This window comes from Streptomyces sp. NPDC127595, from assembly GCF_042671685.1.
Lineage (GTDB): Bacteria > Actinomycetota > Actinomycetes > Streptomycetales > Streptomycetaceae > Streptomyces.
On the sequence record NZ_JBHXWK010000006.1, the window covers coordinates 451,708 to 507,523 of the forward strand.

Here is a 55,816-nt window from a genome sequence, read left to right on the forward strand (position 1 = left end):
CGGCGAGACCGACGACGGCGATACCCGCCTTCTTGTACGCCTCAAGGGCGCGCGTCAGGTTGGTGGCGCGGGCCACGGGTGTACGGGCCGCGGTGCCGGCGGACGTCTTCCAGGCACCGGCGGTCATGCCGGCCGCGCGCCGCTCGGGCACGACCACGCCGTGGCCGCCGAAGGCGGTGGCGGAGCGGACGATGGCGCCCAGGTTCCGCGGGTCGGTCACGCCGTCGAGGGCGACGATCAGCGGGTCCTGGTGGGCGTCGTAGGCGGCGGCGACGAGGTCCTCGGGGTGCGCGTACTCGTACGGCGGGACCTGGAGGACGAGACCCTGGTGGTTGAGCCCGTTGGTCATCCGGTCCAGCTCGGGGCGCGGCGCCTCCATGAGGTGGACGCCGCCGCGGTCCGCGACGAGTTGGAGCGCCTCGCGCACCCGCTCGTCGTTGTCGATGAACTGCTGCACGTACAGCGTCACCGCGGGCACGCCCTCGCGCAGCGCCTCCACGACGGGGTTGCGCCCGACGACCATCTCGGACGTGCCCTTGCCGCCGCGTCCCCTGGTGGGGGCGGGACGGCGCACGCTCTGCCGCGCCTGGGCGTTGGCGACGCGGTTCTTCTTGTGACCCTTGCGCGCCTCGGCGGGCGGCGTCGGGCCCTTGCCTTCCAGGCCCCGGCGTCGCTGGCCGCCACTGCCGACCTGCGCGCCCTTCTTGCCGGACATGCGGCGGTTGTTAGCGGCCATGACCTACCTGTCTGCTCATCGAAATGCGTGAAGCGTGCGTACGTACGTATATGCAGTGTGCCGCCCGGAGGCCCGGGCGGCACAATCGATCAAGGTCGACGGGGTCGACCGGGCGCTCTCAGCGCGGCCCGAGCGTCCAGCGCGGCCCCTGCGGGCCGTCCTCGATGACGAGCCCCGACTGGTTGAGCTGGTCGCGGATCGCGTCGGCGGTGGCCCAGTCCTTGCGGCCGCGCGCCGCCTCGCGCTGCTGGAGCACCAGGCGTACGAGGGTGTCGACGACGCCGTGCAGATCCTCGCCGCGCTCTCCCTCGCCGGCCCAGTGCGGGTCGAGCGGGTCGAGCCCGAGGACGGCGAGCATGGCCCGGACCTCGGCGAGGCGTGCGACGGCGGCTTCCTTGTCGTCGGCGGCCAGCGCGCTGTTGCCCTGCCGGACCGTCGTGTGCACGACGGCGAGCGCCTGCGGCACGCCCAGGTCGTCGTCCATCGCCTCGGCGAAGGCGGGCGGGACCTCGGCGGCGGGCTCGACCACGCCCCCCGCCTTCTCCATCACCCGCTGTACGAAGCCCTCGATGCGCGCGAACGCCGACTCGGCCTCGCGCAGGGCCTCTTCGCTGTACTCGATCATCGAGCGGTAGTGCGGGGTGCCGAGGTAGTAGCGCAGCACGATGGGCCGCCAGTTCTTGACCATCTCGCTGACGAGCACCGAGTTCCCGAGGGACTTCGCCATCTTCTCGCCGGCGATGGTGACCCAGGCGTTGTGCACCCAGTACTTGGCGAACTCGTCGCCGAAGGCCTTGGCCTGCGCGATCTCGTTCTCGTGGTGCGGGAAGATCAGGTCGAGTCCGCCGCCGTGGATGTCGAAGGCGGAGCCCAGGTACTTGTGCGCCATGGCGCTGCACTCCAGGTGCCAGCCGGGCCGGCCACGCCCCCAGGGCGTCTCCCACGTCGGCTCGCCGGGCTTGGCGGTCTTCCACATGGCGAAGTCACGCGGGTCCCGCTTGCCGGTCTCGCCCTCGCCGGAGGGCTGGAGCAGGTTGTCCAGCTCCTGGTTGGACAGCTCCAGATACCCGTCGTACGAGCGCACGTCGAAGTAGACGTTCCCGTCCGCCTCGTAGGCGTGCCCTCGCTCGATGAGGCCGCGCATCATCTCGACCATCTCGGTGATGTGCCCGGTGGCGCGCGGCTCGTACGTGGGCGGCAGGCAGCCGAGTACGTCGTAGCCGTCGTTGAAGGCGCGCTCGTTCTCGTACCCGATCGACCACCAGGGGCGGCCCTGCTCGGCCGACTTCGTGATGATCTTGTCGTCGATGTCCGTGACGTTCCGGATGAACGTCACGTCATAGCCGCGGTACTCGAACCAGCGGCGCATGATGTCGAAGTTGAGGCCCGAGCGGATGTGCCCGATGTGCGGTGCGGCCTGCACGGTGGCACCACAGAGGTAGATCGAGACACAGCCCGCGACGAGCGGATTGAAGTCACGGATCTGCCGGGCGCTGGTGTCGTACAGGCGAATCGTCACCACTCCAGGGTAGTGGGCGGTGGGTAGTGCCCCGCGACCCTTCTCGGCCATGGGGCACGTATTCGTGACAAACGCGGGCTGAGTCTTCAGCCCGTCCGGCGTTTGGGGACGAGGCCGTTCAGGCCGAAGCGGGGGTCTGGGGGCGGCAGCCCCCAGGAACAAGGGACGGTCAGGGGCGGAGGGGGCGGACAAACCCCACCCTCAGCGGCCCCGCACCACCAACGCCGTAGCCACCGCCATCAGCCCCTCGCCCCGCCCCGGGAACCCGAGCCCGTCCGTCGTGGCCCCGGAAACCGACACCGGCGCCCCCACCGCGTCCGAAAGGATCTTCTGCGCCTCGTCCCGCCGCTTGCCGATCTTCGGCCGGTCCCCGACCACCTGCACGGCGACGTTGCCGATGACGAACCCGGCCGCACGGACGATCCGGGCAGCCTCCGTCAGCAGGGAAACGCCCGACGCCCCGGACCACTCCGGCCGCCCGGTCCCGAAGTGGGCACCGAGATCCCCGAGGCCGGCGGCGGAGAACAGCGCGTTGCACGCGGCGTGCGCGACGACGTCCGCGTCGGAGTGCCCCGCAAGTCCGGGCCCCTCCCCCTCCCAGAGCAGCCCGGCGCACCACAGCTCACGCCCGTCCTCGAAGGCATGGATGTCGGTACCGATACCGACCTGGGGCAGCAGCGGCGACTCGAAACCCTCAGAACCCATCGTTGGCCCTCCTGCGCGCCAGAACCGCCTCCGCCAGCACCAGATCCAGCGGCCGCGTCACCTTGAACGCCTCCTCGTGCCCGGGCACCACCACCACCCGCAGCCCGAGCTGCTCGACCATGCTCGCGTCGTCGGTCACGTCATCGGTGACGGTGTCGTGGGCCCGTACCAGGGTGCCGCGGTCGAACCCCTGCGGAGTCTGCACGGCCCGCAGCCGCGCCCGCCGGGGCGTGGCCACGACAGACTCGGGAGTGCCCGGAACGGTCGCGGGCTCGACCTCCTTGACGGTGTCGGCGAGCGGCAGGGCCGGTACGACGGCGGGGGCGCCGTCCCGTACGGCCTCGATGACCGCGTCCACGGTGTCGACGGGCACGAGCGGGCGGGCCGCGTCGTGCACGAGGACGATGTCGATGCCGGGGGGCAGCGCGTCGAGGCCGTACTTCACGGACTCCTGGCGGCTTTCCCCGCCGGGGACGACGAGGAAGTCGGTCCGCTCGGGCAGGGCGTGTGCGTCGAGCAGGGTCTTCACCTCGGCGGCGCCGTCCGGCGGGGCCACGACGACGACCAGCGAGACGGCGCGGGACGCGGCCATCGCACGGACCGCGTGGACGAGCATCGGTGTGCCGTTCAGCGCGCGGAGCGCTTTGGGGGCGCCCGGACCGAGGCGCACGCCCCGGCCGGCGGCGGGAATCACGGCGGCGGTACGTGCTCCCGGAGGCGAGAGGCGCGAATCGTCAGACATCGGTTCCTGTCAGGTTTGTGTGCTCGGCCGAGGTGGGTATGGCCTGGGCGTACCCGCTGCTCGAGCGAAGCCTTGACCGGACCCCTTCCGTGACATCCGGTCGAGGCGGCAGCCCGACCCGGAGCACGCAAGCAGGCAGGCACCAAGCAGGTGAGCAGGGCGGCACCGAGCAGGTGAGCGAGGCCGTCGCAATTCTGGCACCGGCCAGTTCCGGTTCCCGAACTGGGTGCGGGTACGAACACGACCATGAGTGGGTGCGGGTACGAACATGCCGCAGCGCCCGGCGACAGCTAATGCGTCATCGGGCACCGCGGCATTTCATTGCACGCATCTCAATTGCACTGCGCAGGCTTATGCGTACGTCAAGACGACTGCCGTCTCGGCGATTGCGTACGTCGGGGCGATTACCGTCGTCACAACGATTACCGTCTCGGCGACCGGCGTCAGGACGCGAGAACCTCGTCGAGCAGGGCCTCGGCCTTGTCCTCGTTCGTGTTCTCCGCGAGGGCGAGCTCGCTCACCAGGATCTGCCGGGCCTTGGCGAGCATGCGCTTCTCACCGGCGGAGAGTCCACGCTCGCGCTCACGACGCCACAGGTCACGTACGACTTCCGCGACCTTGATGACATCGCCGGAGGCGAGCTTCTCCAGATTTGCCTTGTAACGACGTGACCAGTTAGTGGGCTCCTCGGCGTACGGCGCGCGCAGCACCTCGAAGACCCGGTCCAGTCCGTCCTGACCGACCACATCACGCACGCCGACGAACTCCGCATTGTCCGCTGGCACACGCACCGTCAGGTCACCCTGGGCGACCTTCAGCACCAAGTAGGTCTTGTCCACGCCTTTGATCTGGCGAGTTTCGATGGCCTCGATCAGCGCGGCCCCGTGATGGGGATAGACCACGGTGTCGCCAACCTTGAACGTCATGTGACAGGTACCCCTTCCGTGGCTATCCAGGGTAACACGGAAACGGCGTCTTCTGAATGGCGTTTTCGCAGGTCAGGGCATATCTCGGGGCTTGACAACCGCAACAGGAACGTGCTGCGAGGGGCGAGCGCAAGAGGGTATTCGCAGGTGGGAGCGGCTGTCCAGGGGAAGTGAAACCCGCACGTTACACACACCTGAACCCCCCGACCAGGGTCTGAACGTCCCGGTTTGTCCGGCCCCAACAGCTCGACTTCCGCTACTCCGTTCGGTGACCGGAGTCGGGTGCGGGGCAAATCCGGAATTGATCACGACTGCCGATGAAGCCGCCGATGAACATCGGATGATCCAGTCCGTGAACTGCCGATGATCTACTGATGATCAATTTTTCTGGACCGCCGGACATTCCCTGTGTGAAATCCGCAAGCGACAGTCGGTGGCAGTTATGTGAATGGCGGACGAGTACGGCCTGAAAGGTGCTGAAGCGACGGAGGAGCCGGGCGGGACGGGCGGGGCGCGCGCACGGCGCACGGGAGCCCGTCGGTGTGTAGGGGCGGGTCGGGTGCGGCGGCGTGGGAACGGCTCGGTAACCTAAGGCCGCTGACAGACCCTTAGGGCGGCTTTACAACTGAGCCGCTCTGTTTCGCCCACGTTCTAGGAGTTGCCGCAGCCGTGAGCAGCAGCCTTCGACGCGGCGCTCTCGCCGCCGCCGCCCTTGCGTTCTCGATCGCCTCACTCGCCGCGTGCGCCGCAGGCAACAACGCACAGACCCTGGAAGTGAAGCCGGACAACGCCGCGACCTCCGTCGGCGACATCAAAATCCAGAACGCCGTGGTCATCACCCAGCCCGACCTGGAGGCGACGGGCCCGGCGGCGATCTCCGCGACCGTGTTCAACAACGGTGACACCGCGCAGACGCTGGACTCGATCACCGTCGCCGGCACCGGCAAGACCGCCGAGATCAAGCCCGCCAAGGGCACCGGCAAGCTGACGATCCCGGCGGGCGGCTACGTCATCCTCGGTGGCAAGGACAACGCCGCCGCGGTGCTGACCAGTGGCAGCGACGCCATCACGGACGGCAACGCCCAGAAAGTCACCTTCAGCTTCAGCCAGACGGGGGATGTGAGCCTGCGCGCGTTCGTCGTGCCGGCCGACAGCTACTTCGCCGGGTGGGGCCCGAGCGAGGTGCCCGCGACGCCGGACGCCACGGCCAGCGCGAGCACCGAGCCGTCCGACACGACGTCCGCCTCGGTCTCGGAGTCGCCGTCCGACACCACGACGGCCACCCCCACCGACTCGGCCTCGGCGAGCGTGACGGCCTCGCCCACGGAGTAGTCGGCAGCCGACCGGGCCACGCACGCACGAAGGGCGGGACCCCGAGGGGTGCCGCCCTTCGTCGTGCGCAAGCGGTCGACGCGCGAGAGCCGGCGTAAGAGACCTGGCGCAGGAGAGCCGACGTGCGAGAGCCGACGTACGACATCGCTGTACGAGGCCGGTTTACGGCTCGAACTTGTATCCCAGGCCGCGCACCGTCACCAGGTAGCGAGGCGCCCCCGGGTCCGGCTCGATCTTCGCGCGCAGGCGCTTGACGTGGACGTCGAGCGTCTTGGTGTCACCGACGTAGTCGGCGCCCCACACGCGGTCGATGAGCTGCATACGGGTCAGGACGCGGCCCGCGTTGCGCAGGAGCATCTCCAGGAGGTCGAACTCCTTCAGCGGGAGGTCGACCTTGGAGCCCGAGACGGTGACCACGTGTCGGTCGACGTCCATCCGGACGGGCCCGGCCTCCAGAGCGGCCGGAGTGACCTCCTCCGGCTCCCCGCGGCGGCGGAGCACGGCACGGATACGGGCGACGAGCTCGCGGGAGGAGAAGGGCTTGGTGACGTAGTCATCAGCCCCTATTTCCAGCCCGACGACCTTGTCGATCTCGCTGTCCTTGGCGGTGACCATGATCACCGGAACGTTGGAGCGGCCGCGCAGCTGGCGGCAGACCTCCGTGCCGGGCAGGCCCGGCAGCATCAGGTCGAGGAGGACGAGGTCGGCGCCGTTGCGCTCGAACTCGTCGAGTCCGTCGGGCCCGGTGGTCGCGATGGCGACCTCGAAGCCCTCCTTGCGGAGCATGTACGACAGGGCGTCGGAGAAGGACTCCTCGTCCTCGACGACGAGCACACGGGTCACGGAAGGACCTCCGGGGCAGGGAGCGGGTCATACGGGGATGTGACGGTGGTCGTCCCGTCGGTGGGCTGCTCGTCCTCTTCGTCGAGGCCGGGCATGTGGTGTGTGGTCACGCGGTCGCGGGCCGCACCCGCCTCCGGCAGCCGCAGGGTGAACGTGGAGCCCTGTCCCTCGGAACTCCACACCGTGACCTCCCCGCCGTGCGAGGCGGCCACGTGTTTGACGATCGCGAGCCCCAGCCCCGTACCACCGGTGGCACGGGAACGGGCGGGGTCGACTCGGTAGAAGCGCTCGAAGACGCGCTCCTTGTCCTTCTCGGAGATGCCGATGCCCTGGTCGGTCACGGCGATCTCGATGAGGTCTCCGCCGGGCGCGGTCACCCGGCGCGCGGCTATGCCCACCCGGGTACGGGCGGGCGAGTAGTTGACGGCGTTCTCCACGAGGTTGCCCAGGGCGGCGGCCAGCTGACCCCTGTTGCCCCAGATTCTCAGATCGGCGGTGCCGCCGGCGGCCATGGTGATCTGCTTGGCGCCGGCCTGGTGGCGGCAGCGGTCGATCGCCTCAGCGACGAGATCGTCGGCCCGTACCGGCTCGGCGTCCTCGAGGGGGTCGTCGTTCTGGACCCGGGACAGGTCGATGAGCTCCTGTACGAGGTTGGTGAGCCGGGTGGCCTCTATCTGCATCCGCCCGGCGAACCGTTCCACCGCCTCCGGGTCGTCGGAAGCGTCCATGACAGCTTCGGAGAGCAGGCTGAGCGCGCCGACGGGGGTCTTGAGCTCGTGGCTGACATTCGCGACGAAGTCGCGTCGTACGGCCTCGATGCGCCGCGCCTCGGTGAGGTCCTCGACCAGGAGGAGTACGAGCCGGGAGCCGAGCGGCGCCACCCGGGCGGAGACGGCGAGGGCTTCCCCGCGCCCCGTCCCCCGCCTCGGCAGATCCAGCTCCACCTGTCGTATCTCCCCGTCACGGCGGGTGTCACGGGCCATCTGGAGCATCGGTTCGACGGCGAGTTTGCCGCCGCGGACCAGCCCGAGGGCGTACGCGGCCGAGCTGGCCTTGACCACGGCGTCCGCCTCGTCGAGTACGACGGCGGAGGAGCGGAGCACGGACAGCACCGTGTCCACGCCGGGCGGAAGCACTGGATCCGTATGCAGCGAGGTGCGGGTAGGGCGTTTCAGGTCGCGCTCGCTCCAGCGGAACGCCAGCATGGCGATGACACCGGTAAGCACTCCGGCGATCGCTGCCGCTGCGGCGACCGCCGCGTTCACGTCCATGCCTCCAGGTTAGGCATGTCGTCAGCCCAGGCCACAGCCATCCGGGTGCGACCTCGAACACTCGTCGCCCAGAGTTCACCCAGGAGCCAGTGTTGGTTCATTTGGGGGGCCGGAAACGGACGCGTACGGGCCGGACCGTGGGAACGTGGGGTTCACGGGGCCTGTTCGGTGGCTTATTCCGATGGTCAGGATCCAGCCCCCGGACCCCCGAAGCTGACGTGAGAGAGGGACAACCTGATGCGGGACGCGTACCACGAGGAACTTGACTCGATCGGCGACGGCCTGGTCGAGATGGCTCGCCTCGTCGGGTCGGCGATCGGACGCGCCACGACGGCCATCCTCGACTCCGACCTGAAACTGGCCGAGAGCGTGATCGCCGCCGACGACAAGGTCGACGATCTCCAGCACGAGCTGGAGGCGCGGGCGATCGCCCTGCTGGCCCGCCAGCAGCCGGTGGCGACCGATCTGCGGATCGTGGTCACCTCGCTCCGTATGTCGGCGGACCTGGAGCGCTCCGGCGACCTGGCCCAGCACGTCGCCAAGCTGGCCCGGCTGCGCTTCCCCGAGCGGGCGATCCCGCACGACCTGCACGCCACGATCCTGGAGATGGGCCAGCTCGCCCAGCGCCTGATGGCCAAGGCGGCCGAGGTCATCATCACCAAGGACGTCGACCTCGCGCTCCAGCTGGAGTCGGACGACGACGAGATGGACCTGCTGCACCGCACCCTCTTCCAGCACCTGCTGGACGACAAATGGAAGCACGGCATAGAGACCGCCGTGGACGTGACCCTCCTTGGCCGTTACTACGAGCGCTTCGCCGACCACGCGGTGTCCGTCGCCAAGCGCGTCGTGTTCCTCGTGACCGGCGAGCACGCGGACGAGCTCCAGCCCGACATCCAGCCGGTCACGGGAGTTGAGGGGGCCTGATCCCGACCTGAAGGGATCTTGTTCTCGCACTCCGGGGGCGCGCGAAAGACTCGGTGCGCCGAGCATGCGCCGTTGATGCGCCCGCCGGAGTGGGCATGAAATGGGCGACAGGAGCTGTGCGGTGCAGCGTGCCTCGCACATCTCGTGCCTGAAGGAGGGACCCATGGCCGATTCCCCCAGCACGCCCGACCCCACGCTGGACAGCGACACCCAGCAGCCCGCCGAGATCAAGAACCTTCCACTGTTCGGCGCCTGCGGCTGCGGCTCGGGGTGCGGATGCGGATGCCAGTCCGGCAATCCCTGCCAGTGCGGCTGATCGCATAGACGCGTACGCACACATATATACGTACCTACGCCGAAGGGGCCCCGTCGTCATGACGGGGCCCCTTCGGCGTAGGTCTCGCACTGCGGAGATACGGGGAACCCCGGAGGGTGGCAGTCCGTTGCGAACTAAACGAACGGTAAAGCGAGTTACTGAGTTCGCAGAGTCCCACCCCACTCTTCACGGAGGCCTGGAACCATGACCCAGAAACACCGTCCCCAGCCGTCCCGTCGTGCCGTCCTCGGCGGCGCCACCCTCGCGGTGGTGGCCGGTACGGGCGCGGGCACGGCGAACGCCGCCGCCTCGAAGGCCTCGTGGCCGACCGAGTTCCCGCTCCCCGACGGCTTCCTCCCCGAGGGGATCACCATCGGCAGAAAGCCGTACGCGTACCTGGGCTCGCGCGTGAACGGCGCCATCCTCCGCACGGACCTGCGCACCGGCGCGGGCGAGGTCATATTCGCGGGCGCCACCGGCCTGGTGTCCGTCGGCCTGAAACTGGACGACGACGGCCTGCTCTACGTCGCCGGAAGCACGGGCATCGCGCGGATCCACGACTCCCGTACCGGCGAACTGGTCGCCACGCACCAACTGACCGAGGCGACCGGCCACTTCATCAACGACGTCATCCTGCTCGGCGACCGCGCCTGGTTCACCGACTCGAGCGACGCGGTGCTGTACGGCGTACCGCGCGGCCGCGGCGGAGCGGTCCGCACCCTGCCGCTGACCGGCGACTGGGTCCAGACGCCGGACGCCTTCAACGCCAACGGCATCGTCGACACCCCGGACGGCCGCGGCCTGATCGTCGTCAAGAGCACCCCGGGCGAGCTCTACAACGTGAACGTCAAGACCGGGTACGCCACCAGGATCACGCTGGTCGGCGCGGACACCGTCGTCAACGGCGACGGCCTCGTCCGCATCGGCCGCACCCTGTACGTCGTACAGAACCGCCTCAACCTCGTCACCGTGTTCGACCTCGACGCCAAGGCCACCACCGCCACCCTGCGCCGCTCGATCACCGACCCGCGCTTCGACGTACCCACCACGGCCGCCCGCTTCGGCAACCGCCTCTACCTCGTCAACGCCCGCTTCACGAGCCCGCAGCTGCCGGACACGACGTTCAACGGCGTGGCTGTTCCGCTCTGATCCCTCGCTGATCCACTCCGGGGAGTGGGGTGGGGCGGGTGCGGCCCGTCGGCGCCGGCCGCGGCTGCCTTCCCCTGCTGCTTCTGGTTCTGCTTCTGTCTCTGCTTCTGGTTCTGCTTCTGGTTCTGCTTCTGCGGGCCGGTCCACGGCAGGTGGTGGTAGTGCCTGCTCCAGCTTCGTCTACCAGCGCACAAGATCGATGGGTTCGGGCAGGCACCGACCGGCCTTATTCAGGGTCGGGCAGCATGATCCCTTGACCCAGTCCGGCGATGGTGGGGAGGCGGCGGAGCCATTCCTCGTCGTCCGGACCAGGGACGGGTTCACCGGGCCTGGCCGGCACGGCCTGGTCGGCGATGACCTGCTCCATCCCGGGCGGCGTGTAGATGAAGATCATCTTCGCGGCGTGGTTGCCGACGTTCTGAAAGCGGTGCCGGACGCCGCGGGGAATGTGGATGAAGTCGCCGGCGACCGCCATGAAGGTGGTGTCGCCGTCCAGGAACTCGAGTTCGCCGGACAGCACGTAGAAGGTCTCTTCCTCGTTCGGGTGGGCGTGTGGCGGCGGCCCGCTGCCGGCCGGCACGGTCGCCTCGATCAGGCCGAGTCCGCCGTTCGTCTGCGCACCGGTGGCCTTGATGGTGTAGATGTCACCGGCCGCCCAGACGGTCGGGCCCTGGCCGGAGGGCACGTAGAGCGCGCCGGGCTTGAACCAGGCCGGATCGTCGTGCGGCAGGTCGGACCAGGGGAAGCTCATGCGGGTCCTCCTTCACTGATTGGGTAGAGAGTGGAGCCACCTGATCAGCCTGCCCTTGGTGACAATGAGTGGCAAGAACGCACTTATTCGTTACCTGGTACCTCGGAAGGAACCGACGATGACGAATGTGGGCGCGCCTGAAAGGCCGGAGCGGTGTGACCTGATCCGGTCGATGCTGACGTTGGTGGGTCAGAGGTGGCCGGTGATGGTGCTGCAGGTGCTCGCCAATGGTCCGCTCCGGTTCAACGAGCTGCGCCGGGCGACCGCGCCGGTCACGCAGCGAATGCTGAGCGCGAGCCTGCGCGGTCTGGAACGCGACGGGCTGATCACCCGGACGGTGTATCCGTCCGTCCCGCCGAAGGTCGAGTACGAGCTGACCGAGGCCGGGCGGACCCTGAACGTCGCCCTTTACAACATCGCGGACTGGGCGGACGCGAACCTTGAGACGGTGACCGCGGCCCGCGCCGCCTACCAGGCGGGTTAGAGCCGGCCGACCCAATGATGACGAGCAGAATTACCTGTCGGAAGCTTGCGGTGCCTCCGGCCTGTTGCGAAGTGCCTGCTGCGAAGCGCCTGCTGCGAAGTGCCTGCTGCGTGACTGTATGCCGTCGCCGATCGTCCACCGCTGCTGATGTCCGCGGTCCGAGCTGCCCCGGGCAGCGGCGGATCCACCGGTCGTGGGAGGCGTACGTGTCGTCAGGCGGGCAGCAGCACGCTCTTGCCGCTCACGTGCCCATCGTGGCTCGCGTCAAGTGCTGCCGCTGCCTCCTGAAGGGGGTATGTGCGTGAGATGGGGACCCGCAGCCGTCCGTCGTCGATGAGGGCGAGGATGTCCTGGAGGGGCCGGGTGCCGCTGTCTCCCGCCCCGCCCCCGTGGATCTGGATGCCGGTGGCCGCGGCGTCGAAGGCCACGAGGGTGAGGACGCGTTCCGGGCCGCCCGCGAGTTCGATCGAGGCGGGGATCTCGCCGCGGCCGGAGGCGTCGAGGACCGCATCGACTCCCCGCGGAGCAATGGCCCGAACACGGTCGGCCAGCCCTTCGCCGTAGGTGACCGGTTCCGCCCCGAGTGAGCGAAGCAGTTCGTGGTTGCGCTCACTCGCGGTGCCGATCACACGGGCGCCGCGGGCCACGGCCAGCTGCACGGCGAACGTGCCCACGCCACCGGAGGCGGCATGGATCAGCAGGGTCTCCCCGTCGGCGACCTTGAGCCGGTTGATCACCGCCCAGGCAGTCCCGCCCGCGCCGGCGAGGCTCCCTGCCACCTCCCAGGGGACAGCGGTCGGTCTGGCGACAAGCGCGCCGGGGTCGGCGAGCGCGGACTGCGCGTAGGCCGGGGTGAGCGCGGTGCCCAGTACCTCGTCACCGATACTGAAGGCGGTCACCCCCTCTCCGACCTGGTCGACCACGCCGGCCACGTCGGACCCGAGACCGGCAGGGAACTCCAGCGGAATCTGCTCGCGCAGGTATCCCAGCAGGATCTTCCAGTCGACCGGATTGATGCCTGCCGCCCGCACCGCGAGCCGCACCTGACCGGGGCCCGCGGAGGGCAGCGGGACATCCACGACACTCAGCAAGTCGGTGCTGCCGTACTCGGAGAACTGCACTGCAAGGGACATCTGCTCGGCTCCAAGCTCTTGAGGGGGCAATTGGCCGGTTGAGCTCCGTGTGATCCGCGTGGTGCGGGCCGGACCCACGGGCGCTCGGCCGTGTGATCCGCGTGGTGCGGGCCAGACCCCCGGGCGCTCGGCCGTGTGATCCGCGTGGTGCGGGCCAGACCCACGGGCGCTCGGCCGTGTCGAGGACCTCGGGCGGACCACGGACGCGTTCAGCGGCGTGCAGGCAGCGCCAGGTCTCGAAGTGATGCCGTCGAAGCAGGTCGCTCACGTCAGCATCCGACACATCCGAAGCAGCCGCGACTGCTCAAGCCTGTCCGGAGAGGAGCCGCTGTCCGGTCCGTGGAGGTACGCGCCTCGCCGAGCGGTTCAGCCTGTCCTCACCGCCGGTGCGGCGCCGGGTGGGTCCCAGTGGCACGAGATCGTTCAGCCCGGACGTCGAGCATCCACCACGTGGTCGCGTACGGCGCGTCCGGGCGGCCCCTGCAGGTCACGGGTGTGCTACTGCCCGCTGATCGGCCGTAGTTGGACCTGAGCCTGCTGTTACTCTCGTGCCGCTGTGCATGGGGGCAGCTGGGGGGCTGGACATTTTTCGCAGCGCTGTCGACGCGCGCCTGATCGGCCACCGCCATCCCATCACGCCTTTCCTGTTCAGCAGCATCCCAGGAGGCGACGATGACCCGTCGTACCACCGCCCGTGGCGTCGTCGCCGCCTTGGCAGCTCTCGCCGTGACCGCCGGTCCCGGCCCGCTCGGCGTCGCGGCCGACGCTGACAACGGTGTCGGGGGCACCTCTTTCGCCGCGGAAAAGGTCTTCCAGGCGGACCGCTACATACCGCGGAAGGACCGGATCTACACCGCAGGACCCAGCGGCTATCTGCATGCCCAGGAGGGGCGTTCCGGCTACCTGTGGACGTCGTACGACACCGGCACGACGACCGAGCTGGGCGATCTGGCCCGACTCGAACTCCCCGCATACCTGGGATCGTCGTCCGACGTCGTGGCCGATGTCGTCTCGCCCACCCAGAAGGTCGTCCTCAGGGACCTCTCCGCCGGTACCGCCACGGACGTGGCCATTACCCACGGCACGTACTGGGCCACCTTCGGCAGTCACGTGCTGACCCAGGCCCGGGATGCCGCCGGCAACCGCGTGCTGTGGCTCTACGGCGACGGCGCCCCCGCCGAAGGCACCCTCGTCGACGGTTGGCCGACCGGAATCACGGCCAACTTCACCGTCCTGGGCGGCGACAGCGGCACCGCCGTCATCGGCTACGCGTCGGCGAGCGGCGAGCGGCACCTGGCGCTGGTGGACCTGACCACGGCGAAAGTCACCGGCGACGTGGCCGTGTCCGCCGCTCCGACGGCCGTCGCACTGAGCGCGGACCGGCTGGTCTGGTACCGGTCCGACAACCCGGTGGCACACGTCCTGGACCGCGCCGACCTCTCCGCCGCCGAGACGCAGTTGCCGGTGCTCGGCACGCAGGGCGACCCGTACGTCGGCATCGCCGGACGCTGGCTGGTGGTGGCCCGCACCGTGCCGTCGAACCCGAGCGACGCGGCCGACAGGGCCGGCGTGCCCCTGATCTCCGTCCCCCTCACGGGCGGGGACCCGATCACCCTGCTCCCGCACGCGAACAGCTCCCTCGCCACGGCACCGGACGGCAGTCTGCTGGCCGTCGGCGGCTCCGACTCCGGGCACTGGGCGGTACGCCGGGTCACCGACACGGGGGCGGACACCCCGACGCTGACGGAACTGGCCGCCGTACCACCGGCGGCCGCGACGATCAGCCAACTGTCGCTGCAGAACGGCACCCTGGCCACCGACGAGACCGACAGCAGCTTCCTGGGCGCCTACTACACCCGGCAGATCGCCGCCGACGGAACGCCGGGCGCGCCGGCCTGGCAGGCCTGGGACGGCCGCGGGGCGGGTCCCTATGCCACCGGCGACGGACGGGCGGTGACGTTCACCGCCGAGCCCGACCCCACCGTCGACTCGTACCTCCAGTCCCTCGACAACGGAGCGGGTTTCTCAGTGCCCTCGGCCGCCGGAACCGTCCTCGACGTCACCGGCCACTACGCGATCGTCAACGGCACATCCCCCACCAAGCAGTACGTCGGTGACTTCGGCCGCGACTACACCTCGCCGATCGTCACCCGTTCCGTCACGGCCGCCTCCGTCTGGGGGACCGGCCTGTGGACGCCGGGTTCCGGCACCGGTGTCGTCACCGCCAAGGACCTGAAGACCGGCAAGACCACCGACACCGTCGCCACCGGCGCTCCCTGCGTCCCCAAGGAGCTCCAGGTGGTGGGCCGTTGGATCTACTGGTCCTGCGGCACGGCCGCGACGGCGGGTGTCTGGGACCGTACGGCGAAGAAGAACATCCCCGTCCCGTCCGGCGAGGCGCTGCTCGGTGACGGCTACCTCGTCCGGCACGACACCACGGCCGGAGCGCTCCTGCTCACCGACTTCGCCGGCGGCACCGCGGCCACCCGCAAGATCGGCGACCTGGCGGCGGGTACTTCCAGCTTGCGCGGGGTGACCTGGACCGTGGACAAGTTCGGCGGTCCCGCGGCCTACGTCGACGCGGACAAGCAGATCCACCTGGTGCCCAGCGAGGTGGCCACCCAACGGCTCGCGGTCATCGAGTCGGAGGTGCGGGACAACGCGTGGGGAAGCGACTCGGCCGGCAGCCCGTGGTGGCAGTGGCGCGGACAGCTCTCCAAGCCCGCCGCCTCCTGGACGGCCACGCTGACCAGCAAGGTCACCGGCGCGGTGGTCCGTACGCTCTCCGGCGAAGAGGCGAGCGGCAGCCCGGCCGCGAACTGGGACATGCGCGACGCCAAGGGCGCGCTCGTCCCCAACGGCACGTACACCTTCAGGCTGACGGCCCCGCCCGCCGACGGTTCAGGACCGTCGCTGACGGTGACGCAGACGGTGAAGGTGTCCAACGGGGCCGCCGTACGCCATGACTTCACCAACGGCGGCAGCTGGGCACCGGACGGGACCGGCGACGCCCTGACCCTCAGCTCATCCGGTGTCATCAACTACCGGCCGGGCAACGGGACGGGCGCCTTCGGCGCCGGCATGTCGGCCTCGGGCTGGCCCTCCTCCGTGACGCTGGTCCCGTTCGGCGACCTCAACGGCGACCGCCGCAACGACATCCTCGTCAGGTTCAGCAGCGGCGAACTGAGGGTGTACCGGACCATGCGCGGGCAGGCCTTCCTCACGAACACCCCGCACACCTCGCTCGGCAAGGGCTGGAACCAGTACGACGTGCTGACCTCGCCCGGTGACGTCAGCGGCGACGGCCGCCCCGACCTCATCGCACGCAACTCCTCCACAGGGGCCGTCTACCTCTACAAGGGGACGAGTTCCGGGAAGCTCTCGGCGCGCGTGAAGCTCTACGACAACTGGAAGACGTACAAGAAGATCGTGGGCGTCGGCGACCTCAACGGCGACGGCATCGGCGACCTTCTCGCCCAGGACAAGTCCAACAACCTCTACCGGTACTTCGGCACGGGCAAGGGCACCTTCAAGACGCGCGTCAAGCTGTTCTCGGCCTGGGGCGGCTCCTACAACACCATCGTCGGCGTCGGCGACCTCACCGGCGACGGCAAGGCGGACATCATCTCCCGCGACACCTCCGGCAACGTGTGGCGCAACAGCGGCGACGGAAAGGGGTCGTTCGGCGGCCGCACGAAGATCGCGAGCGGCTGGCAGGGGTACAAGGGTGTGTTCTGACGCCTGCGGGGGCCGTGCCGTTCGCGAGGAGCTCGCGGGGGATGCGGCAGACAACAACTGATCATCAAAGACAGCGAGAAGGCCCGGGTCGATGACCTGGGCCTTCCGTCATGGAGCGGATGCCTTCGGCGCTAGAGCCCACGAAGCGCCTCGTGGAGATCGTCGTAGGCGCACCAGCAGTCGATACTTCCGTCGTCGTTCAGACTGCCCATGTACCAGGCGTCGTCCTCGACCGGCTTCACCAGGGACAGTCCGTGGAACCCCAGGACGATGTCAGGGCAGAGCCGTTCGTCCTGTGCCGTCGGCCCACCCAGCCACGTCACGACACGATCGGTGCCGAGAACCGTGGCCTCCCGATCGCCGGAGACCTTGCGGATCTCCTCCAGAGTCCACCCCTCCGGTAGCTGCCTGTCTGCCATCCGACCCATGATGACAGCAAACGCGGTAGCGAACCGCTGCCCTGGCGCCCTCGTTCTCAGAGCGCCTCAGGCGTCTGTGGGGGGACAGAACACGCGCGTGAACAAGAAGATGGCTGCCGCGGCCTCTGCGGTGGCGATGATGTCCGGTCTGCCACCTGCACCGGCTGGTAATGGGCCGCGCCCGCACCCCGCAGGAGAGCCTCCGGCAGGGCGCTGTCAGGCTCCTCGACCGCCCTGAGATACCGAACACCCAGCACGTCTGGCGAGTGTGGCCTTCCGACACCGCCACGTGATGGCTCGCTCACCGCTCACGCTTTCCAACTCGTAGGCGTACATGGGCGCCGGACTGGGCGAGCGCGTCCCGCGGTCGTCGTTGGAGCCACTTGAGTAGGCGTACTCATGCGTGATGCGGACTGAGGCCGCATGCTGCGTTCCATGCGGATGGCAGAGAATTGGCGACAGCCGGGACGGTGGTGGAAATGAGACGTCCGAGCAAACCGTCGACCGGTCAGCAGGTGGGAGTCAGTCTGGCGCTGCTCCTGATCGACCTGATGGTGATCGCCTGGTTGATGTACGGCTACGGGATCACAGGGTGGGCCGACAGCTACGACGATTCCAACCCACCGGACGCGCCTCGGGTTGCTCGGCAGGCGATGTGGTTCCTGGCCGGGGGCGCGGTGCTCACCGGTGGTGGTCTGCTTGCTCTGGGATGGCGCATCTCCGGCACCGTGCAGCTACTGCTTCTCGGCGGCGGAGCGGCATTGTTCGCCCCCGGCGCTGCCCAGTGACATGGCGGCCGCAGTACACGCGGTCGCCATGGCTCGGCGAAGTCTCATTGGAGGCAGGCCAACTGTCCGTCAGCTACCGCGGTTCCGGTCAGTTCCCGGCCGAGCGGCACAGGAAGCCCACGGGTGCCACCTCGGCAGCAGCGGGAGTCCTTAGGATGGCCGAGGGGGCGGAGCTGTAGCGCAGAGGTCGTCGCGCGCGGTCTCCAAAATCGCGAGGACGCCGGTTCGAATCCGGCCGGTTCCGCCTTCTCGCCGTAGCCGAGGATCTCGCCGCGCTGCTGACCTCGGCGGGGGAACGCTGATGTCGAGACAGTCACCGCTCCCGGACTGCGTAGGTCAGGTGGGTCACCCGCCGTGTCACCCCCGCGCAAACCGGCTCCAGGGCCACGCGGGCGGTGATCCTCGAGATCCCCAGCTTCCTCGCGATCGCCCGCACCGGCACCGGCACCTGTTCGGCCCGGTGACGCCGACGGATCTCACTGCTGTACGACGACACCTCCGGAGTCGGTGGCCACTGCCCGCTGCCCACTGCCCACTGCCCACTGCCCACCGAGCATCCGGTCTATGGACCAGAAGGTGCGCTTGAACTTGTCTTGTGGGGCTGGCACGGTCCGGAGTCCAGGTCTACTGAACTTGAGATCGTGATGTCGGGCCGGCGAAGTGCGCGGCGTCTGGGCGCTGTTTGGGCAGACCGGCCGGATAATGCGGATCGACAGAACGATCCAGTGACCGTGAGACTGGACAGATGACCAGACGATCTCCCGCTTCCGGGGATGTTCAAGCCGTTCTGTTCGACTCCGGTGGTGTGCTGATGCGTCCGATCGGAGGCCGGTGGAACCCGCGTGCGGACTTCGAGGGGACCGTCCTCGCTCACGATCCGTCGGTCACGGATGACCGCTTCGCCGCGGCGATCGCCGCCGGGGACCGGTTCTTCGCCGCCTTGTCCTCGACCCCCGACTACGACGACTACCACCGTGTGGTGCTACGCAACCTCGGGATAGAGGCCACCTCACAGCTCCTGGCCGATCTCCGTCGTGAAGTCCCCGTGGACCAAGTGCTGGAGCTGTACCCGGACGTGAGGAAGACCCTGGAGGAGCTGAGCCGGCGCCAGGTGCGGATGGCCGTGGTCTCCGATGCCTGGCCCGACCTGCCCGGCCTGCACACGGCACTGGGCATCCACCACTTCTTCGAGGCGTACGCAATCTCCGCCGAGCTGGGCTGCAACAAGCCGGATCCGCGCATGTACCACCACGCCAGCACGGCACTTGGCCTGCCCCCCAAGCAATGCCTGTTCATCGACGACGATCCCGACCTGGTTCAAGCGGCCATCGAGCTCGGTTATGCGGGGCGCGCGATCCTCCGGGACCGTCCGCTCCCGGACGTTGCCCCCGTCCCGTCCGTCACAACTTTGACGGAACTGCTGGAGCTTTTCTGACCAGGCTTTCACTCAAAGGTCCAGAGTGAGCCCGGCACTGAACTGGATCGGGTGATGACGGGGCCGTTCACCTGCCGTCGGCTGCTCGGGTTCGGTGCGCGCTCCGGTCCTGCGGTCCTGCGGTCCTGCGGTCCTGCGGATGAGCGTCGGGTCGGTGGAGCGGCGACGGGCCGAATGCGGTCGACGCAAGATGCTCGGGCATTGGGGAGGTAATCGATGGACTCGGCGGACGACGTCGTCAACTTGATCTGCCTGGCCGACCGGCCGGGAACCAGCGGGCACAGCGTCGCCGTGCGAGTGCTGGGGCGCTCGCAGCCCGGCATCCTGTTCGGCCATGACTTCCTCGATTGCGAGATCGTCTTCGTGGCGGAGTCCCTCAGCGCCACCTTCTCAGTAACCCTCCTCCCTGAGGACCTGGAGGACTCGGAGGACGCCTTGGCGACCTTGGAGTCGCAGCGATTCGCCACATGGCTCACCTCCGGGCGGACTCCGTCCTTGGAGTTCAAGCCCGACGGCCACAGGCGAATGTCGGTTTCCGTGCACGACGGACCTGCCACAGGGGTCACCGTCACCATCCCGTTGCACGTGCTGCCGACGGGGTGGGCCGGCGAGCAATGGGCCCTACTCACACGCGTACGTGACGTCTATCCCCGCGAGGTCGTCGAGACGTCACCCGGCGCCTACGTATGGCGGCGCACCAGAAACAGCTGACGGCCCGGTCGAACGGCTCAGGTCCCTGAGAGGTCCCCAGCACAGCAACAAGCCCCCTACCAGCGGACAACCCGCAGGTAGGGGGCTCACTCGTTCCGGCTTACTTCTTCTTGCCCTGGTTCTTGACCGCCTCGATCGCTGCCGCCGCGGCGTCCGGGTCGAGATAGGTGCCGCCCGGGTTGAGGGGCTTGAAGGCGGCGTCCAGTTCGTAGGAGAGGGGGATGCCCGTCGGGATGTTCAGGCCCGCGATGTCGGCGTCGGAGATGCCGTCGAGGTGCTTCACCAGGGCGCGGAGGCTGTTGCCATGGGCCGCGACCAGGACCGTACGGCCGGTGAGGAGGTCGGGGACGATTCCGTCGTACCAGTACGGAAGCATGCGGAGGACGACGTCCTTCAGGCATTCCGTGCGGGGGCGGAGCTCCGGCGGGATCGACGCGTAGCGCGGGTCGCCCGACTGGGAGAACTCCGTGCCGTCCTCGAGGGCCGGCGGCGGCGTGTCGTACGAGCGGCGCCAGAGCATGAACTGCTCCTCGCCGAACTCGGCCAGGGTCTGGGCTTTGTCCTTGCCCTGGAGGGCGCCGTAGTGGCGCTCGTTCAGGCGCCAGGAGCGGTGGACCGGGATCCAGTGGCGGTCCGCGGACTCCAGCGCGAGCTGGGCGGTGCGGATCGCGCGCTTCTGGAGCGAGGTGTGGACCACGTCGGGCAGCAGGCCGGCGTCCTTGAGCAGCTCACCACCGCGTACTGCCTCCTTCTCGCCCTTCTCGTTGAGGTTGACGTCCACCCAGCCGGTGAACAGGTTCTTCGCGTTCCATTCGCTCTCGCCGTGGCGGAGGAGGATCAGCTTGTACGGTGCGTCGGCCATGCGTACGAGCGTAATGGAAGCCTTCGTCACCTCGCGCGCCTGCCCAGAAGCCGGACGGTTGACGGCATCTGTTAATTGAGTGGCCAGGAGGGGACGGCCATTTGTAAGTTGCGATCAACACCCGAGCCGCTTACTCCGTGGGGTCCCGATGCCAATCGCCGTCATGAGGCGCGCCGTCCGCGAGAGCGTCTCCGGGCTCCCCCGCGAGTTCTGGTGGCTCTGGACCAGCACCCTCGTCAACCGGCTCGGCGCTTTCGTCGCCACCTTCATGGCCCTGTACCTGACCATCGACCGCGGCTACTCCGCCTCGTACGCCGGTCTCGTCGCCTCCCTGCACGGCCTCGGCAGTGTCGTCTCCTCGCTCGGCGCGGGCGTGATGACGGACCGGCTCGGGCGACGGCCCACCCTGCTGATCGCCCAGGTTTCCACGGCGGGCTCCGTCGCGCTGCTCGGGTTCATGCACGACCCGGTCGCCATCGCGGCCGTCGCCTTCCTGGTGGGCGCCACATCGAACGCCTCGCGGCCCGCCGTGCAGGCGATGATCGCCGATATCGTGCGGCCCGAGGACCGCGTACGGGCCTTCTCGATCAACTACTGGGCCATCAACCTCGGCTTCGCCGTCTCCTCCGTGGCCGCCGGTTTCATCGCCGAGTTCAGCTACCTCGCGGGCTTCCTCCTCGAGGCCGGCATGACCCTCGTCTGCGCACTCGTCGTCTTCGCGAAGATCCCGGAGTCCCGGCCCGTCCAGGTCGCCAAGGAGACCAGGAACGGGGACGGTGTCGGGCTCGGGGCCGTGCTGCGCGACCGGCGTTTCATGAGCGTCGTCGGTCTGTCCTTCCTCATCGCCGTCGTCTTCCAGCAGGGGTTCGTCGGCCTCCCCGTCGCGATGGGCGAGGCCGGCTTCACCCCGGCCGACTACGGCATGGCGATCGCCGTGAACGGCGTACTCATCGTCGTTCTGCAGATCCCGGTCACCCGTTTCATCGAGCACCGGGATCCCATGCGGCTGCTCGTCATCTCCTCGCTCCTCGCGGGATACGGCTTCGGGCTCACCGCCTTCGCCGGGTCGGTCGGCGTCTTCGCACTCACCGTGTGCGTGTGGACCCTGGCGGAGATCGTCAACGCGCCCACCCAGACGGGGCTCGTCGTCCGGCTCTCCCCCGTACAGGGCCGCGGCCGTTATCAGGGCATGTACACCCTGTCCTGGGCTCTCGCCTCGCTCGTCGCACCGCTGATGTCCGGCCTCGTCATCGACCGGTTCGGCGCGGAGTGGCTGTGGGGGCTGTGCGCGGTGGTCGGGACGGTGGCGGGGGTGGGGTACGGGGTGCTGATGCGGGGGCTTCCGGCGCAGGACGCGTGGGCAACTCCGGCGCCCGGCACCGCGAAGACCGAACTCAGCAAGGCATAAGGGGAACAAGGGGCAGCGCGGCGCCCATGGGAGAGCCGTCCCCAGGTCCGCATCCGCAGCGCAACTCAGTCCCCCACCCATAGCCGCATGAGTACGCGTGCTCATGTCCCCGCGACCCCCCGGCGCCACGCTGAACGCATGATGAATCGGGGAACGCTTCTGACCGCCTCCACCGTCCTGGTCGCGGCCGTACCGGTCGCCGCGTGGGGACTGATGGGCCAGCAGAACTCCACGGAGCTGCCGGCGTCGCAACTCGACTACGCCTTCGAGCCGTTGGGGATCCCGGACGGGACGGCCACCGTGCTCGGCGCAACGGCCTTGGTGCTGGCTGGAGTTGCCGCCGCGCTGCTCGTACGTGCCTCGCGCAGCGGCGGCGGTCTGGACAGGCGCTGGTGGGGGGTGCTGGCGCCGCTGGTAATGGCCGGGCTGCTGGTCGGGACCGGCTGGCGCATCCTGACGGCGGGGGTGATCGGCGCCAATATCGGTGCCGGCCTGGTCATCTTCTTCATGGTCCCGGCTGTGGCCGGGTTGGCGTTGTGGGCACTGGGCCGCGGTGTGTGGCTGGCGACCCGGCGCCCCACAGGAGGCCAGTGGTCGGGTTTCGCCCCGCGCGGCGCATAGATTCCGCGATGCTGAACCAGCCGCGACACCACCCGCGTCCCAGGTGTACGCGCCTCAACTCCCTTCCCGAAGTGACTACTTGCCGGCCCGGGACACGCCCGCGGCACAGCAGAAGCACAACCGGGGAACAGCTCGAACCCGTACGACCGCACCGCCTGGTGACCGCACCACCCGCCGACCACGCACACCCGAAAGGAACACAGCCATGGCCACACCTCTGACCGCCGCCGAAACCCTCTCCGCGTTAAAGGCCGAAGGCCTCGCCTTCCACGAGCACACCGGCTGGAAGACCCACGGCCGCGACTCGGCGACGGGCAAGAAGTTCGGGCCCGTGATCGGCGTGCTCATCCATCACACCGCGGGGCACAACGACAAGGAACTCTGCTCCAAGGGCAGGTCCGACCTCCCCGGCCCGCTCTGCCACGCCTGGCTGGGCAAGACCGACGGCCTGTGGCTGATCGGCAACGGCCGCACCAACCACGCCGGGTCCGTCGACCTGGACGTCCTCAGCGCCCTGCGCGCCGAGAAGTCCCCGCTCCCGAAGGACAACCAGGCCAACGCCGACGGCAACGATGTCCTGTACGGGCTGGAGATCGAGAACCTCGGCAACGGCAAGGACCCCTACCCGGACGCGCAGTATCGCAAGGCGGTGCTGTGGGCCGCTGCCCTGTGCCGGGCCCACGGCTGGAGCGAGAAGTCGATCGCCGGTCACAAGGAGGTCCAGCCCGGCAAGATCGACCCCAGCTTCGACATGGACGACTTCCGGGCCGACGTGAAGAAGCAGCTCGCGGAGACGCCCGTCAAGAACACCCCGGCCAAGCCGGGCACCCCCAAACCCACCAAGCCCAGCACCGGTAGCGCGTCCAAGCCCCGTGTCGATCTGTCCCGTCTCATCGACGCCTCGAAGAAGGACCCCGCCGCCAAGCAGGGCCACGTCAGCTACATGGCGGGCACGAACCTCACCGAGGCCGCCCTGGTCAAGCTCGGCTACCTCGCCAAGTCCTACGCAGGCGACGGCTCCTTCGGCTCGAAGACCGTCGCCGCGTACGCCAAGTGGCAGCGCCACCTCGGTTACACCGGCGACGACGCCAACGGCATCCCCGGCAAGATCTCCCTCAGCAAACTCGGCTCCCAGACCGGGCTGTTCACCGTCGTCGCGTGAGGCGGTACGACGACTCCCCCGGTGCGTGGTGACTTCGCCACGCACCGGGGTTCGTTGCGTCCGACCCGGATCCCGCCCGCCTCACGGATGCATCCGCTCCCGCCCGCCTCACGGATGCATCCGCTCCCGCCCGCCTCACGGATGCATCCGCGCCCCCTTCAGCACCTTGTCCACCGCGTTCCGCGGCCCGTACACCGCCAGCCCCACAAGATCCAGTTCCCCGGTCGGCACGGCCCGGACCGCCGCCCGGTTGTCCCGGTCGTTGCCGGTGGCGAACAGGTCCGAGGTGAAGACGGCTCGCGGCAGCACCCGCGCGAGGGCCCGGCCGTGCGCGGCGGTCAAGGTCTCCTTCGAGCCCTCGAAGATCAGTACGGGCTGGCGGAACATCGGCAGATACGGGACGTCGTCCGCATCGGCGTACGGCTCCCCGATCACCTCCGGAACCGCCGTCCCCAGGCCGCTGACCAGGAAAGCGGTCACATTGAGTCGTTGCCAGGGCTCCAGATCGTCCCGCAGCAGGACGGCGATCTTAGTGTCGAACCGGACGGGTGCAAGGGCCATAGGTTCAAGGGGCCTGGGTTCAAGGGGCCTGGGTTCAAGGGGCCTGGGTTCAAGGGTGGAGGCGCTCATGCTTCGAGACTGCCGACCGCCGTACGACATCGTCTTGTACGTTCTTTGCATGGCCCCGCAGCGCCCCGCCAGGCAACCTCAGCGGGAGATCTCCGCGTGGCGCCCGCGCGTGCCGGGCGTCCTGGAGGTGTTCCACGCCCACTACACGGAGTACGCGTACCCGATGCACGTACACGAGGCGTGGACGCTGCTGATCGTCGACGACGGGGCCGTACGGTACGACCTCGCCCGGCACGAGCACGGCACCCCGCACGACACGGTGTCGCTGCTCCCGCCGTACGTCCCGCACAACGGTTCCCCGGTCACCGAGCACGGCTTCCGCAAGCGCGTCCTGTATCTGGACCTGAGCCGGCTCGACGAGAGCTTCATCGGGCCCGCGGTGGACGCGCCGGACCTGGTGGATCCCGTACTGCGGCGGCGGGTCGGGCAGTTGCACAGCGCGCTCGCGCATCCCGGGGACGAACTGGAGGCCGAGAGCAGGCTGACGCTGGTCGGGGAACGGCTGCGCGGGCATCTGCGGCCCCGGCTGCCCGGGGAACCCGCGCGCCCCGACCCCACCCTCGCCCGCCGCCTGCGTGAGCTTCTCGACGCACGGGTCGTCGAAGGCGTCGCCCTGGAGGAGGCCGCCCGGCTCCTCCAGGCCCATCCCGCCCATCTGGTACGGGCGTTCAGCGCGGCCTTCGGGATCGCCCCGCACCAGTACCTGATGTCCCGCCGCGTCGAACGCGCCCGCCGCCTGCTCCTCGACGGACGGCCGCCGGGCGAGGTGGCACCGGCGACCGGCTTCTTCGACCAGTCCCATCTCACCCGCCACTTCAGGAAGCTGGTGGGGGTGCCTCCGGGACGCTACGCACGGGCGGGGCTCGGGGCGGCCTGAGGCCTAGAGGTCCCGCTGAGCCTCGTACAGGTTCCTCGGGCGTACGACGTCCGTCGTGCCGTACAGCTCCACGCGCGCGTGGAGGTCGCCGGTGAAGTCGGGTACGTCGATCTGGCCGAACTCCGTCACTTCGTTGATGCCGACGGTGGCGCTATAGGGGGCGAGGCCGTCGATCTTCATCAGGCCGGCGCGGGAGTTGGTGACGCGGATGTTCCAGTGGGTGAAGCGGGCGCCGAAGAGGGGGCCGGCCGAGTAGTCGCCGCCGTGCTGGCCGACGTTGTCGACCGTGATGTCGGTGCGGACGTTGGCGAAGGGCAGGCCGCGGTGGGAGTCGAAGGTGCCCATCTTCATGTCGCCGCGCGACCAGACGTTGTACGAGGAGAGGCCCTCCACATTGATGCCGTGGAGCTGGGTTCCGGCGGGCGCCGGGACCGTGCGCTGCTCGACCGTGAAGTCCTCGATGAGGTTGTCGTGCGAGCCCTCGCGGCAGAAGTAGGGGTGGTGCGAGCCGCGGCCCGCCACGCGGGTGCGGCGCAGGGTGCAGGCGGAGGCGGCGACCAGGCCGAAGCCGTTGTCCACGTGGCGTACGACCACGTCGTCGGCCCAGCAGTCGTACGCGCACTGGAAGGTGACGCCGTTGTAGCCCTTGTCGAGGAGGTGGAGGCTCTGCGGGGTTTCCACCGCCTCCAGGGTGAGTCCCTCGACGCCGGAGCCGGTCAGCGGCTCCACCAGTGTGGTCAGTCGCGGGTCCCATTCGGGACGTACGTCCAGCGGAAGCGGCCTCTCCAGGGTGACCTTTTCGCCCTGCACGCGCGCGATGCGCACGGGCCACTCGTAGGGGACGTAACTCGTCAGCTTCGTCTTGTCGTCCCAGAGGTACGCCTCGGTGCCCGGGCCGCCGCCCGACATGTGCTCCAGGAGGGTGTGGTCGGCGTCGTCGGCGAGACGGAGGAGGACGAGCTGGCCGGCCTTCAGCTTCCCGGCGTCCGCGACGCGTACCGACCGGGAGCCCTGGCGCGCAGGTTCGAGCGTCGTCAACGTCTGCCACTCGTCGCGCTTGTTGCCGGTCCAGCCCTCGAAGGGCCACGCCTTCGCCTTGATGGCGGTCGTCAGTGTCGTGAAGCGGTCGGTGGGGCAGAGCCAGACCAGGCCGCCCGCCCAGGACCAGGACGACTTGTCGCCGCCGTAACGGGAGCCGTAGACGCCGATCAGCTCGGTGAGGTTCTTGGTCGCGTACAGCTTCGTACGTCCGCTGCCGGCGCCGCGCAGGACGACGTTCGAGTAGCCGATACGGATCAGGTCGTCGATGCGGAAGGTGCCCGGCGGGATGAGAACCGTGCCACCGCCGGCCCTGCCGGCAGCAGCGATGGCACGGTTGATCGCGGGGGCGGAGTCGGTGACACCGTCGTCCGCGACGGCTCCGTAGTCGCGTACGTCGGCCACCACGCGGCGGCGGGGGAAACGTTCCGTCCCGGCGCGGTAGCCGGCCCTGCCGATGTAGGGGATCTGCGGGTGGGTGAAGGGGGTGCGGGTGAACTCGCGCCAGAGGGCGGGGGTTTCGCCCCGCTGGGTGGCGGACGTTGCGGACGTGGCGGCTGTCGCCGTTCCGCCGGTCGCGGCTGCGGCCGCCACCGCTATGGCGCTGCCGAGCAGGCCGCGTCTGCTGATGCCCACGTATCCGTTGCTCATGCCCTGACCGCCTTCCACCGACACTCATCGACTTTTACGTATGTGAACTGAGTTCATATGTGCGTCGGCGGTGAGCATGCCATGGCGATCGCAGGCACGGAAGGGGTCGCGCAACGGCTAGTTGAAGGGGTCGTGCAACGGCTAGCTGGCGAGCGAGGGCGGCCGATTGATGAGCGTTGGAGGTCAGCTGGTGGGGCGCTGGGTCAGGTGGCTGAACGCGTCCAGGTTGCGGGTCGATTCACCGCGGGACACCCGCCAGGCGTACTCCTTGCGGATCGCGGAGGCGAAACCGAGCTCCAGGAGGGTGTTGAACGAGCCGTCGGCGGCCTCCAGGACCGAGCCGAGCAGACGGTCGATCTCGTCCGGCGTGACCGCGGCCAGCGGCAGTTTCCCGGCCACGTAGATGTCGCCGAGGGAGTCGACGGCGTAACTCACCCCGTACAGCTTGAGATTGCGCTCCAGGAGCCAGCGATGCACACCGGGTTCGTTCTCGTCGGGGTGGCGGATCACGAAGGCGTTGAGGGACAGCGAGTGCCTGCCGGCGATCAGCGAGACGGTCGTCGACAGCTTCCGGGTGCCGGGGAGCTTCACCACGTAGTTGCCGGGCTCAGGGCTTTCCCAGTCGAGTTCGGCGTCCTTGAGGACTCCCTCGATGACCTGTGCCGCCTGCCGTACGTCAGCCATGATGGGAGCGTACGTCAGCCATGGTGGGAGCGTACGCGACGCCTGTGTTCCTGCACCGCGGCCGTGTACACGTCCGCCGTGGCCGCGGCCGAGGCGTCCCAGCCGAAGCCCCGCGCATGCCGGGCGGCGGCCGCGCCCAGCCGGGCGGACAGCTCCTGGTTGTCCGCGAAATCGCGCAGCACGCGCGCGTAGGCGGCGGGATCGTGGCCCTCCACCAGGAAGCCGGTCTCCTGGTCGCGCACGGCGACGGGCAGCCCGCCGACCGCGGCCGCGAGCACCGGCGTACCGGCCGCCTGCGCCTCTATGGCCACCAGTCCGAACGACTCGCTGTATGAGGGCATGACCAGCACCGACGCGGCCCGGAACCAGTCCGCGAGCTGCTCCTGGCCGACGGGCGGCCGGAAACGGACGACGTCGGCGATGCCGAGCCGGGCGGCGAGCTTCTGCAGCCCCTCGGGCTTGGCGAGGCCGCTGCCGCTGGGGCCGCCCACCACGGGGACGACGATGTTCGAGCGCAGGTCGGGGCGCTCGTCCAGCAGCACGGCGACCGCACGCAGCAGCACGTCGGGGGCCTTCAGGGGCTGTATGCGGCCCGCGAAGAGGGGGATCAGGGCGTCCTGCGGGAGTCCGAGACGGGCGCGGGCGGCGGCGCGGCCGTCTGCGGGGCGGAAGCGGTCGAGGTTGACGCCCGGGTGGACGACGGCGACCTTGCCGCGCTCGGCCTCGTAGTGACGTACGAGCTCGTCGGCCTCTTCGGCGGTGTTGGCGATGAGCCGGTCGGCGGCGCGCACGATCTGGGTCTCGCCGATGACGCGGGCGGCGGGCTCGGGGGTGTCGTCCTCGGCGAGCGCCGCGTTCTTGACCTTGGCCATGGTGTGCATCGCGTGCACCAGGGGGACGCCCCAGCGTTCGGCGGCGAGCCAGCCGACCTGGCCGGAGAGCCAGTAGTGGGAGTGCACGAGGTCGTAGTAGCCGGGCCGGTGGCCCGCCCAGGCCTGCATGACGCCGTGCGTGAAGGCGCAGAGCTGGGCCGGGAGGTCTTCCTTGGCGAGGCCTTCGTAGGGGCCCGCGTCGACATGGCGTACGAGGACGCCGGGGGCGAGCTCGACGGTCGGCGGGAGGGCGCCCGTGGTCGCGCGCGTGAAGATCTCGACCTCTATGTTGATCGCGGCGAGCCGCTGGGCGAGCTCCACGATGTATACGTTCATGCCGCCCGCGTCGCCCGTGCCGGGCTGGTGCAGGGGCGAGGTGTGCACGGAGAGCATCGCGACGCGGCGGGGCTTGCGGTGCAGCCTGAGCCGTCCTGAAGCCGCCGGGGAGCGGAGCCCGAGCCTGGTGATGTACTGGCTCACGGGGCGTTCCTCCTTGCTGCGGGCATGCCTGTCGGAGGATGTGCGGCACCCTCCAGAGAGCGAGAACACCGGAGCAGTCCGCTCCATTTCCGCTTTGCCGAATCATTACCGCTGGTCGCTCAACCGTTCGAGGGGCGGATGCGTACCTGAGGCGCGGCGGGAGGTTATCCACAGGCTCGCACCGGGTCCGCCGCGCCCGCATACTCTCGTACGCATGACAGCCCGCGCAGCGTCCCGCCCCGTGGGAACGGTGACGCGCGGGACCACGAACCCCAACCGCCTGCGCCGCATGGACCGCTGGATCGCGGCGACGCACGGAGCCGAACTGCGCCGCGCCACCGACCCGGTCGCGGTCGACCTCGGCTACGGCGCCGCGCCCTGGACCGCGGTCGAACTGCTCCAGCGTCTGCGCACCGTCGCTCCCCGCACGCGCGTGGTGGGCGTCGAGATCGAGCCGGCCAGGGTCGAGGCCGCGCGCCCTTACGAGCGCGAGGGTCTCGTCTTCCGGCACGGCGGCTTCGAGGTCCCGGTGCAGGGCCGCCCCTGGCTCATCCGCGCGGCGAACGTACTGCGCCAGTACGACGAGGAGCAGGTCGCCGGGGTCTGGGAGCGCCTGTGTGCCCGCCTCGCACCGGCGGATCCGCCGGCCGGGCCTGCCGGGTCCGCCGGGTCCGCCGGGTCGGCCAGGTCGCGGGGAGGCCTGCTGATTGAGGGGACCTGCGACGAGATCGGCCGCCGGCATGTGTGGGTCGCCCTCGGCCCGGAGGGGCCGCGCACGGTCACCTTCGCGACCCGCCTGGGCTCCCTGGACCGCCCGTCCGACCTCGCCGAGCGCCTCCCGAAGGCCCTCATCCACCGGAACGTCCCGGGTGAGCCCGTGCACTCCTTCCTGCGCGACTTCGACCGAGCCTGGGCCGCCGCCGCGCCCTACGCCTCGTACGGCGCCCGGCAGCGCTGGATACGGACGGTCCGAGATCTGACGACCGACTGGCCGGTGACGGACGACATATCCCGCTGGCGGCAGGGCGAAGTGACGCTGCGGTGGGAGGCGTTGGCGCCGGGGGTGCGGTGAGGTCGGATCGGGAGGCGTTGGCTCCGCTCCGCGGGTGTTGGCTGCGCGGGTGAAGTGACGCCGGGCTGGGAGGCGTTGGCTCCGCGGGTGATCTGACCCGCGGGGAACGTCGGGCGTGAGTCGTTCGTCACACACGTGGGGAGATCGTCTTGCGGGGGTGGAGAGGGGAAAGGAGTTCTTGCCCTCCTCTGTCGTGTTGCGCGCCGACATGGCACGATCCCCCAGGCGTCCGGAAGTTACTGACGGTCAATCAGTTTGGGGGCGGAGAAATGGGATCCGGCAAGCGGAGCCTGACCACGACGGCGATGGCCCTGGCCTGCGTATGTGCCTGCGCCTGCGCGGTGCTGGCGGCACCCGGCCTGGCGTACGCGAGCCCGGCTCCGACACCGAAGCCCAGCTCGGCTCCGACCACGGACCCGGATCTGACGCTGCCCCCCGGCGCGACGCCGCCCTCCGTGAGCAACGAAGAGCTTGAAGCCGTACGCACGAAACTGGACGCCCTCTACCACTCGGCGGCGGTGGCCACGGACGCGTACAACGCGGCGGAGGAGCAGACCCAGCATCAGTCCACCGAGATCGTCGGCCTGGCCCGCGAGATCGTCAAGGGCCAGCAGAAACTGGACGACTTGAGGGACCTGGCGGGCGCCGCCGCCCGCGAGCAGTACCGGAGCGGCGGGCTGCCGCCCGAGGCCCGGCTATGGCTGAGCGAGGACCCGCAGGAGTTCCTGGACGGCGCGGGCCGCGTGCGGCAGGGCGAGCACGCGACCGAGGGCCTGCTCGCCGAGTTGACGCGCACCCAGCAGGACTTGGAGCAGTACGCGAAGGACGCCTCCACGCAGTGGACGAAGCTGGAGTCCAACCGCAAGGCCAAGGCGGAGGCCAAGAAGAAGGTCGAGCAGCAGATCGCCGCCGCGGAGAGGCTGGAGTCCCAGCTCGAGAAGGACGAGAAGGAGCGGCTGGCGAAGCTGGAGGAGGAGGCCGCGTACCAGGCACAGACGGCCTGGCTGAACTCCGGTTTCGTCCCGGCGGGCGACGGCACGGCGTCCGAAAAGGGCAAGAAGGCCGTGGCCTACGCGACCGCACAGACGGGCAAGCCGTACGAGTGGGGCGCCGAGGGCCCCAAGTCGTACGACTGCTCAGGGCTGACCTCGCAGGCCTGGGCGTCCGCCGGCGACGGGATTCCCCGCACCTCGCAGGAGCAGTGGAAGCAGCTCACCCACGTGGCCGTCAAGGACATGCGGCCCGGCGACCTGATCATCTACTTCGCCGACGCCAGCCATGTCGCGATGTACATAGGCGACGGCGCCATGGTTCACGCTCCCCGGCCCGGGCGGACGGTGACGGTCGCGGGCGCGGGTTCGATGCCGATCCTGGGGGTTGTACGGCCGGACGCGTGAGGTGTCCCGGGGCGGTGCACGGGGGGAGGTGCCCCGGGGCGGTACGGGGGGTGAGGTGTCCCGGAGCGGTACGCGGGGTCGGGTGTCCCGGGGCGGTACGGGGGGGGTGAGGTGTCCCGGGGCGGTACGCGGGGGGGTGAGGTGTCCCGGGGCGGTACGCGGGGGGGGGTGAGGTGTCCCGGGGCGGTACGCGGGGTCGTGTGTCCCGGGGCCGAAGGCCTGCCGCGCGCGACCCGGCGTACGTATGTGACCCGCCTGCTCTGACCTGGCCGGAGCGGCCTGCTTCGACCTCGCCGGAGTAGGCCGCTCCAACCGGGCCGGAGCGGCCGGCGCTGCCCGGGCCGGAGCGGCCTGCCCCCACGTGACCGAGCCCGACCGAGCCCACGCACCGGCAGCCCGAGGCGACTTGCCCGAATTACCCCGCCTCGAAGTGACCTGCCCCACGTGACACAGCGCACGGTTGCCCTCCCCGCGCAACCGTGGGGACGTGACCTTCGTCATCCCTCGCGGAGCCCCGTCGTGTCCAAGTGCGTTACAGGATGCGGCATATGACGGTGGCTGTTTGCCAGACCCCGTGCGGCACACCATTCCGTTTCGGCACCCGCTGACGCTATGGTCCCGGTCGGTGGTGCGAGCACTTCGCCGCACCACGCCCTCGGGGGGAGGGAAGGAACCCAGACGATGCCCGTACCCGTACCGCGGCAGAGAGCGATCCCGGCCGTGGAGAGTGGTCCGGCTCCGGACGCGTTCTCACCCGGCTGCCCACCCGGAATCGAACCCGGCGGCTTCGCCGGGCCGGGACCCGCGACCGGCGCCGCGGCCCCTGCCGACAGCGCCAACACGGCTCACCTGACCCTGCTGGTGATCGAGAACGACCCGGCGGGTTCACTCAGCGTGCCCGAAATGCTCGACGCCACGGGCAAGGCGATCCGGATCCGCAGCGCCCGCAACCTCACCGAGGCCGAGCGGCTGCTCACCGACGACGTGCACTGCATCCTCCTCGACCTCGCGCTGCCGCCCGCGGGCCGGACGGCCGAGGCCGACGACGAGCTGGCGACGCTCAAGCACGTACTACGGCTCGCGCCCGGGCACGCCGTCCTCGCGCTCACCGCGTCCGGTGACGCCGAGCGCGGCACGGAGGCGGTGCGCGTCGGCGCCCAGGACTACCTGTTTCGCGACGAGCTGGACGCCCGGCTGCTGAGCCGCGCGATCCGGTACGCGGTGGAGCGCAAGCGCTCCGACAAGGCCGAGCGACGCCTCACCGAGTCCCGGCTGCGCGCGCAGGAGAACGCCCGCCTGGAGCGAGGGCTGCTGCCCACACCGCTTCTGGAGGGCTCCCCACTCCGCTTCGCCGCGCGCTACCGCCCCGGCCGCTCCCGGGCCCTGCTCGGCGGCGACTTCTACGACACCGTCCGTACGCCCGACGGCACCGTGCACGCGATGATCGGCGACGTCTGCGGGCACGGGCCCGACGAGGCGGCGCTCGGTGTGGAGCTGCGCATCGCCTGGCGCGCGCTGACGCTCGCGGGGCTGTGCGGTGACGAACTGCTCTCCACCCTCCAGCAGGTCCTGGAGCACGAGCGCGACAGCGAGGAGATCTTCGCGACGCTCTGCACGGTGGACATCTCACCGGACGGCCGCCGCGCCGGGCTCTGCCTGGCCGGCCACCCGTCCCCGCTGATCGCCCGCCCGGGCCGGCCCGCCCAACTGCTGCCGTACGAGAACGGCGGCCCCGCGCTCGGCCTGCTGCCCGGCGCCCGCTGGCCGCGCCAGCAGGTGGAGCTGGGCGGCGCGTGGAGTCTGATGCTCTACACCGACGGCCTGATCGAGGGCCACATCGGTGCGGGCAAGGAACGGCTCGGCCAGGACGGCATGGTCGACATGGTCCGCCGCCAGCTGGCCCAGGGACTCCAGGGCGAGGAACTCCTGCGCGCGGCGGTGAACGAGGTGCGCGAACTCAACGGCGGGGAGCTGACGGACGACGTGGCGGTGCTGTTGCTGGACCGCACGCCGTAGCGGTCGTACAGGGGCTGGCTCCTGCGACTGGGGTGGTCGTGGTGCCTACCGGCCGCGGTTCGGCTGGTGGTGCCTACCGGCCGCCGTTGTAGGGACCGTACGGGCCGTCGCTGCTGTTTCCGCCGCGGCGGCCACCGCCGCCGGAGACCTGGCGAAGCGCGGGGCGTACGTCCACGAAGAAGACGATCGTGGCGACCAGGCCCGCGATCTGCAGGAAAATGACCGGTACCAGCAGGTTCACGGCCACCGTGACGCCCAGGATGATCAGCCAGAACATCTTGTTCTGCTTGTCGGCCGCGCGGTACGCGTCGTCGCGGGCCAGTCCGGCCATCACCAGTGCCACCACGGCGAGCACCAGGATGGCAAGGAAGATCACCGACATGAAGCCGCTGAATGCCGTCAACAGCACAATGCCCACCGCCCGATTCGAGTCGTCTCTACGCCACCGTACCCGCAGAACGGGCCGGGAACTCTGAGAGTGCCCGGCCCGTTGTCGTCGGCTTGACGCGGCCGCCTGCTGCCGCTGCCCACTCCCGCGCGTTTCGCGGGGTTCGCTTTCTCCGCAGAGCTCCCGCGTAAGTCGCGGGGTTGTGCCTGCTCCGCCTGCTCCGCCTGCTCCGACTACTTCGCGGGCGGGGTGGTCTTCTTCGCGGTGGTCGTCTTCTTGGCGGCCGGGGCCTTCTTCGCCGCGGCCTTCTTCGCCGGGACGGGCTCGGTCACGACAGCGACGGGCTTCGGCGCGGCCGGAACCGGCTTCGGCGTGGTCTTGACCTCGCCCGGCTCGGCGTTCGGCTCGACCGCGATGGCCAGCTCCTCGATCTCCTCGGCGGCCTCGCCACGCCAGGTCTTCACGACCTGCTCGCCCTGCTCGGCGACCTTCTCGTAGGTCTCGCGGGCCTTCACGGCGTACTCGGCGGCGACGCCGATGCTGCGCAGGGCGAGGTCCTGAGCGGACTCACCGATCTTCTTCAGGTCGGTGTCGAGGGTGCTGACGAACTCCGTCACCTTGGACTGGATCGTCTCCTGCGCCTCCTTGGCACGGGAGGCGGCCTTCTCCTGGGCGGCGTTCGGGTCGAAGCTACGGACCGTCTCGATCCGCGCCGGGGCCTCGGCACGGATCTGCTCCACGATGCCGGGCACCTTCTTGGCCTGCTGAACGGCCAGGTCGGCGGTGCCGGCGAGGAAGTAGAGCGGGGTCGGGTCCGTGGCGGCCTTGCGGATGTCGTCGGTGATGGCCATGCGATGGTCCTCCCGGATTCGCGTTCAGCTGAGGGTTTGGTTGGTCCGCGGCGAGACCGGCCTGTCGGCGGCGCTGCGTGCGGTGTTCGTGTCGCTGATCATGTTGTTGATGTTGTTGATCGTGTTGCAGTCGTGCTGCTGATCGTGCGGCTGGTCGTGCTCGTCAACTGGCGGTCTGCTGCGGATCGGCATCACTGCCGTCGGTCGTACGGGGGCCTCGGACGCCGGTGTCCGCTGCGCTCCGCGGATGCCCGGCATCCGATATATCCAGATCACTGTCCTGAATATCCAGACCACCGACCTGATCGATTTGCACGTCGGCGTGCTGCACGCCAGCGTGCCGCACATCGGCGCCAACACCTTGATCGCCCTCGTCCACCTGGGTGATCTCGAACCCGTTCTCCTTGCGGAAGGACTCGTAGATCTGGAGCAGCACCTGCTTCTGCCGCTCGTTCAGCGTGGGATCGGCGAGGATGACGGCACGTGTCTCCACCTCGTCCCGATCCCGCTCGGCGTCGAGGATGCCGGCCCGCACGTACAGCGTCTCGGCGGAGATCCGCAGCGCCTTGGCGACCTGCTGCAACACCTCCGCGCTCGGCTTGCGCAGCCCGCGCTCGATCTGGCTCAGATACGGATTGGACACCCCGGCGGCATCGGCGAGCTGCCGCAACGACAGCTGCGCATTGCGCCGCTGCTCACGCAGATACTCACCAAGATTGCCGACGTTGAGTGATGCCATGCCTCTACCCTGCCCCACCCTTGCTAACAATTGCAAGCACCTGCTTGCAAAAGTGCGCTACGCCACGTCGGGGTCGACGTGTGACTGAGCACGATAGGTGTCGCATTTGCAGGACAACTGTCGTGCGGTCTCACCGCCGGCCAGGGTCCGCAAGCGAGCATGGGTGCAGGGGGCCACTCCGAGTGGACCCCTGCACCTGGCGTTGAGCTTTCCTGGTCGGAGCTGAATGGTCTCCGCAGGGGAGGGCAGACGGCTCTGAATGAGGGGCTGAGACGCCTACGGCTGGCGTCACCGCTGAATCCCGAGGCGACCGAGCCGACGCGCCAGAAATCGGCACCCGAGCGGATTGCACGCCGGCCGTCGTTGTCGACGGACTCGCCCTTCAGGGTAGGAAGCTCGCTCATCACCTCGGCATACCCCTCGGGCCGGCCCAGCCTCCCGCCACTGCTGCGAACCACCTCTACCACCTGCGGCAGCACGCGGTGCAGCGCCACGGCCTCGTTGACCTTCCAGGACGAACTCCGACGCTCTTGGAACTTCGGGCCGCCGCCCCGAAAGGTGCGGTCACCCGTAACCGAACCGCTCCCGCCAGGCCCGGGACAGCCGGGGGCGCAGGAAAACCACCCCCTGCTGGGTGCCGACGGCGAGGTCGAGGACGGGGCTTGCGGGCAGGGCAGCGAGGGACGTGACGAGCGCCGGCAGGGGCGCCGACCACACCTTCTCGCCACTCGGTAGATGGCACAGTGCCACGCCCTGTTCGTCGCTCACCGCGACCAGAGTGTCGCCGGCCGGGACCCGTCCCGTCCACAGCAAGCGGCAGGCCGGTACACCCAGCTGACGCGGGCTGTCGGGGGCCGCGGAATCCCACACAGCTACCGGAGCCGCATGGGCGTCGCCGCAGGCCGCGGGGTCCAGGAGGAGCAGGACGGCGCTTCCGTCGGACAGCTCGGCCCAGCGAAGGAAGACGTCGTCCTCCGAGATCATCCGGTGGTCGATGTTCGAACGGGGTTCGGCCACCGACCGGCTCGGCCGAACCCAGTACCGGCTGTCCGTCGACAGATCGATGACTTCCGTCGTGCCGTCCCGCCCCTGCTGGGCCACCCACCGCGTCCCGGCTTTGGTGTGGTGTGGCAGGAGGAGGCAGACATCGCCGAGGAGTTCCAGCGGCGTGCCCCTGTCGGGCGTGGCGGCCGAGACGTCCCACAGCCGGCCGTCCGTGACGCCGGTCCGCGGTGCCTCGCCTTCGGTCGAGCGGTCGTTTCGGCCCGCCACGCTGCTTTCCCAGCGCCAGAGCGGGCGGGTGCCCGTCAGCAGCACGGTGGTTCCTGCCAGGGTGGTGAAGGCCGCCGAGCAGACCCAGTCGTTGCTCGGATCGACCGGCCAGGGAAGGTTTGTCCACTCGGGAGTCGAGTGCGGGGCGTCGAGGAGCTTCACCCGACCGCGGATCGCGTCCAGGCCCAGCAGCCGGGTGTGGGGATGGCTTGACGTCGGTGGCAGCAGGTGAGCCTGGACCCCGAAACGGGCCCACCCGTCCAACCAGGTCAGGTTCGTGCGCTCGGCGGGTCCGCCCGGGGCGATACGGTTCCAGACCGCTTGGGAGTACGGCAGGTCCACGGACCACCCAGGCAGGTCGGGACGGACGTCCGGCTTCATTCGGCCCTTATAGTCCCAGCTCAGGAGCTGGAGCGAGCCGTCCGGGTCCACAGCGCGCTCCTGTTCGGAGACCGAGTCGACGAACCGCCGTTCGACCAGGTCGAACGTGGTGCCTGGGGTTGGCTCCGGGGCGGGCGCAACGCGACGGACCATGTGACCCGAGACGGCCAGGACGCCGGTGGAGTCCTCGGGCCAGGCGATGAGTGAGTCGATCTCCGGAGCGGACAGCTCCAGCGGGGCGGACCGCGGGTCACCCGGCCTGGCGTGGTCGGCCCACCGCCACAGTCGTGCCGTCCCGTCGTTGCCCACCGCCAGGATGCCGGGTCCCGGTTCACCGGGGGCGGGCAGCAGCCGGAGGGCGCAGACTGCGCCCTCGTGCCCCCACAGCGGCGAACCCACGGTGTCCGCGGTCTTGCAGCTGACCACGCTGACCTGGCTTCCGTAGCCGACCGTCGCGGCGTACAGCCCGTCCCGCAGCAGCACGGGTGCCAGGAAACCCGCATGGCCGACGGTCTTGTCCCGGGCCGCGACGCGTTGCGCGGGACCGTCGAGACGCGCGATGAGCAGATCGTCGTGATCCTGCGTCACGAACACGGGGTCGTCCTCGCTGCCCAAGGCGAAGCCGCTCTCCGCCCAGACGAAACCGTTGAACGGCAAGGCAACCATCCGCCCTGATCCCGTCTCGATCAGCGTCACCCGGGTGCGCGGCTCGCACACCGCAGCGACGGTGCCCCGGCCGCCATGGATGCGGTCGGCCAGGAAGGGGCGGACGCAGTCGTCGAGCAGGACGTCGACGTCACCCTCCGCGTCGAGGGAGTGCAGGGTGACACGACCGCCCACCCCGTCGCACAGCAGGAGCCGGACGCGGCCGTCCGCGTCGTGGGCGAGGCAGGCGGATGCCTTGGGCGTGTCGAGATCGTTCTTCGCGGGTGTCTCGCAGGCCACCTGGACCAGCGGCTCCAGCAGGGGCAGCGTGTACACGCGGACCTGTTCGGCGTCCCCGCACACGACCACGGGCATGCCGTCGTCGCGGAACCCCGCGTCGAACAGCAGCGTTGCTCCACTGGGGGCGGTGTGGAGCAGCGTCTGGTCGGCGACGTCCCAGATTCGGATGTCCCCCCTGACGTCGAGGGTCACTGCCTGCGCCGGGCCCGCACCGTCCATGAGCTGAGCGAGCCCCGCGACGCCGGCGGGATGCGGCAGCAGGGTCGACTGCGACGGGTCGTCGAGCCGCCACACGTGCACGTGGGAGGCCGACGGAGGCGCCGCGAGCACGACGTGGCCACCGTCCGGCAGGACGAGGTCCTCGATCTGCCACGCAGGGTTGTACGAGCGGACCGCATAGGCGGCCCCGTCGTGGCGGCCCACCACGCGATGCGGGGTGATCTCCCGTGGTTCCACCCGCACGCGCTCCAGCACGGCCGACAGGTTCTGGGCCTGCCCGGACAGCGCATGTTCCCCGTGTGTCCCCGCCACGAAAGCCAGCAGCGCCGGCTTGTCGACCCGGGCGGAGTCGGTGTTTGCGATGAGGTAGGCGTAGCGCTCGACGGCGAGTGCGAGCGTGGGACGGCGCAGTGCTCGCCGCACCGCCGGCAGCAGCGTCGCCAGGTCGGCGTGGACGACGAACAAGGCGTCCTCGATGAGGTCGTCCAGTTCCCCCGAAGCTGCGGCGTGCGTCGACAGGTGGGTGCGGACGTACAGATGTGCATGCGGCCAGTCCCGGTCGGGCACGAGCTCCAGCAGGGTCGCCACGAAGCACTCCTGAAGATCCGCTAGATCCCGGTGCTTGAGCGCCCGCCACTTCAGATGGTCCGTCAGTTCCTGGTGATACAGCCGGAAGTACTTCGTGCCGTCCACTTCGGCGTGCGCCAGGTAGGAGCCGTCCTCGTCCAGCAGCAGGTCGACGTCCGCCTGGACGAGCGGGATGCCCGAGAGCCGCGTCGCCACCTGCACCCAGAGCCGGCGCGGCAGGCCGTTGCCCTCTCCGAAGGCCAGCACGGTGAGCAGGGCCATGGTCTTGGCGTGCCGCTCCTGCGGCAGTCGCTGGAGATACGCCTCGAAGGCGCCTCCCACGTCCGAGGGCAGTTGCTCCGCCCAGCCCGGCGCGGCGGTGTCGACGACCGGGCCGCGCAGCAACGCGCTCGCCGTCATCCGGGCGACCAGGAAACACCTCCCGGCCCGGCGGGCCACCTCGCGGGCGACCTGGCGGGCCACGTCCGGCCGGTGTTCGTACGGCGCCCCCTCGTCGCAGAGGATCTTCACCACGTACTCGGCCGGCTCGGTGTCCTGAGCGTACTCGCCGTCGTCAAGGTCGATCACCGGCACGTGGCCGCCGAGGTGGGGCAACAGCTCGCGACGTGAGCCGACCACGAGCCGGACACACGTCACCGACGCGAGCGGGCGCAGCAGTTCCCACGCGATGCGGCGGGCCTCGGCCTTGTCACCCGCCGAGCCCGCCTCGTCGAGCGAGTCGACGACGATCCGGAAGGGGCGTTCCCGGTCCACGAGGGCGGTGAACAGGGCCACCGGCGTGCCCGCCCGGACGTCCGCCGCGGCGGCGATGCGCTGCACCAGGGCCTCCAGCGTCTGGTGGTGCGCGTTGACGGAGGCGTCGGCACAGCCCTCCAGCACCAGCCGGCCCAGCACCGCAGACTTGCCCGAGCCGGGGTCGGCAGTGACGACCAGGGCCCGCCCCTGCCCGTCGCCCTCCAGATGGGCGCGTGCCGCCCGCAGGGCGCGCTCACGTCCGGTGAAGTACGAACCGGGGGCGTGCACATGCTCCACACCACGGCCGCGCGGGTCGAAGTGCGAGGAGAGGTCGGAGGCGTCGGAGACCGTGCGCCCGTCGCCCGTGACCTCGGCGCGCGGGTCGAAGGAGGGGTTCACGAAGAACGGGGGACGCTCGGACTGGTCGATGGACGAGCACGCGGCCCGCTGGGCCAGCCCCGCCGCCGTGAGGGAGCGATTGACCCGCTCGGCGAGCGTGCTCGGCGCCAGGTACCGCTGTGACGGCCCGTCACCCTGATGGCACGCCTTGGCCAGTTCGGTCACGAAGGCGCCGTCCACCGCCAGATCGCGATGCCGGGCGGAGGCCAGCAGCCAGGTGCCCGCGCCGAATCCGTCGCCGCGTCCCCGGCCGGCCACGATGGTGTCGGTGACGGTGCCGATCTCCGCCGTGGCCGCCGCCGCGTGACAGGCGTCCACCACGAACAGAACGTTGCGGACTGGTGACGTGGCCAGGATTTCGGCCAGGTTGGGCAGTGACAGCCACGAGCGTGGTCGCCCCGGCTCGCTGTCAGCGCAGGCCAGACGGTACTGGCCGGCCGGGGAGCGGTCCCCGTGCCCGGCGTAGTACATGACCACGACGTCCTCAGCGGTCAGTCCGGGGGTGTGGCACCAGTCGGCCAGGGCGTTCTCGAAGGACTCGCAGTCCGGGTCGTAGGAGACGGCCGTCAGGACACGCTCGTAGCCCATCGACACGAACAGCTCGGTCGCCCGGTCGACGTCCTCGTGGGCCAGGGGGAGTTCGGGGGCTTCGCGGTAGTGGCGGGTGCCCGCCGCGACGAGGTACAGCATCAGACGGCCCCGGCCCCCGGCAGCAAGCCCATCATGATGGCCCGCCCTGTCTCGACGGCGGTCAGGTACCGCGTGGCGTCGTGCATGTGGCTGCCGTTGTTCACCGCCACGTCCCGCACGCCGTCGCCGAAGGCCGGACCAAGTTCGCGTACGACGGCGACGATGTCGGTGTCGTCGGCGATGTTGGTCCACGCCCGCACCGGCTTCGGCCACACGGCCCGGCGGTTCTCGGGCGCCGGTTCGAGCCGATCGAGGACGAGGGCGCGCATACCCAGCGGCGATCCCAGGGTGACGAGCATGCGGATGTCCCAGTCGCCGTTGCGCCGCGGGTCGCAGAGCGTCTCGTAGGCGAGGACCGACCCAAGCGAATGGGCCACGACGACCCGTGTCCTCGGGGTGATCCGCGCGGCCAGCCGGTCCTGCGCCGCACGCCGGATCTCCTCGTCGCCGAAGTAGCCGGTCATCTGCTTGAGACTGCCGATCAGCGCGCGGTCGAGGACCCCGCGCAGGTATCGGGCGCCCGTGAGGGCGTCCAGGGCTGCTCGCACGGCGTTGAGCCGGAGGGCCCGGGAGGCGGTCCAGCCCACGGGGCCCCGCGTACCGGTGGCTGCCGGATCCGGGACAGCGGGGTCGGTGCGCGCTGCCTCGGCCCACCACTCCATCAGGAGGGCGAACTCCGCGTCGTTGTCGACATCGCCCTCGTCGTAGAGGATTTCGGCCCCTGCGCGGGTGCCGCGTGGCCGGAACAGGTCACCGTAGAAGGCCATCCCCACGTCGTCGGACGAAGGCACCGGGCCGCCCGCAAGGCGTGTGCCGCCCTGGAGTTCGGGAACGACGTCCCGTGCTAGGGAGTCCTCGCTCAGGTACTGCTTGCCGACGCCGTGCACGAAGACGACCTTGCTCAATGCCCCTCCCAGGGTGAGGGAACAAGATTACGCGGGGACGGTCAGCCCGGCGCGCGGAACTAGCAACGGCGGGTCACACAAAGGCTGTTGTGCGTGCCCGGGACAGGATCGCGGCTGTCATGGCCCGTGCCGGACTCATCGAAGTCCTGGCTCTTCCCCCGGAGGAGCCTGAGACGGAAACTCTCCGGATCTGGCTTGACTCACTGGACGACAAAGCGATTGTGTAGCGAGCCGTTCGTCTGGGAGGTATACGCGGCCAATCGCATGAACTGGTCGAGGTGCGCCGCGAGCTGATCGTCGAAGCCCTCAGCCACAAGGAGCGCCCCCCGAGACCTCGCGCAAGGACAGCGGTGAGGTGCATTAACTGGCAGCGCGCCAGCCCGCGAAGTTCGACGCCCCCCTTACGTGGGGACAGCGTTGCGGGGCTGCGTACGGACATCTGCGCGTACGAGCCAGCGGGGTCATGCCGCTGACGCGGTCTGGAGGCTTTCCACGATCTGGGACGGCAGGATGGCCCGCGCCGGGGCGCTGTCGGCAGAGGCAAGGTAAGCGAGGAGCCTTGTCGGCTGCTCTGGCCGACCAAGAGGGACCGGTTCAACGCGGCGCCATCCCCGGGCAGACGCCGCCTTGATGGCGGTTAGATAGGTGTTCTCATTCATGCGCCCCAGGGTCCGGGCTCGCATGAGTAGAGCGGCCAGGGACACCTGCCACTGCCGCTTGAGCGCGAAGAGGGCTGGCCAGTCGACAGTGGTCGGCAATTGGTCGTGGATGTCTTCGGCGGGCATAAGGAAGGCCGCCGCGAACTGGTGGGCCTGGGTCTCGACCTCCTTTACGCCCCAGATCTGCTCGCCGTGCAGCACTAGATGGGCGAGTTCGTGTGCGCTGTCGAAGCGGGACCGGGCTCGGTCGTCCTTGTCGGTACCCAGGACGACAACGGGATGATCAGGAAAAGGCAGGGAGAAGGCGTCGACATCCGTGTTGTCGAGGGGAAGACGGATCACCGCGACACCACGCGCCTCAAGAAGTCCAACGACGTCGGAGACCGGTCCGGAAGGTAGTCCCCACATCTTCCGTACCTGAGCCGCAACCTCTTCGACCTCCGCCCGTTCCGCCTGCAGTCCGCTCACGGGGAGCATCGGCACGTCGCCGGCGCAGAACCGCTGCGCGGATGAGGCATGGACGGCCAGGTCGTGAGCCACGTGAGCGATGGCCCGCGCACGGCGACGGTCGGACACCGAGGTCCGGCGCAGCGACCGAAAGAAGCCCTCGTGGCTTTCGACCATCGCTTCGTGGAAGAACTCCTGGGGCACCCCAAGTACCGAGGCCAGGACACTGCTCGTATCCGGGCTGGGTCGTGCCGCGCCGCTCTCAAACTGGCTGATCGCGGCAGCAGTGAGCCCGCAAGCGCGGGCGAGCTGCGTCTGGCTCAACCCTGCCAGTTCGCGGGCGGTCCGCAGCCGAGAGCGCTCGAACGCCTGCGTGCTCATCTTTCCCCTTGCCTGGCCTGCCTGACTTTGATCTCCACATCTTGGCGGAACACGGAAACCACGCACGCTCCAGGGTGCGTGGCCAACACAAACCTTACGACTTTCGCGTGGAAACACACACGGAAACACATGCCGTGATAATAAGTACTCTCGATAGTGGAGATCCGGCTGCGACAGGCGGAACTTCCTCGAACCCATGGCGCGGGGGCGGTTGAAGTGACGGAGCGTTTCCAGATTCTGGCCCTCGACGGCGGTGGCTTCCGCGGCATGTTCTCCGCTGCGGTCCTAGCTCGCCTCGAAGAGGATCTCGGTGTCCGCATCGCCGACCACTTCGATCTGATCGCCGGCACCTCGACAGGCGGAATCATCGCGCTGGGCCTCGGGCTCGGGCTGTCCCCGCAGCAGATCCTGGAGTTCTACACCGAGCATGGGCCGCGCATCTTCCGGGACCGTAGCCGCCTGCGGGGCCTGAAGCACCTGGTGCGCGCGAAGTACAGCGCGGAGCCGCTGCGCGCGGCCCTCAGCGAAGTCTTCGGCGAACGGACCTTCGGAGAGAGCACTAAACGCCTGGTCATCACCTCCTACAACGTCGCCGCCGACGACGTCTACCTCTTCCGGACCCCGCATCTGCCCGGCCTCAAGCGCGACTGGCGCGAGAAGGCTGTCAACGTCGCGTTGGCCACCTCCGCCGCGCCGACCTACCTGCCCGGGATGCCCCTGGACGGAGCACGGCTCGTCGACGGCGGCGTCTGGGCGAACAACCCGGCCATGGTCGCGCTGACCGAGGCGGTGGGCCCGCTGTCCGTGCCCCTCGACACGATCCGGGTGTTCAGCCTCGGGACCACGACCGACGTCCGCCACCGCCACCGCCGTCTCGACCGCGGCGGTCTGCTGCCATGGGCCCGCGACGCCGTCGAGGTCCTCATGCGGGCACAGAGCGAGAGTGCCGCCAAGCAGGTACGCCACTTCGTCGGCAAGGACGACGTGCTCCGTCTCAACCCGACGGTCCCCACCGGCGCCCTCGCTCTGGACGACGTCGACACCACAACCCTTTCGGGATGGGCCGGACACGTCAGCCGCGACGTCTCCCCGGCTGTCCACCGCACCTTCTGCGATCACCTCGCACCGGCTTTCGTCCCCCTCCACTCCGCTCCGTAAGGAATGACGTGAACGCGTACCACCAAACGCAGGACAACACCGACTCGCCCGAACAGATGCTTTCCATGCTGCTCGACGGCGCCGTGGAAGTCCTCGACATCGCCCCCGACCTCCATGACACCGCGATCGAGCGGTACGGAGAAGTCGGGACCTGGCTCGCCAAGAACGGCAGCCCCGGATGGGAGATCCACTCCCAAGGCTCCTTCCTCCTCGGCACCGTGGTCCGCCCCAACACCGAGACCGGCGAGTACGACATCGACCTCGTCTGCCGACTCCCGCTACAACGGGACAGCACGACGAAAGAGGAACTCAAGCAGCGAGTCGGTGACCAACTGGTGGCCTACCGGCGCTGGAAACAGCGCGAAGGCCACACCGACGGCCCCGAAAGCCTCGAACCCCGCCGCCGCTGCTGGACCCTCGGGTACCCCGGCTTCCACCTCGACGTCCTGCCCGCCATCCCTGACGAGGAACACCCGCCCACCGGAATCCTCCTGACGGACAAGAAGCTCCACAAGTGGCAGCACAGCAACCCCCTCGGCTACGCGGACTGGTTCCGCGCCCGCTCGGAACTCTCCCGCGCCCTCCTCGAAAAGCGGCTCGTCGCCAGCGTCGCGAAGGTCCCCGAACACCACATCCGCAGCACCCTTCAGCGACTAGTACAGATCCTCAAGTGGCACTGCATGCTCTTCTTCGCCGAGGACACCGACAACCGACCGCCGTCCATCCTCCTGACCACGCTCGCCGGCCGCGCCTACCGCGGCGAGGACGACCTGTTCACCGCCGTACGCAACGTACTCGCCGCCATGCCTCTGTTCATCGAGGAGCGCGACGGTCAATGGTGGGTTCCCAACCCTGCCCACAAGGAGGAGAACTTCACCGACAAGTGGAACGAATACCCTGAGCGGCGCCAGGCCTTCCTCGCCTGGTTTGGCGAGATCACCACGATCATGGACAACCTGGCACTGACGGAGTCCAAAGGCCTGGACGTGGTCTACTCCCAGCTCATGAATTCCTTCGAGGAAGGCCCCGTGATGCGCTCCTTCGCAACCTACGGCGCCCGTATGAAGGCCCCCACCAGCCAGCGAATGGGCGCCACCGGACTGCTCTCCGCGACCGCCGCCGGTCCCCGCAGGAAGCCGAACACCTACTATGGCCAGCATCCCGGCGCGCGCGGTTAACCTCGGCCGCCAGATGGCCGCGATCAAAGCGGTCGTCCCCGGCGCCCAGGGGAGCGTGCGGGGCGGCGAACTCGTCTGCACGCTCGCCCTGCAACCCACCCCCATGAGCAGGAACTACACAGTGCGGATCGTCTACCGCCACCGGCGCAGGCCACGCGTCACCGTTACCGACCCGCTCCTGGCACTGCATCCGGACGCCACAGCCCTCCCCCACGTCTATCCCGACGGTGACCTGTGTCTGCATCTGCCCGGGGAGTGGAAGGAACACATGTTCCTCGCGGACACGATCCTGCCGTGGACCTCGGCATGGCTCCTGCACTACGAACTCTGGCTGATCGTCGGCCGCTGGACCGGCACCGGCGACGAACATCCAGTACCGTCACCCGCGAACCGGATCCGATAACAGATTCGCGGCCATGACCTCCTACTCCCCCAAGGCGGAGATGCGTGCGATGTGGCTGTGCCGCTCCCGAATCCCACGACCTGCTCCCAGTCGTGGCAGGGGATGGTCAAGCCCTGCACCTGGGAAAGCCGCAACCGATGGGCCCAGCGTGGTGCGTCATCAGTTGAGCGATCATGCTGCGCCCCTTCTGCCCATCGGAAGATCCATGACCGCTTGCCTCAGCGAGACCGAGATCCAAGACGGGCGGCGAAGCCAAGTGCTCAGTGCGAGATCCACCTCCCTGGCTATAGCAGGTCCCCCGTACAGTCAGTTGTCCTGGTCGGATCTCTCCAAGGATCAGCAGAGGGCATTCCTCGCCGCCTTGGCCGCGGCACCGTCCATCAGCGGCTACAAGATCGGCCAGTTCCTCGCAGAACTCGCCCGCACCGAACCCCTCGCCGTCATCGAACTACTCGAAGCCAGGGTGGAAAGCCCACTACACCAAGTGACAGGCATGCACTCCCCCCTGCCCTTCCGCTGGGACGTGACACCGCCGTTCCGCGATCACGACGACTTCCCACACCTGCTGCGACAGATTCGCGACTGGATCGCCGCCGACCCGGAGTCCATCCGCAGGCGCTACCTGGGAGTCCACATCTTTGAGCTTGTAGCTGGGCCCTACGACGGTCGAGTCACTGACGTGATCGACGAGTATCTCGATGGCAGCGACCCAGTGAAGATCAAAATCGCCGCGACGATGCTGTCCAAGGCCCCTCGGACGCTCGTTTGGGACGTCGGGTTCGTACGCCGCTGCCTGCGTGCCGCGGACCGCCTTGGAGACGCCAGCCTGAGGAGAATGAGGGGCGCTCTTTACAACGCCAGCAACAGCGGAATGCGCTCCGGGACACCCGGCCAGCCCTACCCTGAGGATGTCGAGGAACGCGCGAAGGCCACTGAGCTGGCTGACGGATGTGCCAAGGGGAGCGTCGAGGAACAGTTCTACCGCGACCTCGCGGACTCCGCCCTGGAGCGTATTCAGGACGTGAAAGACGAGCGTCCTCCGGACGGCCGCGACTGGTGAGGGCCGAGTGAGCGATAGGGCCAACAGCCACGGCGCCCTTGAGCCCTGGCTACGCTCCCGCCATGAATGCAGAAGAACAGGCGAGACACGACGAGTTCGAGCGTCAGCAGAAGATCCGCGCCGGACCACCCTCCTGCAGCACGGCTACCGGATCAGCGACCTCGCCCAGCGGCTCGCCCGTCTCCAGCCCCGCCCTGCCCGCACCGTCCGGCCGTGGGACCCCAAGCGCTACGCGGCGATCTATCCCGAGATCGTCAAAGCCATGGTGTTCTACGCAGCTCCGCACTGGCGCCGCCTGGCACTCTCCGGCACTGAAGAGGACTTCCGGGCCTTCCACGCCGAATTCATCCGGCGGCCCCCCAACGAGAGTTCCCTCCGCACCACCGCCAAGCCGTGGTTCATCCATCAACTCCGCATAATCGCGGACATCATCGAGGCAGCGACGGCACCCAACGCTGACAACTCGGGGCTCAGTTGATACTCCCGTTCCACCCACAGATTTCGGCAGCCTTCAGGTTCTGGTAACCGGGACGAGGGTCAAGTACGTGATGCCAAGGATGTTGCGGTAGCCGTCAGCCCAGGACGACCGCTGGCGGTCGACTCGTTCGCGGGTCTCGGCGGCGAGTGGATGGTCCGGGTTCATGGCGAGCCAGAGTTCTGTGTCGTGGCGGTAGCCGGACTCGAACTCCTCCCACTCCTCACGGCTCGCCGACTCGATCCAGGCCGGCCGGAAGCCCGCCTCGACAGCGAGGTCGACGAGCGGTCCGAGCCGCAGGTGGTCTCCTGCGTGCGCCCCGGGCCACATAGCCGCGAGTTCCTCGTCCGTCGGGGCGCGATCCCAGAAGCCCTCGCCCAGGACGACACGTCCGCCTGGGCGGACCAAGCGGCGCAGCTCGTGCAGTACGACGCTGGGATCGTACGGCTGCTCGGGGTCGCACAGCGCCTGACCAGCCCCCAGGCAGAGCACCGCGTCCACGGGCCCGCGTGCCGTGCCAAGGGCCGACTCCTCGCTGAATTCGACCCGTCCGGCCAGTCCGCGCCCCTTCGCAAGGTCCCTGCCCCTGGCCAGATCCTCGGCGTTGATGTCGAGGCCCACGCCTGTCGATCCCGGGACGGACTCCAGAACACGGAGCAGCAGTTCGCCCCAGCCGCAGCCGATGTCGAGGATGGTGGAGGGCGAGACGGCGGCGAGCCGCGCGACGATGCGCCCGGCGCGGGCTTCGGAGAGCGGTCCGTGGAAGGTCAGACTGCCGAGACGCGGGGGAAGATCGGAAGCGATTGCCATAGGGTGGAACATTAGTTCTCCCCGAGTGGCGTGCCGAGCGATTTAGATCCGGCTCGACCGACCCGGACGACTGGCCCTGCACCTGGTGTGCCCGCCGCGGATTTACCCCGATCGGCCGCACCCACAGCTTCACCCGCTCGCAAGCCGGGAGCTGAACGCCGCCGTTCTCACCCCTTCAGACGGCCTCCTGCACAGGGCGCCGGCGGCATCCTGCCCACGGAGCTCAAGCCTCAGATTGAGCAAGACGTCGACCCTCGCCTCGTCTCACTCAATCTGAACCACCGCAGGTCACAGCATCACGATGGCCCATCTTCATTGAGACAGGTCAACCGATCGCGTCAAGCACCACCGCCGCGATCGCGCTGTTGGAGTGCTCCCACACCTGGCGATACAGCCCAGCAATCTGTTCTCGCGACTCCCCAGAGGATGGGGGAGTGAATCTGACCGTCTGCAGTGGTCCGCATGTCCGAATTGGGTCGAGTCGTATGCGGCGATTTCCAACCTCGACTCCGCAGCGTTGACGACCCCGGCGCTACGCTCAGATCATCGGAGGAATGTCGACGGGGTGGGGGACGACGTGCCGGACTCGGAGCCGTGAACGGTGACCTGATCGCCCCGCACGGGACGCCGCCGACGATCGACCCGACCGTGGCCACGCCGGCGCGCATCTACTCGTATCTGCTCGGCGGCAAGGATCACTTCCCGGCCGATCGCGCGGCCGCGGAGAAGGCCCTGGAGTCGATGCCGGTCCGGGACTTCGCCCGCGTCAACCGCGCTTTCCTGACCCGCGCCGTACGGCATCTGGCCGAGATCGGCCTGGATCAGTTCCTGGACATAGGCATCGGCCTGCCCGCCCCCGGCAGCACGGCCGAGACCGCGCTGTCGATGCGGCCCGACGCGCGGATCGTCGGCGTCGACAACGATCCGATAGTCCTGGCGCACGCCCGCGCTCACGGCGAGAAGCCCGCGCCGTCAGGCGCGACGATCGTCGCCGGGGACGTCCGCCGTCCGGCGGAGATCCTGGAGAATCCTGAGGTACGCGGCCGCCTGGACTTCGACCGGCCCGTCGCGGTGCTGCTGGTCGCGGTCATGCACTTCGTCATCGACGAGGACGACCCCTACGGCGCGGTACGCACCCTGATGGACACCGTCGCCCCGGGCAGTGTGCTGGTGCTGTCGCAGGTGACCGCCGACTTGGACCCCGAAGGGGTGCACGCGACGGCGAAGGCCTACGGCCGATCGTCGGTGAAGACCGCCGTACGAAGCGGCAAGGAGATCGCCGCGTTCTTCGACGGCCTGGAGCCGATCGCCCCGGCCTGGTGATGCTGTCGCAGTGGCGGCCGGACGAGCAGGTCCTCGCCGGAGACGACCGGATCGGGATGTACGCCGGAGTGGCGCTCAAGCCCTGAGCACGGGCTGGTGCCGCCACGGCGGTCAGCCGGTGAAACCCCGGGTGCGCAGAGACTTCGCGACATCGCGGGCGATCGAGACGGTGCCCTGCCGGCCGCGGATCGAGTCCACGCTGTGCAGGTGGCAGCGCCCGTCGTGGTAGAGCTCGAACGGCCGGCCGGGCTCACGAACCCTCAGCTCCCAGGGCACCCGGACCGACGGCCTGGAACACCCCGCAGTGCTGTCAAAACTCGCTTCCACACCAGGGCGTACGCGCCTCTTGCCAGTACCTGAGAAGGTCCGCTTTCGGTTCGGTTCGATCATGCCGGGCAGTTTCCCACCCGGCACTGACAGCCGGGAGCGCCGGCAGAAGTCACTGACATTGATCTTGCTTGCCGCCGCGGACCGACTCCCCGAAGTCACCTCGAAATGACTCCCGCGAGAGTGAGGCAGCCGACCCGGAGCCTCCACGCCAACTCGGCGTGCTCCTCCCTGAGGTCGTGGTGGCTGGTGAGCCTGCGGAAGATGAGCGGCTCGAAGAGGAGGTCGAAGACGTCGTCCACGTCGGTGTCGGACGAGGATCGTCCGGCGGCACGTCTCCCGGCCAAGGTCGCTGTCGCCGTCAACGGCTGTTCGCGGGCGCCTCGTCCGAGGTGGTGACCGCATCTGGGCCGGCGGAACGTTGCGGCGCCGCGGAGCCTTCCGCGGGCTTGGACCTCGCCAGCCACAGGCCGGTGAACACGGCGGTGGCCAAAGTGACGGTGCCGGCAGCGAGGAAGGCGCTGTTGAGGCCGGTCTCGAAGGAGGCGCCGCCGGACTGCCGGGTGCGGACGATGGCTCCGAGTACCGCCACGCCGAGCACCGCGCCGATCTGCCGGGTGGTACTGCTGATGCCCGATGCGAGGCCGCCTTCCTGCGGGCTGACCGCTTGGATGGCGGCTCCCGTCAGTGGGGACATGGTCAGGGCGAAGCCGACGCCGATGACTCCCAGCCGCCACCACACGTTCCCGTAGCCGGTGTCGGCGTGCACCATGCCGAAGGCCAGCAGTCCCGGGCCGGCCAGGGCCAGGCCGCTGGTGACCACGATTCGGAAGCCGTACCGGGCGGCGAGCCGGCCCGCGTACGGGCTGACGATCACCATGGCAAGGGTTGCCGGCAGGGTCTGCAGGCCCGCGCGCAGGATCGAGCTGCCCTGGACGTACACGAAGAACTGGGAGAAGAAGAACGACGAACCCATGAGCGCGAACCCCACCACGACCATGGCGGTGTTGGACACGGTGAACAGCCGTTGCCGGAACAGCCGCAGCGGCAGCATCGGCGTGGAACGACGCGCTTCGACGGCGACGAAGGCGGCGAGGAGGATCACCGCGGCGGTGAAACTGCCCAGGATCACCGGCGACGTCCAGCCGCGGGCACCGCCCTCGATCAGCCCGTAGGTCAGCACCCCCACCCCCAGAACGGACAGCACCGTCCCCGGGATGTCGATCGCGGGGGCGCTCGGATTGCGGGCCTCTTCAAGGCTGCGCAGACCGACCAGCAGAAGGACCACGCCGATGGGCAGATTGACCAGGAAGATGGCGGGCCAGCCGAAGGCATCCGTCAGCACGCCGCCGGCCACGGGGCCTGCGGCCAGACCGATTCCGCTGAATCCGGCCCACAGCCCGATCGCCCTGATTCGTTCCTGCGGCACGGGATAGGCGGCGGCGAGCAGGGCCAGCGAGGCAGGGCTCAGCGCCGCGGCCCCGATGCCCTGCAGCACCCGGCCGGCGACCAGCCAGCCGACCGAGGGCGCGAGGCTGCACAGCACCGACGCGACGGTGAACACCGCCACGCCGGTCAGGTACACCCGCTTGCGCCCGAACCGGTCGGCGAAGACACCGCCGGACAGCAACAGCATGGCGACCAGCAGTACGTACGCGTCGACGATCCATTGCAGACCGGTCAGCTGAGTGTGCAGCCGGTGCTGCATATCGGGCAGCGCTGCTCCGACGATCGTGTTGTCGAGCAGGACCATGAATTGGCCCAGGCAGGTCACCGTGAGCAGCACGGCCCGGTTTGGTCGACCGCCTACGTCCGCAGGCGATGCAGCCATGGGGATTCCTCTCAATCGGTGGTTGCGCCTCTCCATGGCCGACGCGGTCCGCCTCGGGCGCCCTAAAGCAGTCATCAACTGCGTTAGGCGACTGTAAGGAGGCTCACCCCGCAAACGCAAGTCACGGCTGCGTTAAGGTGGGGGCATGGACGAGCGACAGCGAGCCCGGCGGCCCGGCGGGCGCAGCGCCCGCGTCGGCGCGGAGGTGCACCAGGCCGTCACCGACCTGATCAGCGAGCGCGGCTACGGAAACTTCACCGTCGGCGAGGTCGCAGCCCGCGCCGGCGTGGCCGACAGCAGCATCTACCGCCGGTGGGGCAGCCTGGAAACCCTGCTCACCGACGTGGCGCTCACCCGCCTCAACGCGCGGTCGCCGATGCCCGACACCGGGAGCCTGGCCGGCGACCTGCGCACTTACGCGGCCCAGGTAGCCCGCGAGATCACCGGACCCGACGGTCTGGCGGTGGTGCGCCTGGCCGTCGCCCTGTCGAGCAACGGTCAGCAGGGCCTGCAGGCGCGTGACGACCTCCTCGCCGAACGCACCCGGCAACTGCAGTCCATGCTCGATCGCGCCCGCGAACGTGGCGAACAGGCACCCGACGCATTCGGCGTGCTGGACCACATCATGGCCCCGATGTATATCCGCGTCCTGTTCGGCATAGGGCTCACCCCGGACTACGTCGACGGGCTGGTCGACCGATTGCTGTGACCTCGACCTGGTCCGCGGGGTCAGAGCACGAACGTGCCGGCCCGCGAAGTCGGCGTCCGGCCTCGGGCGCGGTTCAACCGGTGGCCTGCTGGCGGAACGCCGCCAACGCCAAGTGAAGTGAAGTGATCGCGTCCCGGTCGATCTGTGCAGTACGGCCGGTGCCCTACGGACGTCGCGCGACGAAGACGAACTCCCTGCCCGGCCTGTCAGGGGCGTCGCGTACGGCCTCGACCACGTACCCCTGCGCGGTCAGCTCGGCCTCGACCTCCTGTTGCCCACGGAAACGCAACGTGGAATCCGACGTCAGCACCTGCCCGTCCGCACCGAATACATACGTCCACCGGAACGTCACCAGCGGCTCCCTCACCTCGATCAACTGCACCCAGCTCTCGACGGCACCGACGTCCGGGATCTCCCTCACTGTGTACGAAGCCTCGCGGTTCCACGTTTCCCAGGCGCGTCCGGCCGGGTCCCGGGTCTCGAAGACCAGGCGCCCGCCGCGTCGCAGTGCTTCGTAAGCCGCTCGCAGGGTCTTACGCCACGTCAGTGGATCGGCGATGGCCTGGGCGACGTTCGCTGTCATGGTCGCCAGATCAACCCGTAGCGGCGGGAGCGTCGTCGCATCACCACAGATCCAGCGCACGCGCTCGCCGCATGCCACGTCGACGGATGCCCGGGCGGGATCGACGCCGATTACCTCGACCCCGCGATCGGCCAGAAGGAGCGCGAACACGCCCGTCCCGCAGCCGATGTCCAGCACCCGACGCGCTTCGAACTCCTCCGCCATGCGGAGGCACATGTCGAGATCGCTGCGGTCAGGGTCGAGTGGGTCATAGATCGCGGCGAGGCGTGGATGCCCGAAACACTCGTCGGTCATGCGGCCGAACGTATGGGCAGCCGAGTTTGGACGCCTACTCAGTTTCCGGCGGACGCCACACACCATCCGACACCCGCCCGGTGACAGTTGTCGCTGCGAGTCACAGTCCACGAGCGGTCGGCGGCCGGGTTCGTGCTCCGGTCACCGCCCCAGACGCTTCCGGAGACTTCCGGAGACTTCCGGTGGCTCCCCACGACAGCTCACGACGACCCTCGATGGCGATCCGGACCATGCCCGGGTGGGGCTTGAACGAGTCGGCGAACCACGGCAAATGTTCCGGTGTGGTTCAGTCCGGCCGGCAATACAGGGGAATGGCGGGCTCGTTCACGCATCGCCGAGACGAATGCTCAGCGAATACCCAGCCAATGCACAGCGAACGCCCAGTTCGCATTCGTGATGTTTGGCATCGCGGCGGTCTTTTCGCCCGCGGCCACGCTTCCTTGGCCCGAGGACCAAGGATCTCCGCCGCTCCGCAACATCATCAGTTCAAGCTCCGTATTCCGAACGGCCACTACGAGTACACCTCCAAGTCACGCAAATAGGGGGCGAGTTCCGGCCAGCTCCTCCCGGATGTATTTGGGAGAGAGATGACACTCCGGCCGTTGCAATGATCGTCAACGTGCCAGACCCTTCTGGGGGACGACGTTCTCGTCGGCCTCCTGCTGGTAATCCCCCCGATCAAAGGACTGGCTACTTTGCGTACGCACTGGTGTGGAAGAGCCGCACTCACCACTGCCGCCCTGTCCCTTCTCGCCCTCGGTCTGTCCTGTGCGCCGAGCGTGGCGCAGGAGCAGTCGGCCGTGCGGATCAACGAGGTGGAGTCGAGTGGGGGCACACCAGGCGACTGGGTGGAGTTGGTCAACACCGGCTCCACCCCGGCCGATGTGTCCAACTGGGTCGTGAAGGACAACGACGACTCCCACTCGTACAAGATCCCGTCGGGTACGTCGCTGGCTGCGGGCGCGTATCTGGTGCTGGACGTGGAGAGTTCGTTCGGCCTGGGGAGCTCCGACTCGGCCCGGCTGTTCGGGTCCGACGGCACCACGCTGGTCGATTCCTACAGCTGGACCGCTCACGCCACGACGACGTACGGCCGCTGCGCGGATGGTACGGGCCCGTTCACCACGACGACCGCGCCGACCCAGGGCGCGGCGAACGCCTGTGGCAGCGACGGCGGAGGCGATGAGCCCTCGACCACCCCGTGGCCGGGGGACGCCGCGGTCACTGTCGCCGACGCCTCGAACGTCTTCGGCGAGAACCTCAGCGGCCTTTCCTTCGAAAGCCCCGGCGTGCTCTGGGCGGTGGACAACGGCCCGAGCAAGCTCTACCGCCTGGTGCCCAGCGGCACGACGTGGATACCCGACCCGGCCAACGGCTGGGCGTCGGGCAAGTCGCTGCACTTCAGCACCGGCAGCGGCGACCCCGACACGGAAGGCGTGACCTCCACCCCTGACGGGCTGTTCGCCTCCACCGAGCGCGACAACAGCAACAGCGGCGTCAGCAAGCCCGAGGTCGTCCGCTTCGACACCTCCTCCACGGCCGGCTCCCTCAACGCGACCGCCGAGTGGAACCTCACCTCCGACCTGCCCGCCGTCGCGGCCAACAGCGGGCCCGAGGCCATCTCTTGGATCCCGGACAGCTACCTCACCGCGCACGGCTTCACCGACGAGCACACCGGCGCCGCCTACGACCCGGCCGCCTATCCCGGTCACGGCAGCGGCCTGTTCTTCGTCGGCCTTGAGGCCAACGGCACCGTCTACGCCTACGAGTTGGACCAGAGCGGCGGTGGATACACCCGGATCGCCACCTTCTCCAGCGGCTTCCCCGGAGTGATGGACCTCGAATTCGAGCCCGAGACCGGTCACTTGTGGGCCGTCTGCGACGACACCTGCGAGGGCCGTACCTCGACCCTGGACATCGACGCGCAGGGCCGGTTCACCGCTACCGCCGTGTACGACCGCCCGGCCGGGATGCCCAACTACAACAACGAGGGCTTCGCCATCGCCCCGCAGTCGGCCTGCACCGACGGCCACAAGCCGGTCGTCTGGTCCGACGACAGCAACGACGACGGGCACGCACTGCGCGCCGGCACCCTGCCCTGCACCACGGTCGGCGCCGGCAGCACTCCAGCCACCCGAACCAACTGACCTCACCGGAGGAAGGGGGCCGGCGGTCACGAAAGACCCGCCGGCCCCAACCTCCGACCAACTCACGGCCCGTCCACCTTCCCGGTGGACGGGCCGTCCCGGTAGACGGTCAGCCCCGCACCAGCCCACAGAGGGCACCGCCGTACGTCGCACAAGTCGTCGCGCGAGTCCCCGCCGAATTCGAGTGGCTAACCTCTGGCTGCCCCCTGGTTGACCTTCACCTT

52 protein-coding genes and 1 tRNA gene (1 of these 53 cut by a window edge) are annotated in these 55,816 nt (G+C 69.2%); 25 read left to right on the forward strand and 28 right to left on the reverse strand.

The genetic code is table 11. The features are described from left to right. The 5 genes from rlmB to ACFVKT_RS21975 all read right to left on the reverse strand — a co-directional run. On the reverse strand, positions 1-736 hold the 5' portion of the coding sequence (gene rlmB / locus ACFVKT_RS21955) for a 23S rRNA (guanosine(2251)-2'-O)-methyltransferase RlmB (protein WP_385733922.1). 209 nt of this gene lie to the left of the window's left edge; the window shows 736 of its 945 coding nt (coding positions 1-736); it begins with the start codon at positions 734-736; its stop codon lies off the left edge, out of view. Positions 737-854: 118 nt separating this feature from the next. Continuing rightward, entirely contained in the window at positions 855-2,255 is a 1,401-nt protein-coding gene (gene cysS / locus ACFVKT_RS21960; RefSeq protein ID WP_385733924.1) for a cysteine--tRNA ligase, read from the reverse strand. Positions 2,256-2,456: 201 nt separating this feature from the next. Then, positions 2,457-2,960, reverse strand: coding sequence for a 2-C-methyl-D-erythritol 2,4-cyclodiphosphate synthase (gene ispF / locus ACFVKT_RS21965; protein ID WP_385733926.1), 504 nt, complete (start codon positions 2,958-2,960; stop codon positions 2,457-2,459). Next, the gene (gene ispD / locus ACFVKT_RS21970) at positions 2,950-3,702 is read right to left on the reverse strand and encodes a 2-C-methyl-D-erythritol 4-phosphate cytidylyltransferase (RefSeq protein WP_385733928.1); all 753 of its coding nucleotides are present in this window, start codon (positions 3,700-3,702) and stop codon (positions 2,950-2,952) included. The genes ispF and ispD overlap by 11 nt, the downstream gene beginning before the upstream one ends. A gap of 443 nt (positions 3,703-4,145) precedes the next feature. Then, positions 4,146-4,628, reverse strand: coding sequence for a CarD family transcriptional regulator (locus tag ACFVKT_RS21975; protein WP_003953493.1), 483 nt, complete (start codon positions 4,626-4,628; stop codon positions 4,146-4,148). Between the two features lie 669 nt (positions 4,629-5,297). Between ACFVKT_RS21975 and ACFVKT_RS21980 the strand changes: the two genes are divergently transcribed. Then, positions 5,298-5,960 carry a DUF461 domain-containing protein gene (locus ACFVKT_RS21980; protein WP_385733930.1) on the forward strand — a complete coding sequence of 221 codons (663 nt, stop codon included), beginning with the start codon at positions 5,298-5,300 and terminating at the stop codon, positions 5,958-5,960. Between the two features lie 162 nt (positions 5,961-6,122). On the opposite strand, the gene ACFVKT_RS21985 is transcribed toward ACFVKT_RS21980, so the two are convergent. Then, positions 6,123-6,803, reverse strand: coding sequence for a response regulator transcription factor (locus tag ACFVKT_RS21985; protein WP_009340348.1), 681 nt, complete (start codon positions 6,801-6,803; stop codon positions 6,123-6,125). Further along, entirely contained in the window at positions 6,800-8,074 is a 1,275-nt protein-coding gene (locus ACFVKT_RS21990) for a sensor histidine kinase (RefSeq protein WP_385733933.1), read from the reverse strand. The genes ACFVKT_RS21985 and ACFVKT_RS21990 overlap by 4 nt, the downstream gene beginning before the upstream one ends. 237 nt (positions 8,075-8,311) lie before the next feature. On the opposite strand from ACFVKT_RS21990, the gene phoU reads away from it, so the two are divergent. The 3 genes from phoU to ACFVKT_RS22005 all read left to right on the forward strand — a co-directional run bounded on the left by phoU (position 8,312) and on the right by ACFVKT_RS22005 (position 10,466). After that, positions 8,312-9,001, forward strand: coding sequence for a phosphate signaling complex protein PhoU (phoU, locus tag ACFVKT_RS21995; RefSeq protein ID WP_385733935.1), 690 nt, complete (start codon positions 8,312-8,314; stop codon positions 8,999-9,001). A 163-nt stretch (positions 9,002-9,164) separates the two neighbouring features. Continuing rightward, complete coding sequence (locus tag ACFVKT_RS22000; RefSeq protein WP_385733937.1) at positions 9,165-9,317, forward strand: hypothetical protein; 153 nt, start codon at positions 9,165-9,167, stop codon at positions 9,315-9,317. 204 nt (positions 9,318-9,521) lie between these two features. Continuing rightward, positions 9,522-10,466 carry an SMP-30/gluconolactonase/LRE family protein gene (locus tag ACFVKT_RS22005; protein WP_385733939.1) on the forward strand — a complete coding sequence of 315 codons (945 nt, stop codon included), beginning with the start codon at positions 9,522-9,524 and terminating at the stop codon, positions 10,464-10,466. Positions 10,467-10,692: 226 nt separating this feature from the next. On the opposite strand, the gene ACFVKT_RS22010 is transcribed toward ACFVKT_RS22005, so the two are convergent. Then, positions 10,693-11,217, reverse strand: a complete 525-nt coding sequence (locus tag ACFVKT_RS22010) for a cupin domain-containing protein (RefSeq protein WP_385733941.1) — start codon at positions 11,215-11,217, stop codon at positions 10,693-10,695. 172 nt (positions 11,218-11,389) lie between these two features. On the opposite strand from ACFVKT_RS22010, the gene ACFVKT_RS22015 reads away from it, so the two are divergent. Then, positions 11,390-11,701 (forward strand): winged helix-turn-helix transcriptional regulator, encoded by a 312-nt coding sequence (locus tag ACFVKT_RS22015; RefSeq protein WP_385734231.1) that lies wholly within the window; start codon positions 11,390-11,392, stop codon positions 11,699-11,701. 212 nt (positions 11,702-11,913) lie between these two features. Here the strand turns inward: ACFVKT_RS22015 and ACFVKT_RS22020 are convergent, their stop codons facing one another. Then, positions 11,914-12,834, reverse strand: a complete 921-nt coding sequence (locus tag ACFVKT_RS22020) for an NADP-dependent oxidoreductase (protein WP_385733943.1) — start codon at positions 12,832-12,834, stop codon at positions 11,914-11,916. 672 nt (positions 12,835-13,506) lie between these two features. On the opposite strand from ACFVKT_RS22020, the gene ACFVKT_RS22025 reads away from it, so the two are divergent. Next, positions 13,507-16,572: an FG-GAP-like repeat-containing protein gene (locus ACFVKT_RS22025; protein WP_385733945.1), complete on the forward strand. Its 3,066-nt coding sequence runs from the start codon at positions 13,507-13,509 to the stop codon at positions 16,570-16,572. Positions 16,573-16,703: 131 nt separating this feature from the next. Here ACFVKT_RS22025 and ACFVKT_RS22030 read toward each other — a convergent pair whose 3' ends face one another. Then, the gene (locus ACFVKT_RS22030; protein WP_385733947.1) at positions 16,704-16,991 is read right to left on the reverse strand and encodes a hypothetical protein; all 288 of its coding nucleotides are present in this window, start codon (positions 16,989-16,991) and stop codon (positions 16,704-16,706) included. 479 nt (positions 16,992-17,470) lie between these two features. On the opposite strand from ACFVKT_RS22030, the gene ACFVKT_RS22035 reads away from it, so the two are divergent. Then, positions 17,471-17,779 (forward strand): hypothetical protein, encoded by a 309-nt coding sequence (locus tag ACFVKT_RS22035; protein WP_385733949.1) that lies wholly within the window; start codon positions 17,471-17,473, stop codon positions 17,777-17,779. 169 nt (positions 17,780-17,948) lie between these two features. Next, positions 17,949-18,023 (forward strand) — tRNA-Trp (locus tag ACFVKT_RS22040). 232 nt (positions 18,024-18,255) lie between these two features. Here the strand turns inward: ACFVKT_RS22040 and ACFVKT_RS22045 are convergent. Next, positions 18,256-18,387 (reverse strand): hypothetical protein, encoded by a 132-nt coding sequence (locus ACFVKT_RS22045; RefSeq protein ID WP_385733951.1) that lies wholly within the window; start codon positions 18,385-18,387, stop codon positions 18,256-18,258. Positions 18,388-18,524: 137 nt separating this feature from the next. Here ACFVKT_RS22045 and ACFVKT_RS22050 point away from each other — a divergent pair, with 137 nt between their 5' ends. Next, on the forward strand, positions 18,525-19,214 hold the full coding sequence (locus tag ACFVKT_RS22050) for an HAD family hydrolase (RefSeq protein ID WP_385733953.1): 690 nt from the start codon (positions 18,525-18,527) through the stop codon (positions 19,212-19,214). 216 nt (positions 19,215-19,430) lie between these two features. After that, positions 19,431-19,925 (forward strand): DUF5959 family protein, encoded by a 495-nt coding sequence (locus tag ACFVKT_RS22055; RefSeq protein ID WP_385733955.1) that lies wholly within the window; start codon positions 19,431-19,433, stop codon positions 19,923-19,925. Between the two features lie 100 nt (positions 19,926-20,025). Here the strand turns inward: ACFVKT_RS22055 and ACFVKT_RS22060 are convergent, their stop codons facing one another. Next, entirely contained in the window at positions 20,026-20,787 is a 762-nt protein-coding gene (locus tag ACFVKT_RS22060; protein ID WP_385733957.1) for a phosphoglyceromutase, read from the reverse strand. Positions 20,788-20,935: 148 nt separating this feature from the next. On the opposite strand from ACFVKT_RS22060, the gene ACFVKT_RS22065 reads away from it, so the two are divergent. The 3 genes from ACFVKT_RS22065 to ACFVKT_RS22075 all read left to right on the forward strand — a co-directional run bounded on the left by ACFVKT_RS22065 (position 20,936) and on the right by ACFVKT_RS22075 (position 23,978). Then, positions 20,936-22,195 carry an MDR family MFS transporter gene (locus ACFVKT_RS22065; protein ID WP_385733959.1) on the forward strand — a complete coding sequence of 420 codons (1,260 nt, stop codon included), beginning with the start codon at positions 20,936-20,938 and terminating at the stop codon, positions 22,193-22,195. A 138-nt stretch (positions 22,196-22,333) separates the two neighbouring features. Next, entirely contained in the window at positions 22,334-22,816 is a 483-nt protein-coding gene (locus ACFVKT_RS22070; RefSeq protein ID WP_385733961.1) for a hypothetical protein, read from the forward strand. Positions 22,817-23,021: 205 nt separating this feature from the next. Next, entirely contained in the window at positions 23,022-23,978 is a 957-nt protein-coding gene (locus tag ACFVKT_RS22075; RefSeq protein WP_385733963.1) for an N-acetylmuramoyl-L-alanine amidase, read from the forward strand. A 135-nt stretch (positions 23,979-24,113) separates the two neighbouring features. Here the strand turns inward: ACFVKT_RS22075 and ACFVKT_RS22080 are convergent, their stop codons facing one another. Next, positions 24,114-24,539, reverse strand: a complete 426-nt coding sequence (locus tag ACFVKT_RS22080) for a DUF2000 family protein (protein WP_385733965.1) — start codon at positions 24,537-24,539, stop codon at positions 24,114-24,116. A gap of 118 nt (positions 24,540-24,657) precedes the next feature. Here ACFVKT_RS22080 and ACFVKT_RS22085 point away from each other — a divergent pair, with 118 nt between their 5' ends. Further along, positions 24,658-25,485, forward strand: coding sequence for an AraC family transcriptional regulator (locus ACFVKT_RS22085; RefSeq protein WP_385733967.1), 828 nt, complete (start codon positions 24,658-24,660; stop codon positions 25,483-25,485). 3 nt (positions 25,486-25,488) lie between these two features. On the opposite strand, the gene ACFVKT_RS22090 is transcribed toward ACFVKT_RS22085, so the two are convergent. The 3 genes from ACFVKT_RS22090 to mshA all read right to left on the reverse strand — a co-directional run bounded on the left by ACFVKT_RS22090 (position 25,489) and on the right by mshA (position 29,210). Continuing rightward, positions 25,489-27,174, reverse strand: coding sequence for a glycosyl hydrolase family 28-related protein (locus ACFVKT_RS22090; RefSeq protein WP_385733969.1), 1,686 nt, complete (start codon positions 27,172-27,174; stop codon positions 25,489-25,491). 183 nt (positions 27,175-27,357) lie between these two features. Then, entirely contained in the window at positions 27,358-27,858 is a 501-nt protein-coding gene (locus tag ACFVKT_RS22095) for a YbjN domain-containing protein (protein WP_385733970.1), read from the reverse strand. A gap of 14 nt (positions 27,859-27,872) precedes the next feature. Then, positions 27,873-29,210, reverse strand: a complete 1,338-nt coding sequence (mshA, locus tag ACFVKT_RS22100) for a D-inositol-3-phosphate glycosyltransferase (RefSeq protein WP_385733972.1) — start codon at positions 29,208-29,210, stop codon at positions 27,873-27,875. Positions 29,211-29,424: 214 nt separating this feature from the next. On the opposite strand from mshA, the gene ACFVKT_RS22105 reads away from it, so the two are divergent. From ACFVKT_RS22105 to ACFVKT_RS22115, 3 genes are all read left to right on the forward strand, one after another. Then, complete coding sequence (locus tag ACFVKT_RS22105; protein WP_385733974.1) at positions 29,425-30,282, forward strand: class I SAM-dependent methyltransferase; 858 nt, start codon at positions 29,425-29,427, stop codon at positions 30,280-30,282. A 269-nt stretch (positions 30,283-30,551) separates the two neighbouring features. Next, positions 30,552-31,679: an NlpC/P60 family protein gene (locus ACFVKT_RS22110; protein WP_385733976.1), complete on the forward strand. Its 1,128-nt coding sequence runs from the start codon at positions 30,552-30,554 to the stop codon at positions 31,677-31,679. Between the two features lie 681 nt (positions 31,680-32,360). Then, a complete protein-coding gene (locus tag ACFVKT_RS22115) occupies positions 32,361-33,695 on the forward strand; it encodes a PP2C family protein-serine/threonine phosphatase (protein ID WP_385733978.1) in 1,335 nt (444 codons plus the stop codon). A gap of 73 nt (positions 33,696-33,768) precedes the next feature. On the opposite strand, the gene ACFVKT_RS22120 is transcribed toward ACFVKT_RS22115, so the two are convergent. The 7 genes from ACFVKT_RS22120 to ACFVKT_RS22150 all read right to left on the reverse strand — a co-directional run bounded on the left by ACFVKT_RS22120 (position 33,769) and on the right by ACFVKT_RS22150 (position 43,294). Further along, positions 33,769-34,077, reverse strand: coding sequence for a DUF2516 family protein (locus ACFVKT_RS22120; protein WP_385734233.1), 309 nt, complete (start codon positions 34,075-34,077; stop codon positions 33,769-33,771). A gap of 239 nt (positions 34,078-34,316) precedes the next feature. Next, positions 34,317-34,934 (reverse strand): hypothetical protein, encoded by a 618-nt coding sequence (locus tag ACFVKT_RS22125; protein WP_385733980.1) that lies wholly within the window; start codon positions 34,932-34,934, stop codon positions 34,317-34,319. Positions 34,935-34,958: 24 nt separating this feature from the next. Then, complete coding sequence (locus ACFVKT_RS22130) at positions 34,959-35,126, reverse strand: hypothetical protein (RefSeq protein WP_385733982.1); 168 nt, start codon at positions 35,124-35,126, stop codon at positions 34,959-34,961. Continuing rightward, entirely contained in the window at positions 35,098-35,673 is a 576-nt protein-coding gene (locus ACFVKT_RS22135) for a helix-turn-helix domain-containing protein (RefSeq protein WP_385733984.1), read from the reverse strand. Before ACFVKT_RS22135 ends, ACFVKT_RS22130 begins: the two co-directional genes overlap by 29 nt. Before the next feature lie 564 nt (positions 35,674-36,237). Then, positions 36,238-40,902: a caspase family protein gene (locus ACFVKT_RS22140; protein ID WP_385733986.1), complete on the reverse strand. Its 4,665-nt coding sequence runs from the start codon at positions 40,900-40,902 to the stop codon at positions 36,238-36,240. Beyond that, on the reverse strand, positions 40,902-41,807 hold the full coding sequence (locus ACFVKT_RS22145) for a hypothetical protein (RefSeq protein WP_385733987.1): 906 nt from the start codon (positions 41,805-41,807) through the stop codon (positions 40,902-40,904). The genes ACFVKT_RS22140 and ACFVKT_RS22145 overlap by 1 nt, the downstream gene beginning before the upstream one ends. Positions 41,808-42,268: 461 nt before the next feature. Further along, the gene (locus tag ACFVKT_RS22150) at positions 42,269-43,294 is read right to left on the reverse strand and encodes an ImmA/IrrE family metallo-endopeptidase (RefSeq protein ID WP_385733989.1); all 1,026 of its coding nucleotides are present in this window, start codon (positions 43,292-43,294) and stop codon (positions 42,269-42,271) included. Between the two features lie 216 nt (positions 43,295-43,510). On the opposite strand from ACFVKT_RS22150, the gene ACFVKT_RS22155 reads away from it, so the two are divergent. From ACFVKT_RS22155 to ACFVKT_RS22175, 5 genes are all read left to right on the forward strand, one after another. Further along, positions 43,511-44,452 carry a CBASS cGAMP-activated phospholipase gene (locus tag ACFVKT_RS22155; RefSeq protein WP_385733991.1) on the forward strand — a complete coding sequence of 314 codons (942 nt, stop codon included), beginning with the start codon at positions 43,511-43,513 and terminating at the stop codon, positions 44,450-44,452. An 8-nt stretch (positions 44,453-44,460) separates the two neighbouring features. After that, entirely contained in the window at positions 44,461-45,630 is a 1,170-nt protein-coding gene (locus tag ACFVKT_RS22160; protein ID WP_385733993.1) for a cyclic GMP-AMP synthase DncV-like nucleotidyltransferase, read from the forward strand. A gap of 13 nt (positions 45,631-45,643) precedes the next feature. Beyond that, complete coding sequence (locus ACFVKT_RS22165) at positions 45,644-46,033, forward strand: hypothetical protein (protein WP_385733995.1); 390 nt, start codon at positions 45,644-45,646, stop codon at positions 46,031-46,033. A 310-nt stretch (positions 46,034-46,343) separates the two neighbouring features. Beyond that, the gene (locus tag ACFVKT_RS22170) at positions 46,344-47,093 is read left to right on the forward strand and encodes a hypothetical protein (RefSeq protein ID WP_385733997.1); all 750 of its coding nucleotides are present in this window, start codon (positions 46,344-46,346) and stop codon (positions 47,091-47,093) included. Positions 47,094-47,100: 7 nt separating this feature from the next. After that, positions 47,101-47,571, forward strand: coding sequence for a hypothetical protein (locus tag ACFVKT_RS22175; protein ID WP_385733999.1), 471 nt, complete (start codon positions 47,101-47,103; stop codon positions 47,569-47,571). Positions 47,572-47,604: 33 nt separating this feature from the next. Here ACFVKT_RS22175 and ACFVKT_RS22180 read toward each other — a convergent pair whose 3' ends face one another. Next, positions 47,605-48,378: an SAM-dependent methyltransferase gene (locus ACFVKT_RS22180; RefSeq protein WP_385734001.1), complete on the reverse strand. Its 774-nt coding sequence runs from the start codon at positions 48,376-48,378 to the stop codon at positions 47,605-47,607. Positions 48,379-48,972: 594 nt separating this feature from the next. On the opposite strand from ACFVKT_RS22180, the gene ACFVKT_RS22185 reads away from it, so the two are divergent. After that, the gene (locus ACFVKT_RS22185) at positions 48,973-49,701 is read left to right on the forward strand and encodes an SAM-dependent methyltransferase (RefSeq protein ID WP_385734003.1); all 729 of its coding nucleotides are present in this window, start codon (positions 48,973-48,975) and stop codon (positions 49,699-49,701) included. Positions 49,702-49,812: 111 nt separating this feature from the next. On the opposite strand, the gene ACFVKT_RS22190 is transcribed toward ACFVKT_RS22185, so the two are convergent. The 3 genes from ACFVKT_RS22190 to ACFVKT_RS22200 form a co-directional block, all read right to left on the reverse strand. Further along, positions 49,813-49,977, reverse strand: coding sequence for a hypothetical protein (locus tag ACFVKT_RS22190; RefSeq protein WP_385734005.1), 165 nt, complete (start codon positions 49,975-49,977; stop codon positions 49,813-49,815). Positions 49,978-50,186: 209 nt separating this feature from the next. Further along, the gene (locus tag ACFVKT_RS22195) at positions 50,187-50,330 is read right to left on the reverse strand and encodes a hypothetical protein (protein WP_385734007.1); all 144 of its coding nucleotides are present in this window, start codon (positions 50,328-50,330) and stop codon (positions 50,187-50,189) included. A gap of 59 nt (positions 50,331-50,389) precedes the next feature. Then, positions 50,390-51,859 carry an MFS transporter gene (locus ACFVKT_RS22200; protein WP_385734009.1) on the reverse strand — a complete coding sequence of 490 codons (1,470 nt, stop codon included), beginning with the start codon at positions 51,857-51,859 and terminating at the stop codon, positions 50,390-50,392. A 145-nt stretch (positions 51,860-52,004) separates the two neighbouring features. Here ACFVKT_RS22200 and ACFVKT_RS22205 point away from each other — a divergent pair, with 145 nt between their 5' ends. After that, the gene (locus tag ACFVKT_RS22205; protein WP_385734010.1) at positions 52,005-52,568 is read left to right on the forward strand and encodes a TetR/AcrR family transcriptional regulator; all 564 of its coding nucleotides are present in this window, start codon (positions 52,005-52,007) and stop codon (positions 52,566-52,568) included. A 163-nt stretch (positions 52,569-52,731) separates the two neighbouring features. On the opposite strand, the gene ACFVKT_RS22210 is transcribed toward ACFVKT_RS22205, so the two are convergent. After that, entirely contained in the window at positions 52,732-53,445 is a 714-nt protein-coding gene (locus tag ACFVKT_RS22210; protein ID WP_385734012.1) for a class I SAM-dependent methyltransferase, read from the reverse strand. Positions 53,446-54,140: 695 nt separating this feature from the next. On the opposite strand from ACFVKT_RS22210, the gene ACFVKT_RS22215 reads away from it, so the two are divergent. Next, positions 54,141-55,592 (forward strand): lamin tail domain-containing protein, encoded by a 1,452-nt coding sequence (locus tag ACFVKT_RS22215; RefSeq protein WP_385734014.1) that lies wholly within the window; start codon positions 54,141-54,143, stop codon positions 55,590-55,592. Positions 55,593-55,816: the final 224 nt, after the last annotated feature.

Bases quoted from the DNA above. Each gene is read 5' to 3' on its own strand.
- ispF (WP_385733926.1), bottom strand. From the start codon at position 2,960: ATGGGTTCTGAGGGTTTCGAGTCGCCGCTGCTGCCCCAGGTCGGTATC.
- ispD (WP_385733928.1), bottom strand. From the start codon at position 3,702: ATGTCTGACGATTCGCGCCTCTCGCCTCCGGGAGCACGTACCGCCGCC.
- ACFVKT_RS21975 (WP_003953493.1), bottom strand. From the start codon at position 4,628: ATGACGTTCAAGGTTGGCGACACCGTGGTCTATCCCCATCACGGGGCC.
- ACFVKT_RS21990 (WP_385733933.1), bottom strand. From the start codon at position 8,074: ATGGACGTGAACGCGGCGGTCGCCGCAGCGGCAGCGATCGCCGGAGTG.
- phoU (WP_385733935.1), top strand. From the start codon at position 8,312: ATGCGGGACGCGTACCACGAGGAACTTGACTCGATCGGCGACGGCCTG.
- ACFVKT_RS22000 (WP_385733937.1), top strand. From the start codon at position 9,165: ATGGCCGATTCCCCCAGCACGCCCGACCCCACGCTGGACAGCGACACC.
- ACFVKT_RS22005 (WP_385733939.1), top strand. From the start codon at position 9,522: ATGACCCAGAAACACCGTCCCCAGCCGTCCCGTCGTGCCGTCCTCGGC.
- ACFVKT_RS22010 (WP_385733941.1), bottom strand. From the start codon at position 11,217: ATGAGCTTCCCCTGGTCCGACCTGCCGCACGACGATCCGGCCTGGTTC.
- ACFVKT_RS22015 (WP_385734231.1), top strand. From the start codon at position 11,390: ATGCTGACGTTGGTGGGTCAGAGGTGGCCGGTGATGGTGCTGCAGGTG.
- ACFVKT_RS22020 (WP_385733943.1), bottom strand. From the start codon at position 12,834: ATGTCCCTTGCAGTGCAGTTCTCCGAGTACGGCAGCACCGACTTGCTG.
- ACFVKT_RS22025 (WP_385733945.1), top strand. From the start codon at position 13,507: ATGACCCGTCGTACCACCGCCCGTGGCGTCGTCGCCGCCTTGGCAGCT.
- ACFVKT_RS22030 (WP_385733947.1), bottom strand. From the start codon at position 16,991: ATGGCAGACAGGCAGCTACCGGAGGGGTGGACTCTGGAGGAGATCCGC.
- ACFVKT_RS22035 (WP_385733949.1), top strand. From the start codon at position 17,471: ATGAGACGTCCGAGCAAACCGTCGACCGGTCAGCAGGTGGGAGTCAGT.
- ACFVKT_RS22050 (WP_385733953.1), top strand. From the start codon at position 18,525: ATGACCAGACGATCTCCCGCTTCCGGGGATGTTCAAGCCGTTCTGTTC.
- ACFVKT_RS22055 (WP_385733955.1), top strand. From the start codon at position 19,431: ATGGACTCGGCGGACGACGTCGTCAACTTGATCTGCCTGGCCGACCGG.
- ACFVKT_RS22060 (WP_385733957.1), bottom strand. From the start codon at position 20,787: ATGGCCGACGCACCGTACAAGCTGATCCTCCTCCGCCACGGCGAGAGC.
- ACFVKT_RS22065 (WP_385733959.1), top strand. From the start codon at position 20,936: ATGCCAATCGCCGTCATGAGGCGCGCCGTCCGCGAGAGCGTCTCCGGG.
- ACFVKT_RS22070 (WP_385733961.1), top strand. From the start codon at position 22,334: ATGATGAATCGGGGAACGCTTCTGACCGCCTCCACCGTCCTGGTCGCG.
- ACFVKT_RS22075 (WP_385733963.1), top strand. From the start codon at position 23,022: ATGGCCACACCTCTGACCGCCGCCGAAACCCTCTCCGCGTTAAAGGCC.
- ACFVKT_RS22080 (WP_385733965.1), bottom strand. From the start codon at position 24,539: ATGGCCCTTGCACCCGTCCGGTTCGACACTAAGATCGCCGTCCTGCTG.
- ACFVKT_RS22085 (WP_385733967.1), top strand. From the start codon at position 24,658: ATGGCCCCGCAGCGCCCCGCCAGGCAACCTCAGCGGGAGATCTCCGCG.
- ACFVKT_RS22090 (WP_385733969.1), bottom strand. From the start codon at position 27,174: ATGAGCAACGGATACGTGGGCATCAGCAGACGCGGCCTGCTCGGCAGC.
- ACFVKT_RS22095 (WP_385733970.1), bottom strand. From the start codon at position 27,858: ATGGCTGACGTACGGCAGGCGGCACAGGTCATCGAGGGAGTCCTCAAG.
- ACFVKT_RS22105 (WP_385733974.1), top strand. From the start codon at position 29,425: ATGACAGCCCGCGCAGCGTCCCGCCCCGTGGGAACGGTGACGCGCGGG.
- ACFVKT_RS22110 (WP_385733976.1), top strand. From the start codon at position 30,552: ATGGGATCCGGCAAGCGGAGCCTGACCACGACGGCGATGGCCCTGGCC.
- ACFVKT_RS22115 (WP_385733978.1), top strand. From the start codon at position 32,361: ATGCCCGTACCCGTACCGCGGCAGAGAGCGATCCCGGCCGTGGAGAGT.
- ACFVKT_RS22120 (WP_385734233.1), bottom strand. From the start codon at position 34,077: ATGTCGGTGATCTTCCTTGCCATCCTGGTGCTCGCCGTGGTGGCACTG.
- ACFVKT_RS22125 (WP_385733980.1), bottom strand. From the start codon at position 34,934: ATGGCCATCACCGACGACATCCGCAAGGCCGCCACGGACCCGACCCCG.
- ACFVKT_RS22130 (WP_385733982.1), bottom strand. From the start codon at position 35,126: ATGCCGATCCGCAGCAGACCGCCAGTTGACGAGCACGACCAGCCGCAC.
- ACFVKT_RS22135 (WP_385733984.1), bottom strand. From the start codon at position 35,673: ATGGCATCACTCAACGTCGGCAATCTTGGTGAGTATCTGCGTGAGCAG.
- ACFVKT_RS22140 (WP_385733986.1), bottom strand. From the start codon at position 40,902: ATGCTGTACCTCGTCGCGGCGGGCACCCGCCACTACCGCGAAGCCCCC.
- ACFVKT_RS22150 (WP_385733989.1), bottom strand. From the start codon at position 43,294: ATGAGCACGCAGGCGTTCGAGCGCTCTCGGCTGCGGACCGCCCGCGAA.
- ACFVKT_RS22165 (WP_385733995.1), top strand. From the start codon at position 45,644: ATGGCCGCGATCAAAGCGGTCGTCCCCGGCGCCCAGGGGAGCGTGCGG.
- ACFVKT_RS22180 (WP_385734001.1), bottom strand. From the start codon at position 48,378: ATGGCAATCGCTTCCGATCTTCCCCCGCGTCTCGGCAGTCTGACCTTC.
- ACFVKT_RS22200 (WP_385734009.1), bottom strand. From the start codon at position 51,859: ATGGCTGCATCGCCTGCGGACGTAGGCGGTCGACCAAACCGGGCCGTG.
- ACFVKT_RS22205 (WP_385734010.1), top strand. From the start codon at position 52,005: ATGGACGAGCGACAGCGAGCCCGGCGGCCCGGCGGGCGCAGCGCCCGC.
- ACFVKT_RS22210 (WP_385734012.1), bottom strand. From the start codon at position 53,445: ATGACCGACGAGTGTTTCGGGCATCCACGCCTCGCCGCGATCTATGAC.